The organism is Vibrio sp. CyArs1, assembly GCF_022432925.1.
In the GTDB taxonomy this organism is placed as follows: domain Bacteria; phylum Pseudomonadota; class Gammaproteobacteria; order Enterobacterales; family Vibrionaceae; genus Vibrio; species Vibrio mediterranei.
The window spans coordinates 57,672-115,342 of sequence record NZ_JAKRBO010000005.1 but is presented as its reverse complement, the minus strand read 5'-3'; the positions used below and the strand labels follow the sequence as shown (position 1 = coordinate 115,342).

Genomic DNA, 57,671 nt, shown 5'->3' with positions numbered 1-57,671 from the left:
TACTGACAGAAGAGTCACCTTTCTGTGATCCATGACCACAACTGGAAACGTTTACACAGACATGTTTAGAAATGAGATCTAAAACAACAAAACATAACAATATGTAAATTAAGTGTGATCGAATACATCTAATATTAGCTTTAAGCAGTAAAAACCATCAGGAAACGATTACAAACGAACCAATAAAAAAGGCTGCAAGACAAAGTCATGCAGCCTTTTTGCAATCAGTACAGTTTAGAGTCGCTGTAACACCACTAGAACCGCAGATTCTGAGTCTAGTACCGGCATCGTCAGCCCAATCTCTTCGCACCATTCTCCGGTTAACTCACATCCCTCTTCCATCCAAGGCGGTTGGTAGTTAACGATGTCATTAAACAAAGCAGGTTTATCAATCACGGAAACTTTGTACCTTGCTTGAGGATCCAATCCTGGTATCCGTAGATGCCCACTTAACGAATTCGTTGGCATGGCCAACTGAGCGATCTGGATAACTGCTTGAGACTGGTCCTTGGCAATAACAGCTGAGATCTGATGAGCGTTATCATCGGTTTCAAGACGCCATGAATTCCCGCTGTGTAGCAACGATCGCAGTGATTTGTGCAACTTGATGTAGCGCTCAAATCCTTGCTTTTCAATGTCACTTTCTTTGACTGGATCAAGTTCGATTCCCATATGACCGAACAAGGCGGTGAGGCCCCTAAATTCAATAGAGTGACGGCGTCTGGTACTATGGCAATGGCTCGCTCCGATATGGCTCCCCATGACTTCCGGTGGGAAGAAATAGCTCATACCTCGTTGTATAGACTGTCGCTCGAGCGCATCATTATTATCTGATGCCCAGAAGCGATGGGTACGCTTCAACACTTCAAAATCGATTCTCCCACCGCCTGCTGCACACGATTCAATTTCTACATTAGGATGTTTTTCTCGCACTTTATCAACCAGCTGATAATAGCGAACCACTTGTTGATGACCGGCCGCTTTACCTCTGTGTCCGGGTTGCACCACTTCACGGTTCATATCCCACTTTATATAGCCGATATTGTATGTGGATAGGAAATAATCCAAGCGCTCAAACAAGAACTCAAACGCGGCATCATTTTGAAGATCGATGACATATTGGTTGCGCCCAGTAGGCTGTTGATAGCCATCAACTGCCAGCAGCCAATCAGGGTGACTACGATAAAGATCGGAATTTTTGTTGATCATTTCCGGCTCAAACCATAGGCCAAATTCCATTCCGAGACTGTTTACATGCTCAACAACAGGCTGCAAACCGTTTGGATATTTCGTTTCATCTAGAAACCAATCCCCCAACGCAGCTTTGTCGCCATCGCGGCCCTTAAACCACCCGTCGTCTATAATAAAGCGCTCAACGCCCATCTGTGCTGCTTGTGTCGCCATAGACATAATGTAGTCAGGATCGTGATCGAAATAGATACCTTCCCAAGTATTCAAGTGAATTGGACGAGGTTTATTCACAAACTCAGAAGGTAAAATTGAGTGGCGAACGTGTTCATGGAATTGCTGGCTCATGCCATTCAACCCTTTATCACTGTAACTGGCATACAGCCACGGAGTAGTTAGACTTTCACCTTGTTCAAGCGTCACTTCTCCGGGCAGATAGATAACTTCAGCCTGAGCATAACGGCGGCCATCGGCTTTCACATCCACCCTTAACCTGTGGTTTCCACTCCACGCAAAATGGAAACCCCAAACATCACCAGACATTTCATCAAAATGGCTGGTACCCGCAATAATTGCTGGATAATGCTCATGAGAGGTCCGTCCACGGCGGTTCTCTTGTTGGAAGCCTCCTTGCAATAATGGCTGGCGTACCGTTTGGAATTCATGGACCCAGCGCCCGAAGAAGCTCATCAACTCTTTGGCTCGTTCTGGCAACATCAGAGTATTGGCTAATCGGTTTACTTGATACGCACCCGACTTGGTATTCGTGAGTGTATGACGAACTTTAACCACATCGTGCTGATCCAGATGCAGTTCAGTGGTTAACGTTAGCCCTGCAGTAGCATCTTCACTGATTAAGGTAAGCTGGCCATCTTTGTGGAGAGTCTCTGAAATGGTAAAAGCCGGCGCCCAATCTAGGCCGTTGCGGTGTCCTTCTATGGCCGGACTGCTAAATAATCCGCGAGCTAACTCCGGAGTTAAAGACATAGCGATATCATCATCCAAGCGCCCATAAGGAACTGGGCGATGCAACGCCAACCGTGATTGAGGGTCAGACACATCGATGTTCTTACCCCAGTGTAAAATCTCGGCTAACTCCCCGACTTCAAGAAGCATCTGTGTGTTGGTGCCCTTAAGTTCAATCAGCGTTTTATTTGTCATTCACTCTAACCTCAGAAACGATTTGCTCTACATAATAGCTTCAAATCATAGAAATTCTGTGAGGCACTGCATAATCATGGAAACGTTTACAATTATGATCTATTCAAAGCGTGTTTTCTGAACATAGGAAGATAAGGCGACGGAACGTAAAGTTGTGTTCAAACAAGACGGTCAAATAGAGTTAAACTTTATTCACAGTGACATTTTTGGAAACGATTACTCTAATCGTTAAAAATGGGGGTTCACGCACACTAATAGCGTTTGTCATATTTGCTTAAGCATTGTTTAATAAAATGATTAATAAGATGTAGAGAGCGTCATGGCCACAATCAAAGAAGTCGCAAAAGAAGCTGGCGTTTCAATCGCGACCACATCCCGAGTTATAAACAATGCGCCCCACACCAGTGAGGCCGCTATCGTTGCAGTTCAAGCTGCCATGAAAAAGCTTGGCTATCGGCCAAATGCAAACGCGCGTGCGCTGGTTAGCAAATCGTCTAATACCGTAGGGATTCTGGTACACGACGTATCTGCTCCATTCTTTGGGGCTATGGTTAAAGCCATAGATACCATTGCTGCAGAACAAGGCAAACAAATTCTCATTGGTAGCGGATACCACGACCCAATCAAAGAGCGAAATGCCATCAACCTGCTCATTAGCAGTCGCTGTGAGTCACTTGTCATCCACAGTAAAGGACTGTCAGATGAAGAACTCACTGAACTGGCCGACGAAATACCTGGAATGATGCTCATTAATCGCTCTGTTCCGGCAATCGCAGATCGCTGCATTGCACTCGATAATTTCAAAGGTTCGTATTTGGCCACTGAGTTTTTGATTAAAAACGGCCACGAGAAAATAGGTTATATCGCCTCCAGCCACAACATCGATGATGCTCATGATCGTAGAGATGGTTACCTAGCGGCACTCAAAGATCACAACATCGAACCCAATGAAGAATTTATAGAGTATGGTGAGCCGGATGAGATTGGCGGTGAACAAGCCATGGTGAACCTACTCGCCAAGAATCTATCGATTACAGCCGTTGCTACTTATAACGATGATATGGCGGCAGGCTGCTTAGCATTAATCCAAGAAAATGGTATTCGAATTCCGGAAGATATGTCGGTTATTGGATTCGATGATGGATTGATCGCTCGTTTTATCTACCCTCGACTGACAACTATTCGTTACCCAATTCAGGTGATGGCTAAACAAGCTGTATTAGAAGCATTGCAAAGAGCCAGCGGGAAAGACGTTGAAAGAGCACAAAACCTCTTTGCGCCAATATTAGTAAAACGCTCTTCGGTAAGCAGAAGATAACTAGAGTTAGCTCGGTACTGCGCTACTCAAGAGCGCAGCAATCCGTAGACAGCGTGGTCAACAACCCTGCCATTTAAGTTCTCGTTGCGCGTAATTATCCCTTCCAGCGAGAAGCCCAAACGCTCCGCCACATTTCGACTAGCCGTATTTTCCGTCGCAGCACACAGCTGAACCTTTTCCATACCAAGCTCGTTAAATGCATAATCGATAAGCTTACCGACGCTGCGCGTTACAATCCCGTTACCTTGTGCCTTTGATGACAGCCAGTAACCTAACTCCACCTTCTTTAGCGACAGGTTGATAGCGTTAAAACTAATGTTTCCTACCAACTCGCTACGATAGATCATGGCACACACCAAAGATTTACCATCCGCGTAATCGTGCAGTGACTGGCTAATAAATCGCTGGAAAAAAGCTTCTGAGTCGGCATGAGGTGGCCACGCTAACCATTGCGCTAAGTAGTCACGTTGCTCGTTAACTATCTCCAGATACTGTCCTGCAAAAGAAGGTTGTACCAACGCAAGCTCAATTTCGTTATCAACTTTTAGAGTGAACACCACAAGTCTCCCTTAAACGTCTAACTAACGGATTAATCAGAATCTTTTCTTTTAGTCTTGGTCTAGTTATACCTGATTAATGAGATTTCACAATTATCAGATTTTTGCGGGACTGATATTTCCACAGAATCACTTGGTTTACACCGCATAACCTGAGACAATCCGCCGGTAATTCTTATATCAAATGGCTCATTATGAAAATCTTAGTTCGAAACCTTGACCGTGACACAATTGAACACGACGTACGAAAACTGTTTCTAGGCTACGGCCGCGTTGTTGAATGTACACTGGTGTTGGATAAGGAAACGGGTAAGTCCAAAGGCTTTGCGTTCGTAGATATGCCAAACGAAGATGAAGCGAAAGTGGCGATCAAAGAACTGAACCTTACCATGTTCAATGGCAGCAAGATTCGCGTGAAATTTGCAGGTCACTAATGTGCAGGTCACCAAGACCAATAAGGCCAGTCTATGACTGGCCTTAACATTTTCTAGCAAAACGTTTCAATATACAGACGCTCTACTTTGTCTCTTGCCCATTGCGTTTTACGTAGAAACTTGAGCGATGATTTAATAGAAGGGTCATTCGCAAAACAGTTCACTCGAATGATATCGTGTAGCCCAGACCACCCGTAATGTTCCACCAATTGAGTAAGAATTTTCTCTAGCTTTAGGCCATGTAACGGGTTGTTTGGTTGTTCAGTGCTCATTAAAAGTTCCAAATAGTGTGTGGGTGGAATGCGGCGCTATTTCATCATAGGCTCTAACCAGAAAGCAATCGCATTTACTGTTGTCGCTCAATACATCGTCTTATGTCACTACTACACTCAGTATTACAGTTACATTATCAATAGCAAACTTCTTACTTTTTAGAATGAAAACTCAGGACTTAACCATGACTACTATCACTTTGGAAACGAACGTCGGCAATATCGACATTGAGCTCAATATCGAAAAAGCCCCTGTTAGTGCCAAAAATTTTCTTAAATATTGCCAAGAAGGTTTTTACCAAGGAACAGTATTTCATCGTGTCATTGACGGGTTCATGATACAAGCTGGCGGTTACAACCAAAATCTTGAAGAAAAGCCGGGGCGCGCACCTATCGTCAACGAGGCCAATCGAGGACTTAAAAATGTGACAGGATCTATAGCGATGGCTCGTACTGAAGCTCCTCATTCTGCAACATCGGAATTTTTCATTAATTTAGCCGACAACGACTTCCTTAATCACACTGCCACCACAAACCGTGGCTGGGGCTATTCGGTTTTCGGCAAAGTGACCGCAGGCATGGATGTGGTCAACGCCATTGGAAAAGTAACAACGCATTCCTACAAAGGGCATGATGATGTCCCTTGTGAACCTATTGTCATTACTAAAGTGGTGGTGAATTAGCCACCATTTGCCCACTTTCATGGCAGTGGATACAAAACTAAGATTTTTGTATTGCAACTCAATAAATATCAACTTAGCCTATGAATAAATGGATAAAAATTTAAGGATCTTAGTGTGAAGCCCTTTGCTGCCGCCCTCCCTCTAACCTTGTTGTTAGCAAGTACAACTGCTAGCGCTCATAGTTTTCAATTTAACGCGGGCGTAGATACCAATAAATCATTTGCCTTTGGCATTGAAGGGTTGGTTTACAACAATTTTCTGCTAGGAGCGCAAGCAAACTTAGGCTCTACTGATGAGTACAATTCCGGCCCTTACAATCACCCAGATATTTCCAATGCCACCTATACCCAAAAACGCTCATTGCAAAGCTACAGTCTCTATGCTGGCTACCAATTAGATACGACTATGCTAAAAGGTCTAGCGTTTAAAGCTGGTGTTTCTCAGATAAGAGCCAATTTCAATGCCGATGTTTACGGTACAGAAAATGGCAATGCAACATCTGAAGTGCTGTATGACATGACTAAGACTAAATACACGCCGTTCGTTGGGTTGGGTTATCCGGTATCGGATAATATCGTGTTGAGTGTGCACGCTACGTTCGACGGAATCGATACAATCGTTGTTGATGGTAAATCTGAACCTTCAGGCTTTGACAAAACAACGGTTAGCTTTTTAGCTGGTTTCAGGTTTTAATCGTTCTTAAGAAGCAGAGAGCATCCCAACCGGCATGCTCTCCGCACCACCGTATCACATCAAGTAAGTTGTTCGATAAACGATTGCCCACTTTCAGGTAAGCCTGCACCAAAGTATTCAGCAACACTTGCACCAATATCAGCAAGAGTGTTTCGTTCACCAAGATAAATATTCTCTAGACCAAGTTTATGGACCAATAGTGGTACTTTTTCCCTAGTGTGTTGCCCATGACCAATATAGGGGTCATTCCCATGGTCGGCTGTAACCACTAAAATATCCTCATCGTTCATCAATTGCATAATTTTAGCGATTCCAACGTCGCTTTTTTCCAACACCTGCCAATATAAATCTGGATCTTGTCGATGCCCAGATAAATCGGTTTCCTGAACATTTATACAAATAAACCCATGTTTTCGCTTATCAATTTCCTGATAAGCAGTAGATAAGATCTGTTCGGTATCCACTAGTCCTTTGAAACTCACACCAAGGTCGTTTTCTACAATGTCGGCCACCTTACCAACCAAAACAGTTTCACAATCAATATTGGCGAGTAAATGGGGTACTTGCACTAAATGGTTAACCCCGTACCCTAGGTGAGCGACCTGAAACCCCCTTTCATAAACTCTAGATTTAGGTGCATTAACTCCAATGCACTCTCCACGGACTTCTATCGAATCAATAAGCTGTTCGGTCGCATCAAGTCGCCCTCCAAATACAATGTTTCTTGCTACATCATTATTTGCACGAACAATTCGACCGATATTCAATAAACTATCAAATTCAATGCGATTTAAATCTGCAGCAACGTTATACACCTCACCTAATTCAGCTTCCAGATTGTCGCCAATCACTACGGATTGCTCGACCAACAGTACAGCAAGCTCTCCTCTCTTTACCCGCTCAACGAAATACCCCGCCTCTTCAAGGGACTCTTGAATCGTATCAATGGAGTTATGAAATGGATTGACCCTTGGTAATTTAGGTAGCGTTCCCATAAGCTCTTGATGTCCAGCAAATGTGTCGCATCCTTGGTGTTTTAGGTTGATGGTACCGGTGTTGGCGTTAGGGTTTTGTTTAAGGCGCGATACGTTGCAATCAACAACATTATTAAGTCCCAATAACGCGAGAGTTGGTAAATCTCTATTGGGATAAGAGGCCAGTAGTTTGTATGCGGTATTCGCTCCAATATCTTTGGTTCGGCTTTCATAGACATCATCCATGGCACCAACACCGAAGCCGTCCAAGACAATAACGATAAATCTACCCATCTATCGCCCCTCCCAATGAATCATAGCGCCCGATAACCCTTGGGTTCCCAGATTGAATACCATCAACTAAAACCACATCGGAACGAGTGACAAAGACCTGAGTTCGAAATGCCATGATTATCGGTGTACCTATTTTATGGATCCCAGATACTTTTAGGTGATAATCGATAGCGTTCACATCCTCATTGCTAACAGGGAACACCGAACCATCAATCAATGCATGTTCAAGTTGACCACGACGGTAGTAACCACCGCCATAACAATACGATGCACCTTGAAACTGATGAGAAATCTCTGATAAATACAGCATCGCAACTTTTTCAGGCTGACTGCCATCAATGTTAGCTGGAAATGTACCAGTCAAAGCATGACCCGGTTCACCATGAGTTCCCCCTAGCCGTTTAATCATGGTTAAAGTGTTAAAACATGTCGCTGAAGGCATATTGACTTGGTGAGGCCCCCCCTCCTCTGGCCAATGTTCGATGACTTGATGCAGCGTGTCGACATTCTCTGTTGCTGCAAGCTGCTCACCATCAAACAAAAAGCAAGGGAAATGAGTCACTCCTTCTAGGCGAATCCCCTTCATTTGACCAAGTGCCTCTAACACAGAGTCGAGTTCAGCAATCGGAAATCCTGCCTCTTGGTTGACATAAAGCCTGTCTTCGTCGCCATAAAACTTCACTAGCACAGGTTGCACTCTGCCGCACTTGCAGGCTGCATCTGAGATTTGACGTGCTTTATCTAGCGAATAGACGGTCATAACTTCTGGCTTCATCTCTGCCACGATTTGTTCCACCATAGCCGTCGGAGGCTGGACTAAATGACCCACGTGTTGAACCTTGACTCCCGCTAAATGCAGAGCTCGCGCTTCTTTGAAATCCACAGCAACAATACCGTCATAGCCTAATTCGAGAAGAAGCTGTGCTAAATATGGGTTACGCCCAAATTGTTTGGTCATGCCATACAGCTTTAACCCAAGGTCGCTAGCACGCTGCCTTATGACTTTGGCGTTTGCTGTAAATTGTTCGACATCAATGACGTACGAATCCGGTAACAGGTTCCCCTGCTCATAAAGAGCAAGGGTAGCCTGAATCAGTGCGTCGTTTTGATGTTGCAAAGCATTTAAATACATATACTTTTCAATCCACTCAATTTATTTTCATTTTTTTGAAGATTAATTTCCAAAAAAATCCAGTTACGACACACTCAGTTTGATTGCGTACAGATTGCTCAAAAGAAAACTGATTTCCGTCTCAGGCATCTCTGGTACGCCAGACGCCGAACATAACTGATTGTTCATACTGACAATGTCTGAAAATACGTCGTCATCTTGCATTTCTTTTAGAATCTCAGAGTCCAAGCCTTCTACAATAGAATTGCTTTGTAGTACTCGATCAATAGCACGTGCAAAATGAGTCATCGCCATCTGAAATTGTTCTGAATCCTCTTTCACATTCCATTCAATCATCAAGATTCCGACAGCCCTCATGGTCGCATCAAACGCGATTTGACTGATTACGTTTTGCTCCAAAAGAAGAGACATTCGTTGTTTCATAATTTCTCCAAATCTCTGTAAAGATAGGTATGAAAAAAGCTGTACGCGTATTTATGCAGGAACAAAAAGCCCAAAGACGTAAAGTAGGTTTAACACCACACCGGTAAGTATTGCCGCTACTGCAGGCGCTGCAATTTTCAAAATTGGACGACCCATTACTTCGTTCAAGTAATACAACATTGCAAAGATCGTAAACCCTGTCGTGCTACCCATTTTCATCACTGCAAGCACACCCCCAATAAGCAAAGCAAATTCCATTAGCGTGTTCATGCTATTACGAATATTGTCCGAAGCATTTCGAATTGAAGGGAACTGCTCTAAGAAGCGACCAATACCACGAAGCAAGAAAATCTCGATGCAAATTGTAATCGCGCCAAGTACTGCTGCCACAGGTACATTTGGTGAGAGATAACCCACTACAAACACAAACGTAAAGCCAACAACGCCATAAACCCCAGTAGCAAGTGCCGTAGTGGCAATCAGTGGAATAAAGCCTAAACCACGCATCATTTCAGACAAAGCGACTTGGTTTAATGCTTCTTTTTGAGCAACAGGGTCTTCTATTTTGTAGGCATCTGCTAACGAGTAAATAGAGACTTCTGAACCCGCAAAGATCCCCGACGCAGCGGCGGCGGCTATCAGTGCACCGACAACAGCTAAGTAAGGCATGTTCTTGAAAATTCGCTTAGTTCGCTCTTCAAACAAGCTTCGCATACCACTCATATCTGGAGGGGTAATACCGTTCGCTTTATCTTGAACATCTTTACGAATCGCTATAGCCACAAGCATCACCATACCAACAAAGATCTGAATCGACTCAGGATAGATACCCGTAAACTTCATAACAAACAGTCGTGATAGAAGTATCACAACACCTGCAACAGCCCCTGCTTTCCATCCAAACTGGTAGAAAATAGCTAACAGTGGGAATAACGCAAACGCCGACATGACAGGTGTACCCAACTCACCCAAAGCACCCAGCGCATCAATTGGAAGACCTGTCAGAACCGCATTAACACCAGCCAGACTGGTAACCACTAATACGCCCCAAATGCCACCTCCAAGTACCGCCATAATGCGGCTCGTTGCCATTACACCGATAATGTCCGTCGGTAAGAAAAGCAGCCACGGGTTAAGAAGGCCTGTCGATAAGGTAAAAGAAATACCCACAGACGCGACAAAACCGATAGACAAACCAAAAGCAACGGAACCAGCATCTCGGCGTGTCATGTTGCCTTCAATCAACTGCGGCAATATGGGTCGTATCCCGTCGTGAAATACAGCGGCCGACATATGTGCGACTAAAGCAGTCATTGCACACAAGGTCGCAATTAGAGCAATGTTGGTGATATCCATAACTACACCTCTCTCGCTAGCAATGTCGCTAACATAGGAACGGCATGGTCTACGTGCTCAATTGATAATCCAAATGCCTTTTTGCCTTCGGTAATAAATTGAGCAATTTGCTCTTCCTTAGCTTGAATAGCAGGCTTCGCAATCGTGCACGACTCATTGAAGCCGATAATAGCAATAGCCATGCTAAGTGCAGCGCCCGCACCTGTATTGCAAGCCCCGACGTAGTAATCAAGTTCTCCAGCTTTTACTTTCATCGCGGCATCCATGTCGTTGAGAATGTGGCACTCAAACTTTCCTGGTGCCGCCTCTTCTATCTGCGCTTTAATTTGTTCGCGTTGTAAGCCCGCGATTGCGATCGTTTTCATTCTGCTTTCCTTTTATGTTTATCCGTTATTGAAAAATCGGTTTGGATTGTGTTTGAGCATGATTTCGACATCACTTTCGCTTACACCAGAAGCGAACAGTCGAGGAACAAACTCCTCCATTAAGTAGCTAAAACCTAACCCGCCATTCGCTTTTAAATGCGAACGTCGAGTTATATCCATCGACAACATAAGTTGCTCGACGTATCCCCTAGCGATCAGGGTATTAATCACTTCAATTCTCTTTTCATCTGGGTAGTAACTGTTCTTACCAATTGTATCGAGCTGCACGTAACACCCGTGCTCCAACAAGTAAAGCAAGTCATCAAGGTTATCTCGAAGGTCACAGTGTCCTATCGTCACCTTCCTAAGGTCGATACCTTCACCACCAAGTAACTGGATCTGTTGCTTCGCCATCGTGCTAAATGAGGTGTGCGTTGAAATAGGCGCGCCTGTTTCTTTGTGAGCAATGGCCGCAGCTAAGAAGACGTTCTTTTCTAGTGAGGAGAATTGGTTTTCGCTGCTCCCAATCTCACCAATCACAGACGCCTTTAGAGAGGTGCCATCCAGAGGCTGTTCAATTTCGTCAATCATGGTTTGGGCAATATCTCGAATCGACAGATTCGCTAAGAAATCCGGAAAGAAACCCTCGATGTAATAGCCAGTCGACAAAACAACATTCATCCCTGACGCCTTAATTAAATCCTCAATAAATTGAGGATTTCTACCCATAAAACGATTAGTCACCTCAACGATATTCCGTACCCCAAGCTTCCTAAGCGAGATAAGCTCCTGTTTAATCAATTCAAATTGATTAAGTTTGCAATCAATATCTCCCTTCTGAGGAGATAAATCGATATGCAGATGCTCATGGCAATAGGTAAAACCGGTTGTGTCGAATGACATCTCATTTTCTCCTTGTTAGCTCGAACCTAATAAGTTGGAATCACTTTACCGGATATCACGTCCGTTTGATGCGCTAGTAACTTCTCGTTATTGACGAATTTCTTTAGCATAGCCTTTAGATAGTCCGAACCTTTTCTAACCATCAACACTGCGATCGACGCCTTTTCAAAATCCGGAATTGACGTTAGCGGTTCTTCGCTAAGGCCCATCGCCTCGATAGAATCTTCTCGTGAGGCATACCAGATTGCAGCATCGATCTCCCCTTTGACAATCTGTTTGAGACATTCGTTATAAGGTACTGGAACCACCTCAATTTCTTGATCTTTAAAGTAGATTTCAGTAAGCAGTTTTTGGTCTGGCGACTCAGCATCAACACCGATTCGTTTAATGTTATTACGCTCCGACTGCCTGTAAATCAATCGATGTTCTGGTACATAACTGTGCGCATCCAACTCTACTGCAATCTCCAAGTCGCCTTCTGCAACATACTTTTCTGACGCCAGTTTGGACATGATAGCGATATCGTAGATACCGTCACTAAGACATTCCGCCCTAACCCCTGCGCCTCTCATATGAGCAAAATACAGGGGCACGTTGTCTATCTGTTGCTTAAGACCAGAGGCTAATCCCTCGTAATGCTTTGTATACGGGAGCGGCATCGCACAAACGATATTACCAATCTCGGATATACCCACCAGCTTATTGAAATTTAGTGAAGAGATAATGGTGCCATTACGCCCTTGTCGGCTTAGGTAGACCGCCTCTTCTTTTTCGATAAATTTAATCGCGTTTGCTACATATCCAACGGAACAACCGATGTCGATCGACAGCTCATCAATCGTCTTGAGTCTATCTCCAGCCTCAGTCGTTAATAAATAACGGGCGATATGAATAATGGCCGCTCCGTTTTTCTTGATATAGTTTTGACTACTCATTTTTTATTCTTCATTTTTTTGAGGATTTAATTTAACCATACCAGAACAGTAAAAAAAGCAAAGCGCGTCACAATCTTATTAACTACTGACAAAAAGCATTAAAACTGGATTGCCAGTCACCAAACATGAAAAAAGTGCCGGATTACTCGGCACTTTCATCTATTGCTAACCTTATAAGATCAGTGTGGGCTTGATTATCACTCCACCAATTCACCCGCTCCTTGCAGTGAGCGCTGACTGTTTTCTACTAAGAATATCGTTGCCGTCTGCTTTAACATTGCCCACTCGGCATCATCAACAAAAATGCCTTCTACCCAAGCGGCTTGCTGCGAGCTAGAAAGTTCAGTGCTATCGATATGGGTGTTGTATTGACCCGCTAATTCTGTCTGGTTAAAGTCCTCAATCGACAGTTCAATCGTCATCGAGTGAAGGTCGTCTTCAACAAGGTCGGTGTCAGAAAAATGGAGCTCAGGTGCAACACATCCTCGGTTGAGTACATAAAGAGTGCGTTTGGGCTGACTACCATTGCTCCAATATGCTCTACAAGCAATACCCTTCGCTGCCAGTTTTACCAATTCACTATACGCCAACCAGCGATTGTGACAGTTTAATAATGTCATTTTGAGCTGCTTCTGCCCAACCATCGACTCAAGTGCGAAATCTAAGATCACAGGCAGATGGCACGCTACGCTATTTTGGTGGAGGTCCACCTCCAGTAAACCTGGTTCAACCTTATTGATTTGAACTGCGCAGTCTTGTTCGAGACCTAGGTAGTTACATGCACTGTTAAAATGGCGAACCCCATTAAGCCCAACCATTTGCAGGTCCGCAACCATATTAGCAATCACGTCCGCTTCGCCACAGGAGCGTTTCATTCCCAAAAAAGCTTTGTTTACTGCAGCGACTAATTCATTGTGAGATACGATCATACCAACGTCCTTATGGCGTAATAGAGTTAATGGAAGTCATAGATTGCTCACTAGGCAACAATGGAAAGATCCAATTATCTTGGTAATTCTCATCGCCGATTTCGTCTAGCAATGGGGCACCTTGGAAAAAGGTGACTCGGACCCAGCGGTCAGATCGAGGATCAAACTTCGTCGCCCCAAAGATGGCGAGTTTGCAACGCAATAAATGCATAGGTAGTGACTGTTTATGGAGAACATTCATTTGAATGTCTCCCATCACGCGATTACCTAGCGTCCATACCCTTCTTGCAATAGCTCGATATTGAGGAGAATGCAGCAGAAATTGCGCAATCGACATCTCTTGAGATTGTTGCTCTAACGCTCTGTACAGGTAATACGCTTGTCTACCAATATCAAGCGGTAGTTCTTTATCTGCACCTTGTTCTTCCTCACGAACACCTAAGCGTGGCTCTTCTTTGTCCTGTGACCGATACCAGAACCAATAGTTGTTTTCTGGCATCGAAAAGTCAGTACTAACTGCCCACTGATAACGAGTTTCCAACAACGAAATCAAATCACTGACTTTTTTACCCGTTGGCAGGTACAGCGTTTCATCCGTATTCATCTTATCTGCAAATACATCAACTTGTTCTGGGTAGAGCTCCATCAGACACGCAATGAGGATTTCTTGGGCTTCCATATTCATTAACTGATTTTGTTCGAGCAAATCACCCCAAGTTGAGGCATTTTCAAGATGTGTGGCTAGGTCGTCTACTAGTAAAGACAATTCATCAAGCGCCTGCTGATTTAAGCTGTTTTGCACCTCATTAATCGTTATTACTTGCGCCAAGTGCATAGTCGCTTTGCTAAGCAGAACTTTAAGTTGCGGCAACTTATCTTTATTAGTTTGCTGCGCCAACACCATCGCGAGTGCTTTTTCTCGTGACGTCATCCACTGGTCAACGATGCAAGGGTGATTAATCAAATATGGCGCCATACCAAGCCCAGTCGCATTTCCAACGCCCAAGTATCGCTGAAAACCGCGATCTAATGATGCCGCTTTATCACCGCCTTGTTGCGTCGCCAAGTAATGCACCCAATCCAAACTGAATTCGCGTAGCAGATACACCGCGCACATTTGGGCACTGAATGACTGACTAAAGTCATCGTTATCTTCCAGTAACTTAAAATCAGCAATCCCGAACTTACCATTACCGTAGACTGCCGTTGTACGTAGAATATAACCAACCTCGGCAAGCTCTTTCGCATCTGGTTGACTGCCCTTGGCAAGGTGAGAAACAATATGTTCGAAGACTCGAACACTCTTATTGGCACGAGCCAATACAAGAACATCGTTGGTATTGCGCCCTGCTTCTTGAAGCGGCACATTGGCACGCAGCTTTTCCAACAGAGACACATCAACATCTCCATACACTAGGGCGAATGTCACATCCCATTTCTCTGCAATCACGCGATCATTGCGCTCTTCATCAGCAATCTGGTCACAAAATACCACTAGATGATAAACGTGCTTAGGTGTTGCGAGACGGTAAATGACGTGTCCATACCCTTGCGGCGACAGCTGCCATTCATGCTTACTCACCTGCCAATTTTGCTGTGCCATTTTGCGGATTAAGCTGCGCACAAAACTGATTCGATTTTGATGCATAGCGCCAAGTCGTTGTGGATTCATTACCACATCAACGCTTCGAAGCGGAGTCTCAGTGTAAGTTGAACGATGTACATCCATTTTGCTCACCTGTTTTAATTATAAGAATGATTGGAACTGCGTGGGGTGTGAACCTAAGCCCACACAGCATTCACGTTATTGAAGAACTATTGTTGTGTTTATAAGCCTTGTTCTTTTGCCAGTTTCATCGCGATTTGCGGAGCATTCCATAGTGAGGGCAACAGTACTAAGGATACTGGTACCGCAGTTATCACGATAAAGGACTGCAGTGCCGAAATGCCGCCCGACCCCAGTGATATTAAGATGATTGCCGTCACCCCCATCATTACTCCCCAGAAGGTACGGACGATGGCATTTGGCTCCGTTTCGCCACTGATGACAACACTGATGGTGTAAGTCATCGAATCTCCCGTAGTGACGATGAATATGGTGGTAAGCACTAAGAACAAAATGGAAACTAGCATTGGCATAGGTAGCTGTTGTGTTACTGCGAGTAACGCTCCCGGAAGGTTAAACCCTTCGAATGCTTTACTAACACTACCAGGGTCGGCAATCTCGAACGCAAGTCCAGTCCCACCAACGATGGTGAACCAGAAACAAGTCGCGAATGGCGCGGCAATACTAATAATAGAAATGATTTGGCGAATGCTTCGACCACGTGAGATACGAGCAATAAAAATAGCCATTAGTGGTCCATAACCTAAGAACCAGCCCCAGAAGAATACCGTCCACCAGCTCAGCCACCCTTCATCGCCTCTATATGTCGCCATTGGAATAAAGTTATCCAACATGGTACCCATACCCTGGATATAGCCATTGAAGATAAAGTTAGTTGGACCAAACAGTAGGATGTAAACCATCAGCGCAATAGCTAAGATGACGTTATAACGGCTCAACATCTGCATTCCGCGATTAAGGCCGCTGAGTGCTGATAGCGTGTATAGCACTATCGCGAACAGAATAATGATCAGCTGAGTGGTAAAGCCATCAGGAATATCAAACAGTGCGTTCAATGCATAGCTCACTTGCAGCCCAAGAAAACCAATAGGTCCGATGGTTCCTGCAGCAACTGCTACAATACAACATGCGTCAATCAGAGCACCGGTATGACCTTTCAACGCACGCTCTCCCAACACTGGATACAGTAAGGTTCGAGGTTTTAAAGGTAAGCCTTTGTCATAATGCAAATGCATCATGACAATAGAGGTTAAGCTACCAACAATTGCCCATGACAAGAAGCTCCAGTGCATAAATGACTGCGATAGAGCATTAATCGCTGTTTGCATAACGCTGTCTTGGGGACCGTACAGAGGAGGAGGACTCACATAGTGCGCAATAGGCTCAGCTGCTGCCCAAAATACACCGCCCCCTGCCAGTAAGGTACAGAATAGAATGGCCATCCAACGAAATGAGTCTAGCTCTGGTTTCACGTTACCCCCCAAAATCACTTTGCCTGTTCGCCCTGCTGCGAGACCAAGACCAATAAGAAAAGTGAGTAGTAGTAATATTTGCCAGTAAGGACCAAAAACTTTTACTGACCAGCTAAAACCAGCGTTGACTAGAGAAGAAAGCAGCTCGCCATCATAAAGCGCAAGTGCAACAAACAGAGCGATAAAGCCGCCACTGTACCAAAATGCAGGGTTACTCAACCCCAACTTATCCGATGAAGAGAGTTTACTTTGATGTTCTATCTCCGCGCTTGCAGAAGACGGTGGTGCTGTGTTCATGCTATTGGTTAGATCAGACATACTCTGACTCCAGAAGTTTGTGTTGCTCGCCTTGGGGAAAGCAACCTATGTTGTGTTTAACGCTCACCTATTGTTTTTGTATTGGCGAGCTCTTCCATGTTCGGGTGTACGCTATAGATTTGGCTCCAATCCTTGTTGTAAGAAGTCAAACCAATTAACACCCATAATTTTCCCCGCCTCGACTTCACTAAAGCCATGACGGACTAATCCGTTGTAGATGTTTTCCATTCCTTTGCTGCCGCTGAACCAAGGAAGAGCATCAGGCCAACCTGAGTTAGCAGCCGAGCCTTCGCCATAATCCATGGTTTTTGACCAGCGTCCGTTGCGCATCCACTCCAAAACTTGTTGAGGTTGATTCAGGCAAAGGTCGCTACCGATACCAATGTGGTCGATACCTGCAATATCCGCAGTTTTCTCCACCATTTGGCAGAAATCCTCTAATGAACACTCACTGCCATTGGGTAGATGAAATGGATAAAGGCTAAATCCAATCAGGCCACCACGCTCGGTAAGGGATTTGATCACCGTGTTCGACTTGTTTCGCAGTGCATCATGAGCGAACGTTGGATTGGCATGACTGATACAAATTGGACGAGCAGAAAGGTCTATCGCCTCCAGCGTTGAACGTTCGGCGCTGTGTGACATATCGATGATCATGCCGACACGGTTCATCTCTTCGATGACTTGCTTACCAAAACGGGTGATGCCTGTGTCGTGCTTTTCGTAACACCCTGTCGCTAATAGGCTTTGGTTGTTGTAGGTCAGTTGCATGATGAGCAGCCCTTGACGGCGCATGACTTCAATTAAGCCAATTTCGTCATCAATCGGAGAACAGTTCTGCGCCCCCATAAAAATGCCAACCTTGCCCGATGCCTTTGCAAGCTCGACATCTGCCATGGAATATACCGGCATAATGAGGTCGTCGTTTTGCTCGAAACGAAGGTTCCATTCGGCAAATCGAGTCAGTGTCTCACGTGCATTCTCGTGATAAGCGATAGTAACGTGAACAGCGGTAATGCCGCTGGCTTTGAGCGTTTGAAAATACTCTCTGTCCCAATTGCAGTATTGCAATCCGTCTATGACAATCCCTTGCTGGTACATACCCCACCTCTTGCTGTACTCATTGAATTGGTGTTCAAATTGAGTGACGTCACAACGTCACTCTCTCGGCGTCGTGTGATAATTAGTAAGGGCGTTGGTACGCTGTTTTTACTACGGTATAGAACTCTTTTGCATATTGACCTTGCTCACGAGGACCAAAGCTAGACTCTTTACGACCACCAAACGGTACGTGGTAATCTGTGCCTGCTGTTGGCAAGTTCACCATGGCACAACCGGTTTGGATCTGTTGTTTGAAGACGGCACTGTTTCGCAGGCTTTGTGTGATGATGCCACCCGTTAATCCAAATCGTGTGTCGTTCGCTGTTGCGATTGCTTCGTCAAGGTCGGCAACTCGAATAACGCTCGCCATAGGCGCAAACACCTCTTCTTGGTTCACTTCCCACTCATTCTTAGTGTTCAAGAACAGAGTTGGTGACATGTAGTAACCCTCATGCGCAAGATTCAGACGTTCTCCGCCAAATGCTAGCTCTGCTCCACTTTGACGAGCTTTTTCAATCCACCCAAAGTTTGCCTCTAACTGGTTGCCATCGACGACAGGTCCCATAAAGATGCCTTCTTCAAGTGCGTGGCCTACTTTTAGTTCGCTCATGCGCTTAATGAGTGCTTCAACATATTGGTCATGAATGCCATCCATCACCACAAGACGAGAAGACGCGGTACACTTTTGGCCTGCGCCAGAGAAAGATCCAGCAATCGTCGCCTCTACTGCAATCTGAATATCAGCATCATCGGCAATGACCAGAGCATTTTTGCTACCCATTTCCAACTGGCAACGAACAAAATTCGGGGCGGTTGCGGCTGCCACTTTACGTCCCGTTTCAACAGAACCCGTGAAGCTGACGCCGTTCACATCTGTTGAATTGATCAAAGTGTTACCCACTTCAGAACCACTACCTAACACCAAGTTAAACGTGCCAGCAGGTATGCCTTGACGATGGATAATTTCCGTTAAAGCCACTGCACTCGCTGGAGTAAGATTCGCAGGTTTCCAAATGACGCTGTTACCAAAAGCCAATGCAGGTGCAATCTTCCAAGCCGCCGTTGCTGTTGGGAAGTTCCAAGGGGAAATAATCGCAATCACACCAACGGCTTCACGAGTCACTTCCACCGAAACGCCCGGACGCACTGAATCAGCACTGTCACCTATCTGACGTAACACCTCAGCCGCGAAGTATTGGAAGAATTGACCAGCTCGATAGATTTCACCACGACCTTCTAAAAATGGCTTGCCCTCCTCGCGAGAAAGCAAGGTACCAAGTTCATCGCAGCGTGCTATCAGTTCGTCTCCAATTGCTTGAAGTACCGCTTGCTTGCGTTCAATAGGCGTTTTTTCCCACTCTGGCTGTGCATGTTTAGCTGCGGATATGGCTTGCTGAACCTGCACTTGGCTTGCTTGAGCAAAGTGACCTAGATTTTCAGAAATATCTGATGGGTTAATGTTGGCGATGGTGCTCACACCAGACTGCCACTCCCCTGCGATGTACAAGGCATTTTCAGTTGGAATAGTAAGTTGTTGAGTCATTTGTGCTTTCCTTGTTCTGTAGCTCGCTAGATGAGATCTAGCCGCCAATATTCTGCTTAGTTGATTAGTAAACTGTTGTTACTCTGGTTGCGGCACGGCTGCGTACACAACAAACTCCACCAGCATTTCTTCTCTCGCTAACCCCGCCACGACCATAGCTGCGCGATTTGGATAAGGTGCTTCAAAATACTCTGCATAAACTTCGTTGATGGTTTTGAGGTACTCTCGGTCTGTCACGTAGATCAACACTTGCAGAACTGAATCTAGAGACGAACCTGCACATTCCAGTGTGTGAGAAAGGTTGCTAACTGTCTGACGGGTTTGTGCTTCAATGCCACCATCAACAACAGCTCCAGTATCATCGATAGGGATCTGCGCGGTATATAATGTGCCATTGTTGACGATCGCCCATTCAAGTGGCGCCTTTGAAGCAAATAGAGAAGTTTTAACTGGAGACTTTTGGGTTTGAAAATTCACGAGCAATCCACCATTTGTAACAACTATGTTTCTTAGTGGTTAAATAATGCTACTTGATATTTGATAAATCTAACGGTAAATTTTTTACATTTGATAAGTAAAATCTATCACCTTACAAAAGATACGGTGACAAAAGGGCTTAAGGAAGTGGTCTAATGAGTATCAAACTTCAACAATTGCGGCATTTTGTGATGGTGGTCGAAGAAGGTGGATTCAGAGCGGCCTCAAATAGAGCCAACCGCTCGCAAGCAGCATTATCCACATCAATAAAAGAACTTGAAAAGAACTTAGGTCAGGCGCTGTTTGAATCCGGGAACAAATCTAAACTCACACCATTTGGCGAGATATGTCTGCCCAAAGTAATCCAGTTCCTTAACGTCTATAGTGCATTAGATAATGATTTACGAGCCGCTGCCGCGGGACAACAGGGACGAGTCAGAATCGCCAGTGTCCCCTCTGTCGCTGCTAAGCTGATTCCCAGTGTATTGGGTGCTTTTTGCGAACAATTTCCCAATGTGGAGGTAAGTCTGATTGATGATAACGCCGCTGGTGTCGAAGCACGACTATTGTCAGGGGAAGTCGACTTGGCCCTAGGTAACAGCTCACACCTTGAGGATGGCGCTATCGAGTTTACACCGCTTATCTCAGATCCTATTGGTGTCGTCTGTTTGAAAGACAACCCTATTGCTTCTCAAAACGAAGGCATCGAATGGCAAACTCTGTTACAACAGCCGTTTATCAGAAATGGTACTTGTAAGCTCCTAGACCCAACACCAGCCAGAGCTCTCAGCGAGCAGGCTTTGTATTCCGTCGAAAATATCACCTCTCTTTTCTCTGTATTGGAGCTTGGTATTGGCATTACCACACTGCCAAAACTTGCCTTTCCCACTAATGAAACTCGATTAGTCTGGCTTCCTCTGATCGACCCACCTTTACAAAGGCAAATCGGGATATTTCGCCTTACTGAGCGAACGATTTCCCCTCAAGCACAAGCATTCCATGACTTATGTGTGACTTATTTGAATTATGACGAATAGCGGACATCAAGCACCTACGCAACATTCAAAAGGATGTTCAGAAAAACCTAGCATTGCGCTAGGTTTTTCATTACGTTACATAGCTTGAGCAAATAGCTTAAGGATTTCTTCTCGCGTCGGAACTCTAGGGTTGCCTCCAAGACATGGGTCAGCCAGAGTCTTATCTAACCAAAGAGCAAAATCACTTTCTTGAATGCCTAGCTCTGCTAAGCCATTTGGAATTTGCACGCGCTGTGAAAGCTGACGAATTCTCGCTATCGCAGCTTTCGCCGCAGATTCATCATCTAAGTCCGCAGTACTCGAACCCATAGCTTCGGCAATCGCTCTAAACGGTTGCGGACGTGTTTGAGCATTGAACTCACACACTTCCGGTAACAAGATAGCATTACAAACACCATGAGGAAGGTTATGTGTAGCACCTGGTTGATGAGCCATGGCATGAACCAAACCTAAACCTGCGCTGTTAAACGCCATACCTGCAAGAAACTGAGCACAAGCTAATTGTTCACGCGCCTCTAGATTCTGGCCATCATCTACCGCAACAGGTAACCATTTATTGATGAGGCGAATTGCTTCTAAAGCCGTCGGTTTAGTTAGTGTATGTGCACCGGGTGTAACATAAGCTTCAATGGCATGGGTGAGCGCATCCATACCCGTGCTAGCGGTTACGCTGCTTGGTAATCCCAACATAAGCTCAGGGTCATTAACCGCCAAATCAGGGATCTGTTTGGCATCGATAATCACCATTTTTACTTGCCGTTCTTCGTCAGTAATAACCGAATTAGAGGTCATTTCTGCCGCTGTCCCTGCTGTCGTATTAACCGCGACAAAGTAGTCACCTACAACTCGCACTTTGCCTACACCTTCATAATCACAGATGTCACCGCCATTTGAGGTCACTATGCGTATAGCTTTAGCACAATCTACAGGGCTACCTCCACCTACAGCAATGAAAAAGTCACACTGTTCCTTTTGGTACAGCTCGACCCCTTCTCTTACTAGTGCAGCCGTTGGGTTTGGTGTCACTTTATCGAACAACACATAATCAATGCTGAGCTGCTCCAATTGAGCCAGTAATGAATCAAGAATTCCCAGTTTAACCAGATTCGCATCTGTCACAATAAGCGCAGTGTTAATCGATTGAGCTTGGATCTCTTGTACCGCATCATTAATAGCGCCAGCCCCAGCTAAACTCAACTTGGGTAAATTTAAAGAAAAAGCCATGGTCATTTCCCTCTACATCTTCAATTAGGTTATTGGTAACTACTGCTCAACTCTCAGTCCATATGACTTGAACTTGCCCAAGACCTTTTGCATTTCAGCATCGTCAAGTACAGGGACATCTGGTGTAATCGCCATTGTTTTCAGATAGAGGTCAGCCAATACTTCGACTTCATGTGCTAGCCACAGTGCTTTTTCTAAATTAGCCTCACCCGCAATAAGTCCATGGTGTTGCAGCAAAATGGCTTTGCTGTTTGCCATCCCTTCTTTGACATACTCGGCTAGTTCGTGACTGCCAAAAGTAGCGTAAGGGACACAAGGGATCTCTGTCGCACCCGACGCAGCAACCATATAATGAATCGCTGGGATTGGTTTGTTCAGAATGGATACCGCCGCACAATTAATGGCGTGATTGTGAACTACCGCGTTAACGTCTTCACGAGTTTGATAACAAGTCAGATGGAAGTGCCACTCTGATGACGGTAACTTGCCTTCCTCAAAGAACCCATCATGAGTGACATACACAATATGATCGGGGGTGAGTTTGTCGTATGCGATGCCCGTTGGTGTGATCAACATACCGTTATCAAAACGAACACTGACATTTCCAGCAGTGCCTTGGTTCAACCCAAGTCTTGTCATTTCAAGGCAAGTGTCGATGATTTGTTGCGAAAGTTGTTGTCTGTTCATGCTTATAGTTCCTTAAATTCTGTTACGCCTTTCTTGAGAATGATGTTGCCGTATTTTGCCGTTTCGCCAGTAACGACGACGGCGGCGCAACTTCTCACGCGTTCATAAAAAGCAAATCGTTCGATACGCTCAATCATGGTTGCATCAATGTTGTTAGTGTTTATCGCGGTTAGATAGCGATCCTCAACCGAAGGATCTAACGTATCGCCTTCAACAGCCTGCATCATCGCCAAGGGCTGCTGAACATATTGGTCCAATTCAAATAGTGGGATGATGCCGCTTAGTAGCGTGCTAACTCGAATACCATCAGCCCTAATAACGTTGGAATTAAAGCTCGCAGCCGGAAAATGTGCGTCTGCAAGTAAGATTTCGTCTCCGTGTCCCATGCCTGCTAATGTTGCAATTAACTGCGGAGATAGCGCCGGATGAATTCCTTTAAGCATATTCTGGCTCCTTCTTTGTGCTCATTACGTGATTACGTGGTTCGACTCTCGTTGTCGGCGATTTCATGGCATTTTGAGCCTCAGATAACGAGTTAAAATGACCAACACCGTAAAACGCCACCATTGCAGCTCCAGTTACCGTCGCCTCTGCTTGGTCGACGATTAATAGTGGCTTTTGAATGGCATCGGCACGCAATTGGTTCCAGAGCGTATTCTTTGTCCCTCCACCTACGGCAATAACGGGTAAACTTCCTAAATGGCAACGCTCTGCAAGGTAATCAAAGTTACGTTTGAACTGCAGACTTAATCCTTCAAAAACAGCTCGGGTAATTTGTCCTCTCGTGGTGTGAATAGACAAACCTTCAATGGCACCGTTACCTTGCCCTCCAGCGTCGACAGAAAAATCTGGATTAAAGCGAACATTCCCTGCTCCAGGGCCGGCGGACTCAGCTTCTGAAATCATGATCTGATAAAGTTCGCTGCTGTCTTTTTCCGCTTGATAAAAGTGGTTAACAACCCACTCAATAACAGCGCTGGACAACCATTGGATAGCCGGGTTGTATACCCCTTGAACCGCATCCAATTCGACTGTTAATCCTTTTTCAAGAGAGTCTCTATCCACCTTGGGCTTCGACGAACGAGCCATGAGAATTTCCCATGTACCTGAACTTAAAAACGCTTGGTCTTGTTCAGCACCAGAACCAATTAACGCAAACTGAGTATCATGTCCGGTAGAAACGACTGGAGTCGACTTTGGTAATCCCAACAGCTCAGCCACCTCATCGAGTACCAACCCAACCTGACAACCGGCATCTATTAGGTTCGGAAAGTGCTCAGCACTTAAATCTAGGTATGACAATGTCTTATCATCCCAATTACCATCACCTAGACTTGTTAGCATTGAGGTACCAGCCATGGTTCGATCTGTGGTCAGTTCTCCGGTTAACTTGTGAGTTAGCATCGAGGAAATGAACACAAACTTGTCCATCGATTGATAGATCTTCGGCTCGTTATCTTTAAGCCAACGAAGCTTGTAGAGCGTATTGAAGCTGTAGTCGCCAACCCCATTACTTTGGTAGAGGGCGAGTCTGTCGGTCTCAGTCTCTGCTTGCGACATCACAGGTACCGTTCTCGGACATTTCCAAGAAATAATTGGATAGATTTGTTGAGCGCTTTTCGAATACGGTGCACCATCAACCCCGAACGTGGTTACTGTCACCGCCACTATCTGCTCTGCATTCAGTTGGCTAGTAACCGCGGCGCAGCACCTGACCAGCTTGCTCCATATCTCTGCAAAATCCCACACATGGTATTGGTTTTCAGAACCCGATAACTGAGTGTTGTTTTTGATGTAGTGCGACGCGAGTATTTGTCCGTTATCGGAGACGGCAATGGCTCTAATATTGGTAGCGCCACAATCCAAAACTATTACTACTGACATAACGCGATCCTATAGGCGGGTTTCCCCGCCTTACCTAGTTACTTATATAGAGGGCCAAAGTTGGCACAAGCTCGGTAGTCTTGACCTTCCGCATCCTGACCAAATGCGCTCCAAGTATGCGGGCGGAAAATCTCGCTCGACTCAACGTTATGCATAGACACCGGAATACGTAGCATGGAAGCTAAGGTAATGAGATCCGCCCCGATATGACCATGAGTGATAACGCAGTGGTTCGCACCCCAATTAGCCATGACCGAGTACACGTCTCTAAATGCACCAGTGCCAGTGCCAGTGAGTCTTGGAACAAACCACGTCGTTGGCCATGTTGGGTTGGTACGCTCATTCAACGTATTGTGAACATTTTCAGGAAGCGTGATGGAGTGCCCTTCAGCAATTTGTAACACAGGGCCAACACCCTTAATGAGATTGATTCTGTGCATAGTGAATGGCATGTCACCATGTGTTAGGAAGTTCGAAGAGAAACCGCCTCCACGGAAGTATTCACTTATTGCAGGTGGCCATTGAGTAGCATCTAGGCATTGTTGCGCATCTTCAACCGTCATATCCCAATGAGGCTTGATAACAGGTTTGCCTTGCTCATCTTTTGCTTCGCCACTGCCGTCTAACGCAGCGGAACCGGAGTTAACAAGGTGAATGAAACCAGATTCTGGTTTGTAGCCACTCACTCGTTCTACCGCACTATCAGACCAATAGGTTCGAACATCGCAAAAAACCTGAGCTTGACCGGTAAGCATCTTGCCAAACAGCATGTTTACGCCGTTCAAACTGTCGTTCTCTGTAGCTAGAGCAAACGGTTCACGAAGTCCATTCCAGTCAAAAGACGAGTTAAGGATCGCTTCGCTAAAGTCACCGTTTGGCAAATGATCAGTCCAGTGGCGTTGACCTTGGAAGCCGCCCACTACGGCGTTGTGTCCCATTGCTTCTTCGCCAAAGCCTAACTGCGCTAGTTTAGGGTTACCTATCATGAGATCGCGCATGATCATCGTCATCTTAACGACGGTTTCCCAATCTTGCTGCTTTTGCTCTTCAAGCAACGCTTCGCCGTTATAGTCTTTGCCTTCTTTACAGTTTTCTTTTGTCCATGCTAATGCCAACTCAAACTCATCTTTATCGTAGACTTCACGATCCAAGCGTCGCTTAATTTCAGTCATGTCGACATATTCATTTCTCATTCCCAAATAACGTTGGAAGAAATCTGGATCGACCACCGAACCTGCAATACCCATCGAGACCGAGCCCATGGACAGGTATGACTTGCCTTTGATGGCTGCTACTGTTAAGCCAGCACGGCAGAAACGTAAAATCTTATCCTGAACATCTTGAGGAATAGATGTGTCATCAGCGTCTTGCACCTCTTGCCCATAGATAGAAAAAGCGGGTAAACCAAGCTGAGAATGTCCAGCCATGGCCGCGGCTAAGTACACTGCTCCTGGGCGTTCTGTGCCATTAAAGCCCCAAATCGCTCTGGGCATATGTGGGTCCATATCAATAGTTTCTGTACCATAACACCAGCAAGGTGTAACAGTAATTGAAACCCCTACATTCTCGCGACGAAACTTATCTGCACACGCCGCTGCTTCCGCAACACCGCCTATCGTGCTGTCAGCGATAACACATTCAACCGCAGTGCCACATACATGCTTAATGTTTTCTTCAATGAAAGCAGCGAGGTTCTTCGCCATATTCATAGTTTGAACTTCTAGAGACTCGCGAACGCCCATTTGGCGACCATCAATGGTTGGACGAATACCAATTCTTGTTAGGGTTGTAGTCATAATTTTGTTCTCGTTTCCGTTAAATTGAATTACTGCTTAATTTTGTAGCCGTTAAGGCCGAAGTAGATAAGGTATGCAAAGCCAATTAGAGGGATAATGAAAGCAGCTTGAATACCCATCGAATCTGAAATCTGTCCCATAATGGCGGTGAGTACTGCGCCACCTAAGATAGCCATAATCAGACAGCTACCTCCGAATTTTGAATCACTGCCAAGGTCACGAAGTGATAGACCGAAGATTGTTGGGAACATCAATGACATACATGCTGAGATACCAACTAAAGCGTAAGCACCAACCACGCCACCAACAGTCATCAGCATTAGCACTAGAACAGAGGCTACCAATGCGAGTGCTGCTAATAGTTTCTCCGGTGCGATGTACTTCATTAAACCAACGCATACGAATCTAAAGACACTAAAAGTAATGATTGATACCAACAGGTAAGTGGATGCTTCCGCTTCAGTGCCGCCGACTTGAGTCATCACATAACGAATCGTCCACGACCAACAGCCAATCTGACAACCAACATAAAAGAACTGACCGATCACGCCTTTGACAAAGTGTTTTTTCTGCATCAGGCGACCAAATGTGGCGCGGATAGACATGTCTAAGTCGCTCTCAGCAACCGTGTCTTTTGCTGCCGGCATCTTAGTGAACGCAATCGCTAACCAAACAAAGACAATCACCGCCGCCACCATGAGATATGGCATCATTACTGCGTTCAGCTCAGATGTTTGAATCGCAGACAACTCTGCTGAACTCATAGCGGCGCGTTCAACATCCGTTGCCGGGTTCAATTGAGATAAGATATACACCTTACCGATCACTACCCCAGTAATAGAGCCCACAGGGTTAAAGGCTTGAGCAATGTTTAAACGTCGTGTTGCCGTCTCTTCCGGTCCCATCGCGATAATGTAAGGATTGGCACTGGTCTCAAGGATGGATAGACCACCCGCAAGCACAAACAGCGCCATTAGAAATGGTAGGTATTGCATTGCTTGGGCTGCCGGGTAGAACAGGATAGCTCCGCAAGCGAATAGACCTAATCCCAGTAGCACTCCCGCTTTATAGCTATAACGTTGAATAAAAAGAGCAGCAGGAAGAGCCAGTACAAAATAGGCTCCGTAAAAGGCGGTTTGTACCAAGCCTGATTGCATATCGGTTAATGTAAAGACCTTTCTAAATTGAGCGATCAATACGTCGGTCATATTGTTTGCCAGTCCCCATAAAGCAAAACATGAGGTAAGCAAGATAAACGGTATTAAAATACTCTTAGGTATGACTTCAGAGTTTCCTTTCTTTGATCCACGGTCCGTGGTGGATATTAGTACGTCGGTCATTTTCTTTTCCTTTAGATATACTGTACCCTCCAAATTAATGTTGGATACTGTTTCACGTTATTGGATTAAACTAATTATTTTATATTGGTGTTATCGTGTGTTTATTTGGATTTGAAATTGAATTCATATCACCATGAATATCACTTTCAATTTCCGCATTGGAAATCAATATATCGATTTCACAAAAATCACATATTTTTAATAAACTTCGTTTCTTGTATTTATTTTTATCCGCAATAAGAATATTCTTGCTCGACACTTGGATGAGCGTCTTTTTTATCTCGTAATTGTATTCATTCGAATCCCACACACCACTATGTTCATCAAAGCCCACACACGAGATTACACTCAGGTCAAGCGCCATTTCCTGCAAAGTATTTTTGGCAATCAAACCATAGAATGATTTATATTTTTCTGAGTAGTGACCACCTAAGCTAATAATCGTTATATTCTTTTTCCCAGATAGGACACTAATATTATTCAACGAGTTGGTTACAATCGTACAACGAATATCAGGTAATGCTTGAGCAACTAGCCAACTTGAAGAACTAGCGTCTAAACCGATAACGGCACCTTCATAAATATGCTCAATAACCTGTTTAGCCAAATCTTGTTTGTCTTGCATATTGCTTGAGGCTCGATTAGTAAACGACGTTCCTTCATCAATATAACGCTTACTTATAGCGCCACCATGAGTACGAATTAATTCACCTTTTTTATCTAGCGTTTTAAGGTCTCGACGAATTGTTTCCACCGACACATTTAATTCCGATGCCAAGTCTTGAACTGAAACTTGACCAACCTTTGAAATTAAACCCAAGATAAAATTCGCTCTGGTAATTGCTTGCATCGTTTCCTACTACCAACTGCTTTGCTGTTATTAACAGATTAATCGAAAAGGCCAAAAAAACTACGACCCAGCTCACACTAGATTTTTCAGTGACCACTTTTGCCCGATTGTTTGGTTTACCACACAAAAAACGGGCATTGACTGTGGGAAACGGGCATAAGCGGCGGAAACCAGACATACATTGTGACATTTGAGTGTGTTCCAACGCTTCAAACGTCATATAGGCATAGCTAAATCTACCTACGTCACTGCATAATTTTGCCGTTTTGGTACTATTGAAAACACGATAAAAAGTACAATTGAGAATAGAAAGTATGACCAATCCACTCTCTTCAGAATGGAAGCAGATCAACTGGGTCCTGACCGATGTTGATGACACCTTAACGTGGGATGGCTCCTTGCCTCCTGACACTCTCATCGCCCTACAGTCTCTGCGAGATAATGGCATCAAAGTGGTGGCGGTGACTGGTGCTTGTGCAGGATGGTGTGACCATATTGCTCAGTTGTGGCCAGTGGATGCGGCACTCGGAGAAAATGGTGCATTCTTGTTGGAAAAGAAAGATGGCGCGTTACAAATCACCACCGAGCGACCTTTGGAGCAGATTCGCGCAGATCAAGCCAAACTCAAGCAGCAAGTACTGGATATATTGAGCGATTTTCCTGATTTAGCGTTAACTCTCGACCAATCCTATCGATTATGCGAAGTTGCCATTGATATTGGTCAGAACCGTGAGCCTGTAGATCCGAACATTGTTCAACAGGTACTGACTCGAATCCATGCTTTGGGTGCGCATGCTACTGCAAGTTCTATTCATATTAATGCTTGGTATGGTGACCACTCTAAACGCCACTCATCTCTCAGCTTCCTGAAAGGCAAAGGCATTGAGGGCCATAAAGTTGATGAGCAGTGCTGCTATGTAGGGGACTCTCTTAATGATCAATTGATGTTTGAGCGCTTACCTCTCACCGTGGGTGTGGCCAACATTACGCACTATTGGGATAAGTTAGAACATAAACCTAGCCTTGTGATGACTAAGCCGGGTGGCTTCGGATTTGCTGAGTTTGCCGAGAAACTGATTGCGCTCAAGCAAAGTTAATAGCAATAAAAAACGGCCATAACGGCCGTTTTTTATTGGCTATAAATCAACTAGATTAACTTGTTTCGAATGTGAATGACTAAGGCTTCAGCAATAATAACGACTGCGAAAATCGTCACTAACACCATTGAGACTTTCTGCCATTCGAATAGGTTTTGAGCATCGTTAAGAACTACGCCGATCCCCCCAGCCCCAACTAGGCCAAGCACTGCAGATTCACGTACGTTGATGTCCCAACGGAACAACACAATCGAATAAAAAGCGGGCATTACTTGAGGCCAATAGCCTTTGACAATCACGCTCATCCAAGACGCACCTGTCGCTCGTAATGCCTCGATAGGCCCCATGTTCACTTCAGCAATGGCTTCCGACAGCAGTTTCCCTACAAAACCGACGCTGCGGATCGCAATCGCCATAATGCCAGCCAGAACACCGGGGCCAAACAGCGCAATAAACAATAGCGCCCAAACCAATGAGTTCACAGAGCGCGAAGATACCAAGAAGAACTGAGCAATCCAGTTTAATGTTTTGCTTGGTGTAATATTCGGTGCATTAAGCAGCGCGAGAGGTATTGCAAAAATCAAAGTAAATAGTGTACCCAGTGTTGCGATATGCAGCGTTTCTATCATCGCCGTATGAATGGTTTGCGGGTAGAAAGCGTAATCCAAAGGCACCATACGCTGAAACATGTCGGCAAATTGCGCTGGCGCGTCATACAAAAACTCTGGAATCACTTCCACCGTTTGCCATGACCAAACGATGGCAGATACGAGGCACAAATACACGGCGAAACGCGCAATTCGCTCATTGGGCGTAAAGCGTTGCCACTCTTTATCAATAGCTGCTGTGGTCATTAGAAGATTCTCCTCACGATATTAGACAAGAACTCGCCAACCAAAATGAGTGCAATAATGGTGATGAGAATGGCGGCAACGAAATCATAATCAAAGCGTTGGAATGCAGAGAACAAGGTACCACCAAGTCCACCAGCACCAACGATCCCGACCATGGTTGAGTTACGTAAGTTGGAGTCAAGCTGATAACTGGCAAAGCCGATGAAGCGAGTAAACACTTGTGGCATTACCGCGTATAGAATCACGCTGGCAAAACTTGCTCCGGTTGCTCTAATCGCCTCTACAGGCTTAAAGGAAATCTCTTCAATCGCCTCAGCAAATAGCTTGGCAATGAACCCTATTGACGCGAACACTAGCGTCAAAATACCCGCCAATGCGCCAAACCCAACCGCTTTAACAAACAAGATGGCAATGATGACTGGGTGGAACGAACGGCATAATGCGATAAAGCCTCGCACCGGAGTGGACACAATTAAAGGCATCAGGTTTCGTGCAGCTAGTAGACCCAAAAAGAGCGAAATAACGATGCCGAAAAAGCTCGAAATGATAGCTATCTGCAAGCTCTCCGCTAAACCACTCAATAACAAGTTAGTGCGAGAAAAATCAGGTGGAATCATACGAGAGATCAGTCGTTCACTCTCACCAAAACCTATGATTAATCGGTCAAATGTCAGACCCAACGTCGAGACGCTGTAAAACAGATACGCCACGACCGCAACAACAATCGCGCGACTTGTCCACGACGGTTTGAATGGGTTTTCAACATTGATTTTTGCATTCGAAGTTAGTCCAGCCATGACTCACCTCCGTAAATGATCTTCAGATCTTCTTCGGTAATTCCCTCAGGGCTGCCGTCATAATGTACCTTGCCGTTACACATGCCGATAATGCGTTTTGCAAATCGCTTCGCTAGGTTCACATCGTGGATATTAACCAGCACCGGAATATTCTTCTGCTTAGCAAAGGTCTCCATCAGCTCCATGATTTCCACAGCGGTTTTTGGATCCAAAGACGAAGTCGGTTCATCGGCAAGCAGAATATAAGGGTCTTGCATCACAGCTCTTGCGATACCAACGCGCTGACGCTGACCACCAGACAGGCTATCAGCTCGCTGGTTAGCAAAATCTTGTAAACCAACAAAATTGAGCAGTTCAAATGCTTTAGCAAGATCTTCTGAAGAGTATTTACGTCGCCACGCATTCCAAGCACTCATGTACCCCAAACGGCCGCTTAGTACGTTCTCAATAACCGTTAAACGTTCAACTAAATTGTACTCTTGGAACACCATACCTATGTGTCGGCGCTGCTTTCTCAACTCTTGACCCTTTAGCTTAGTTAGGTCTTCTCCTTCAAACAGGATTTCACCGGATGTTGGGTCGTTGAGACGATTGATGCATCGAAGTAAGGTACTTTTACCAGTACCAGATGGGCCAATGATCGCGATAATCCCCGGTTCATCGATATCAATATCGATCCCTTTTAGGATTGGCTTACCTGCGACATATTCATGGAATAGGTTATTGATTTTGATTCCGTCGTAGCTTGCTACAGCCATACTGCTTTCCTTGTGCTTACCCTAATTCGCTCTCGATTGTTAAGCGTCTTAGGCAAATTTTGAATGAACTATGCCCTACCCTTGAGGGCATAGTTAACAAAGATCTAATGGTTTAAATTAGGGGGAGTTATTGAGTGCTAGCTTGCTTTGCTAGTTCCGCAGCTTTCTTCTTAGCACGCTTCGCCGCATCTTTCTCAGCCAACTTCTTCAGACCCGCCTTGGTGTAAGCCGTACCCGTGGCATGTGCGATATCACGAATCACGCCCCACTCCTCTTGATAAGTGATTGGTGAGAAACGGTCAGCGCCTTTAAACGAAGCGCTCATTTCTGGGGTAAAGCGGTAACTAAAGAATGCCTCTTTGATTTTCTCAACCAGTTCTGGTTTCAGGTTATAAGAGTAACCAAATGCTGAAGTTGGGAAGCGAGGACTGCGGTAGATGATTTTTAGTTCTGAATCGTCAACACGACCCGCTGCAACCATGCGGTCATAGACGTCTGACGCGACTGGCGCGGCATCATAGTCGCCGTTGTAGACGCCAAGAATAGATTGGTCATGTTTACCTGAATAAAGCACTTTGTAGTCTTGGTCAGGTACAAGTCCTTCAGCAGGGAAAAGTGCGCGTGGTGCTAGGTTACCAGAGTTAGATGAAGCAGAAGTGTGAGCAACCTTTTTACCCTTTAAGTCAGACATGTCGTTAATACCGCTGTCTTTGCGAACAATAGTAATCAGGTTGTAGCCTTGGAAGCCAGCTTCGTCACCTTTTACTGCAATCGGGACATAGCCTGCCAAGTTTACTGCATAACCTGTAGGACCTGTCGAAAAGCCTGCGACGTGAAGTCGGCCAGAACGCATCGCTTCAACCTGAGCAGAGTTTGAGTGCACCGTGTAGTAAATTACGCGTTTACCAGTAATCTTGCTCAAATGTGCTTGGAAGTCAGCAAACGCATCTTTGTACAATGCAGGGTCTTCTACTGGTGTGTAGGTAAATACCAAGGTACTTGGGTCAATCCACTCATCGGCATTTTTCGGAGAGTCAGCGACCAAATCGTTGTTTTCATCACAGTATCTATCGTCAAGTACGCCGCGGCTAGAGCATTCATTTGCTAGAGCGAGGGAAGGTGCAAGCAGCGAGGTGGCGATTAACAGTCCTTTAACACTGATTTTCATATTCAAACCTTATTTTCACGTTGTTGTTGTAATCACGTCACATATAGCATGCGACGTGCCAACAATTTTATTCTTATTATTCAATTAGTTAAATTACACCACTCAAACACGTTAGCTAAATGGGTCAAAAGTGTCCATTAAACAAACCGTCATTTGAGTCAGTTTTGTCCCAACTTTTTTTTTGCAAAGATTAACGCCACTAAAAAAGGGCCCGAAGGCCCTTACTATACCTTCAAAAATCTACGATTCGATGTCCATACAGTTAGCGTAATAGGTCACTGTTGCCGGCCAATCACTAAACACACCCAACACACCTACATCTTTGGCTAGTACATCTAGCATGACCATCATGTCACCATCTTTCGTGATAGCTGGTTTGACTGATTGATAGTACCATCCACCGCCATTGTTCAATGGTCCAGAACGTTCCAGCGTCCAAGCGATAATGTCTAAATCAGCTTGCTTGGCCAGTTTCGCATAATCAGATGCCACTATTTGTCCTTTGTCATCAAGTTGCACTAACGCGAACAACGGTGGGGCGATAATATTGACGCCCTGCTTATGCAGATCTTTCATGTTCTCTAGAGAAGCAACAAAGTCTTTCTGCTCATAGACACGGTCATCAAGATACACTGCTTGCTCGCCAAACTCCGGAGTCTCGGCAATCCAATATTTCACGTCATCTAGGTTAAATGACTGAACGTAGGTATCGGAAGGCGCAAAACCCGCGGCTTTGAGTTCATCAATCAATTTTTGCGCGTACATTTCTTGGCTAAAGCCATCAAACGGCATTTCAACCGCGGCAGATTTTAGCTCAGGCGTCACCTTGACCCCATGCTTCTTAAACAGAGCAGCACTCTCTGCATGGGTCATTAACGTACCACTTTGTGCATACAGATCCGTTCTCCAACTTGGCGTTCCCTGCATGTATTCTTCGATAGTGGTCGCTTTCGGGTTAGCGCCATCCATTTTGCCTTTCAAACGCTTAAACTCCGCCAGAGTAAAGTCTGATGTGCGGCACTCAACTTGTGCGTCCTTACCAGTAGATGGATCAGCTGGCTGGAAAGGTATGGTGCATTTTTTTGCAAGATCTGGGTGTGCCAATACATCGGTTGTTGTGTGCAAATCACTTTGAGAGTGACGACAAACCAGTTGCTTGTCTTTGGTGAAGGTAACATCACACTCCAGTACACCCGCTCCCATCTCAATCGCCGCTAGATAAGACTCTTTAGTATGTTCAGGAAACTGCATCGCAGCACCACGGTGTCCGATAGAGAAATCACTGCGCTCAAACGCGCCATTACTGCAACTCAGTAGCTTATCTTTAAGAGGGCTATCATCCATGCTATTCACCAGATAAGCCGGTCTTGGCCCCAAATTGGCGGGTTCATCAGCCCAAACACTTGCTGAGCTTACTGCCATCAGGACGCCTGCCACTGCTGTGAGTATGTGCTTCATTTAGTTCTCCTTTCATCTCGTTACTCTACGAGAATCAATCCTTGTTAGTGGTCACGGTTTATCGTTTATAGGAACGAAAACGTTGGTTTTCTACACCCTATTTTACCGTGAAGGATGTGACAAAATTATCACAAGCACGTGATTTGCACCCTTCATGCCAAAACAATAAAACTTTTAATTTCAGTTAATTAAAACTTCCACTTACAAAGAACACTGGCTATTGGGTCACTATTGTCCTTCACCATTCACTAAGCGACTTGCCATTATCTCCGTCACTCTTCAAGCCTTAGGTCACTTTAAAATCGTCCTTATCCAAGTGGTGCTTTTTCATTTTCCGATAGAGCGTCTTACGCGGTAAGTTCAATTTGCTAGAGACGTCATTTATGTTGCCAGCCGATTCAATTAACGCCTCAGTCAATACATTGCGTTCGTATTGTTCCATCTGTTTTTCAAACGCAAACTCGGTCTCACTGGCGTCTTGTATTGGCGTTTGTAAATCAAAGCCATCACCAACGATGCCTAATACAAAACGATCCGCAACGTTACGTAGTTCCCTCACGTTACCCGGCCACTCATGACGCGATAGCTGTTGAATCTGTTCCGAATAAATCGTGGAAGGTCGAGTCTTGTATTTCTGACTCGCCTGGCCAACAAAATGCCTAAATAGACTCTGGATATCTTCTTTACGTTGACGCAATGGCGGCAGATTAAGACTGGCGATATTAAGGCGATAGAAAAGATCCGAGCGGAACTCGCCAGTATCACTTAATGCTGCAAGATCTGCCTTACTGGCCGCTACGACAACAATGTCCACTGGTATTAACTCATTCCCACCCACACGCTCAATGACTCGCTCTTGAATAACGCGCAGTAGTTTTATCTGTACCGCTATGGGCATACTCTCTATTTCATCAAGAAACAACGTCCCCCCATTAGCCTGCTCAATTTTGCCAATCCGCTTTTTGTTGGCACTGGTAAATGACCCCGCTTCATGACCAAACAGCTCACTTTCAATAATACTCTCGGTCATTCCACCACAGTTGATAGCGACAAATGGTTTGGCTTGTCGGCGACTAAACTGGTGAAGTGCTCTTGCTACGACTTCTTTTCCTGTTCCTGTCTCGCCATTAATAATGGTATCCACCCCTGTGTTAGCGAGCGCGAGCACTTGCTTACGTATAGTTTCCATCGCTTTAGATTGACCAATAATCACGGATTCAATCGCTTCGCTGTCGGTCGACTCCAGAGATGGGGTACTAGCGAGAGTTTGTTGCGCTTGTAACTGAGCTAAATCGAGCTTGGCGATCACCTCATCGGCATTAAGCGGCTTTTCGATAAAGTCGAATGCCCCCAACTTCATTGCTTCGATAGCCATCGGAATATCCCCATGACCACTCATCAATAAAACCGGAACTTGTGGCGCGCGATGTTGAATTGAGCTTAACAATGTTAGACCGTCGACCGAGGGCATCCTGACATCACACAACACAACCGAGCGACTGTTATTGGTAAGTGATCGTAGCGCTTTTCTTGGGTCAGTGAACGCCGTAACTGCGAAACCTTCAAGTTCTAGCATTTCACTTACTGCTTCTACTACGTCGTGTTCGTCGTCAATGAGGACGATGTGTTTTTGTTGTGTCATCATAGATTGCCTTGTTGCAGAGTCACAATAAACTCAGTGCCCTGATCAATCTCGGATTGGACGTGAATCGTCCCTCCAAAATCTTGAATAATATTATATGCAATAGAGAGCCCAAGTCCGAGCCCCTTACCTGAACGCTTAGTGGAGTAAAATGGGTCAAAAAGATAGGGTAACTCATCGGCAGGTATGCCTTTCCCATTGTCCTGGACGGAAACTGAAACTGTTTTGGTGTCGCTCCAAATGGAAACCACCAATAGTGGTTCAGCGTTCCCTTCCACAGCGTCTAAGGCGTTGCTGACCAAATTCACCAAAACTTGTTCCAATCTAATGCTGTTGGCTCGAACCAAACAGTCCGGCTGCTGTTCGAACACAATCGATACCCCCTCTCTTCGGTTATCAAAGAGTTCAAGAGCATCTTCCACCACCTTGTTTAGCGGTACGTTTTCAAGCCTACCGTCACTTTTCCCAGCAAATGCTTTAAGGTGTCTGGTGATTGCTGCCACTTTCTCCAATAGCACTTCGATTTTTTGAAGGTTGGTTATAGCTTTATCGGGGCGCTCTTTTTCAAGCCACCGCTGTGCACTTCGGACATGGCTATTAACCGCAGTTAATGGCTGATTGATTTCATGAGTAATCCCGACACTGAGCTGCCCCAACGCCGCGAGTTTCCCCGCTTGAATCAATTCGTTTTGGGTAATACGTAATTTTTCCTCTGCGGCCGTACGCTCCACCACTTCCGCTTCCAAGCGTCGGTTGGTCTGCTTCACCACTTTCGCCGTTGACTGAAACACTTTGAGGTATTTCGCCATTTGCGTCACTTCGTCATTACCACGAATCGCCACTTCAGTATCTAAATGACCTGTCGAGATAGCGAACATGTTGTGTTTCAGCTGCGTGAGTCGTTCAAGAATGTTCTTACGTACATAAAACCATGAGATACCCACCGCCGCTAACACACTAAACAGAGACAGCGCTAACGATAACTGTTGATTTGAAAGCAATGACTGTTGAACTACAGCAATGGAGTTGTCGATGTTGCGATTAACCTTATTGGTATTAGATTCAATTTGCACCGTTAACTGGTTCAAATGGTCGCGGCTGTTCTGCAAGAAATACTGCTCTTGATATCGGTGATCCAGTGCTTTGTTTTTAAGGGTATACAGGCGACTCGAGCTAGAAGACAAGTCGTAAATAATCGAGAGTTTTTGGTCGATCTCAGGAAACTGTAACTTCACGCCACTTTGTTGCCATAACGTCCACCACTCTTGACCAATTTGCTCAATTCGGTAAGTGGTGTAATCGAGCTCGTTAAAGCTGGCATCGCTATAGAGCTTTTCCACCAGCCCAAGTTGGTAGTACAGCAACGACTTCATCTGTGTGTATTGAATTTGAACTTTGGCTGCAGTTGGCAACTGGTCCAGTGACTGAGTAGCTTGTTTCAATAGCGGGTAGAAGCCTTCCAGCAGATCTCTCAGCTCTAGATTGAGTTGTTGTGATTCGTTTTCGCTTTGATGCAATAAGCTCAAGCTATTGTTGACCTGAGCAATCATTTCTTTGTAATACGAGTGATAATCCGGAAACTGGATCATAATCTGATCCATCTCATCAATGGCACGCTCTATCTTCTGCATGGCCTGTTTTCGCTCTAAATTCGAGTCCGCTTCACTAAGCTGAGAAGAGGTGGTAATGATCAATCGAACTTTGTCATTGAGCAGAGCGGCCTGCTCCAACGCTGGGATCTTGTTCTCTTTCAGAACAATAAGACGTTGGTTAAGGTCATTGAACGTATAAGTGGTAACCACAGAGAGGATTAACGTTGTGAACGCGAGCATAGCGAGAGCCAGAATGAGGCGCAGTTCTATACCTCGCAATCTCATCCAGCGTTGTTGGCGCATCAAAGAAACCACACGACGAAATCTCGCCGCCACGCTTTGGTTAGAGTGTTCACGTAACTCACGTATCATTTCCATTGACTGATTTGCCCTCTACACCACCAAATCATTAACAAGCCATATAAAACACCATAACAATAATTAAATAAAGGACATAGTCCGCTTTTTGAGAGAATGGTTGATAGGCACAATTAGCTAACATCTTATGAACTAACCATTTTTTACAAGCACTCTAGATTGATAGACGAGGAAAATTGCGATATTAGTTAGCTATAACTTAAATTTTTGGTAACACTCGTGGCAGATAACTCTATCGAAAAAACCGTTTCATTCGCCTCTGTCATTGATTTGGTAAATGCCTACCCATTGTTGCCAGCCGCTTTGCGCGAACAGGTAGAAACATCGAGTCACCTTGACGGTATAATGCTAAAGGTTATCCAAAATAGCGCTAAGCTATCGCCATCGGATCGGCTTCCAGAAAGCCAAATGGTTGCCTTGTGGTCACTGCTCGAACAGCACCATCCATCGCCCGACATTGGACTCATCATTGGGCGAACCATATCCCCTGAATCAAAAGGTGTACTAGCAAGTTGGGTGAGCCAATGCGCGACGTTAAGAGATGCCTTTAACACGTTCCAAAGTAATATTTTGCTGATGAATGCTTCGGAGTGTTGGCAAGTGGAAGACGATGGGCAGCAGTGCCGCTTAACCCTCTCCATTGAATCACTGCATAACTACCCTCGAGCGACCATCGAACGTAGTATGAGTGCGCTGGTGATGTGGGCGAGAATGCTGAGTGCCCAATCCTTCCCGCTAACCAAAGCTAAGTTTGGGTATTTGGCTCCGAACTATGTGGATAAATATCAACCAATCTTTGGAGAAGCCATTGAATTTAACTGTGCTGAACACCAGCTGATATTTGAATCGAAATGGCTCAACCTTCCCATTGTGACAAGTAGTGAGTATCTGAAAACGATGATGGCAAAAACCGCACAAAGTCATCTTGAGACGCTAACGAAAACTCAACCTGTCCAGCAGCAAGTCAGAACCATAGTAGTAAACGGACTAGAAAATGGAGAACTATTCAGCGTAGACAAGGTTGCGCAGCAATTACACATCAGCCGACAAACCCTCTACCGCAAACTGGAAAAGGAGCATACCTCCTTCCAGAGTATTCTTGATGATACTAGAAAGCAGCTAGCAGCCCGTTGGCTAACTCAAACCCCGCCTCCAAGCGTGACCGAGTTGAGCTATCGTCTTGGTTTTAAAGATACCAGCAGCTTCTACAAAGCGTTCAAGCGCTGGTATCAGGTTAGTCCTAAGGCTTACCTTTCGAGATAAACTGTTTAAATGCCTGTGCTGATCGCTCTGGGACCTCTTCCATCGGTAAGTGTCCCACATCGTCATACACCACAGCATAAGAGCCCCGAATATCACGCTCAAACTTTCGTGCATTTTCAGCTGGAAAGTAACGGTCTTCCTTCCCCCACAGAATAAGAGTCGGCTTAGCAACTTGCGTTATCTTATCCGAGTCCTCATCCAGCGATGCCTTGACGCGACGTGTAAATCCCTGTCGATTTTGTTGGTAGGTGGTCAGTTCGTAGTATCGATCAATTAACGGCGCATCCACGAGTTGCGGGTCGAAGTAAACCTCTTTAAGCCCATCCTCGAACATAAACCTTGGAGTGACATGTTCCATTATTTTATCGATGACTGGCCACTGGGCCATCTCAATGCCTGGCGGCCACGATTGTTGCGGATACCCTAACGCGTTTATCAACGTAAGGGTTTTAACCTGCTCTGGATGTTGCAAACTGTACTCCCACACGATGCGCCCTCCTAAAGAGCTACCAACAAAATGTGCCTGTTCGATGTCGAGTTCTCTAATAAAAGCGCTCAAAAAAGCAATATCGTCAGCGATTTCGTACTGGTTCTGAGGCAGATGCCCGGTCAAGCCAAAACCCGGTAAGTCCATACGTACGACGCGATAGTCCTGTTTGAGGATTTGCGTCCATTGTTCCCACGCGTGAAGTGACGATGAAGTGCCATGCAGTAAAATCACCACCTCACCCTGTCCTTCATCTCGATAATGCACTCGTTTACCTTCCACAGTGGTAAATTTCGAGGCGTGATTTGTGTATTTCTGTTCAATGGCTTGTGAGCTATTTTGTGCGCCACATCCTTGCAGCAACATGACCAACGCCATCATTGGTGCCACATTCCAGTTCATATTTCCCTCTCCCTACATACTGCACTTTCCATTCTAGAAGCTTGAGTGTAGAGACTATGGTGGTAAGAAATAGGTCATAAGGTTGCAACATCGCGTTCTTAGGACTCATTTGACTTTAGTGAGAGAACAACAACGGAGGAGGTCAAGGGAAAGAGCGATTTATACATAGACCAAGCCATGACGGCTTGGTCTTTGCTCGCTGGTTAGCTGACTTTTGAAGCATCAGCAGGATGACAAATCGAGTATTTTGCTTTGATCACGTCAGCAATTTTCTCGGCGATCATGATAGTCGGTGCATTGGTATTGCCACCCACCAACGTCGGCATCACAGATGCGTCGACCACCCGCAGATTATCCATCCCGTATACAGACAGTTCACTATTTACGACCGCTTCAGGGTCATCCGAAGTCCCCATCTTACAGGTGCCAATCGGGTGATACTGAGTATCGGCGCGATTGCGGATATCTTGCTCAATCGCGGCGTCATCGTCCGGGTCAACCGGATAGAAACTTGCCCCGCGAACGTCATCAAACGCCTCACTTTGCAGCATCTGATACTGTTTTTTCCAACCTTTGATCATCACTCTCATGTCATCAGGTTCTTGGAAGAAAGCAGGGTCAATGCTTGGAACGTCGTAAGGATCGGCGCTATTTAGGGTTACCGTGCCGGTACTTTTCGGTCTAAGTAGCGTTACGTGAGAACTGAATCCATGGCTCATGTGGATTTTTCGAGCATGATCGTCCACCACCGCTACGACGAAGACAAACTCTAAGTCAGGCACATCGACGTCATCATCAGAGTACAAAAACCCGATACCTTCGGCGAAATTACTACTCAGCTTGCCTTGACGCTGTTTGAACCATTGAGGCACTGCTTTACTGGCCTCCGACGCCATTTTTAGTGATACACCAAAGGTGTCACGTTTGGCCGTAGTTCGGTATGAGTGCACCAAGTCGATATGGTCTTGCAGGTTCTTACCTACTCCCGCCAAGTCATGCACTTGGTCGATACCATGTTTGTCTAGCTCTTGCTTAGGACCGACTCCTGATAGCAACAGCACTTGCGGAGTACCAAACGCACCAGCGCTTAGAATGACTTCTTTATTGCAGTAAATTTGGAAACGCTGCCCTTTCATTCCATACTCTACACCAATCGCTCGCTTTCCATCGAACAACACCTTATGCGTGGTGGCTTTGGTGAGCACGGTTAAGTTCGGACGATTAAGGTTTGGCGTTAAGTAAGCTTTTGCCGCACTGCACCTCTCACCGTTTAATTGTGTCACCTGCGTTTGCATAGCACCGAACTGTTCAGCACCGTTCACGTCATGGTTGGTCGGCACGCCAATTGACTCGCACGCTGATAGGTATCTTTCCACCATTGGGCTAGGTGATCGCAAGTCAGCGACGTTCAGCGGCCCACCTTGGCCATGAAATTCATCGTGATGAACTTCATTGTTTTCTGCTTTTTTGAAATACGGTAGACACTCATCGTAGCTCCAGCCTTCATTCCCTAATGATGCCCAAAGATCATAGTCATAACGGTGACCACGTGCATACATCATGGCATTGATTGAGCTCGAACCACCCAAGGTCTTCCCTCTGGGTTGATAACCCTTACGACCATTGAGTCCAGGCTGAGGAACGGTTTCAAACCCCCAGTTGTTGATTTTGGTTGGCATCATCACAACACAGCCAACGGGCGTGTGAATAAACGGACTGGTATCTTTACCTCCGGCTTCTAGCAAACAAACATTCACAGTAGGGTCTTCTGATAGCCTTGAAGCAAGCACGCAACCTGCTGAACCACCACCGACAATAATGAAATCATAGCTGTCCATCGACTGCCTCCATCACATCCAATGGATGCAGTTCGCGTTTCAAGATCTTTCCTGTTGCCGTCATTGGCAGTGATGCTCGAATAAATACACGGCGTGGATATTTGTAATCAGCAAGTTGACTACGGCACCACGTTACCAAGGTTTCGCCATCACTGGTGCAGTTTTCATGCAACACTACGTGAGCATGAATTTCCTCACCAAGTCGCTCATCATACTCACCGACAACAGCCACCATTTCTACATCCGGATGACACATCAGTACTTCTTCAATCTCACGTGGGTAGACGTTATAGCCACCGCGAATGATCATATCTTTCACTCTATCGACAATGAATAAGTTGCCGTGCTCATCAAGTCGTCCAATATCACCACTCCAGAACCAACCATCACGTAACGCTTCTGCACTGGCTTCGGCTCTGCCGTAATAGCCTTTCATAACACTCGGGCTCTTAATGCACACTTCACCCAACTCGCCAACAGGCAGCGCATTACCTTGAACATCAGATATCTTAATCATATGACCGCATAACGGCTGACCTACACTACCTGGTAAGCGGTCACCGTCGATATGATTGAAAGTAGCAACGGGCGCCGTTTCCGATAAGCCATAGCCTTCCAAGACAGGTAACTCAAAGCGCGATTCGAACTGACGAATCACCTCTACTGGCATGGACGCCCCACCAGAAACGCCCAGTCTCAAGCTATGTTTAACCTGTTCAGATTGCTCTGGTAATTGCTCGCCCACCGTCAACAGAGCGATATACATGGTGGGTACCCCCGCAAAGACACTGACTTTGTGGTCGATAATTTGTTGAATAACCAACTTAGGGTCAAAGCGAGGAATGAGCACAATCGACGAGCCCGTAAGCACACTGGCGTTCATCATGACGGTTTGACCAAAACTGTGAAATAAAGGTAGGGTCGCCATCGTGGTATCGCTGTACTCTAGTCGCATTAAATACTGAGAGGACATTGCGTTTGCCAGCATATTTGAGTGAGAAAGCTCTGCGCCTTTCGGTTGTCCTGTCGTACCCGACGTATAAAGAATGACTGCAGTATCGTCCCCTTGCATTGCTGCAGATTCAAACACTTGCGGCGGTTGTTGCAACCACTGCTCTAATGAGTGTTCACTCTCATCAACTGTCATCATGGGTATGAAGTGTTCACAGCTGTCCACTTGAGAAAAGCCCAAACGTCCGTATTGCTCACTTGGATCCATGTCTTGATTTTCAAAACAGAAATACGCTTTAGCATCAGAGTCTTGCAGATGGTAGGCGATCTCCCGGTCCTTAAACAGCGTGTTGAGCGGCACGACCACGCAGCCTGCCTTTAAAATTCCGTAATAAGCGATGGGGAAGTCGGTAACATTAGGACACGAAAGCGCCACTTTGTCCCCTTGTTCCAAACCAAGTTGCTTGAGGTTGTGAGCAACAGTGCTAGCCGCACTCTCCAGTTGTTGATAGCTGATCTCCTCTGCGCCCATTCTGAGAGCAGTTTTGTCCGGGAAGAGCGCAGCACTGCGCTCAAGATTAACAGCAAGGTTATGCATCCTAGGTCTCCTTGTAGGTGTACCACGCCAGTAAATACTGGCGCGCCGAAGATTCTTAAAATGGTCCGTTGTTAGTGGATTAGGTTATTAGTGTTATTTTGAGGAATGGGTTTTGAGGTCTGGGTCTGGCTTACCAACAAATACGCGCAGCACCAACTTCTGAACAAGGTTGCCGTAAGGCGGAGAAAAGAGCTGGATAGGAAACCACTCTCTCATTTGCAACACTGTGCGTGCATGGCTCAACTCACGAAAACCTTCTTCGCCGTGGTAGTTACCAATACCAGAGTTACCCACACCACCAAATGGCACCGAATGGTTAAGTACATGCCAGCCCCAATCGTTTATGGTGACACCGCCACTATGAGTTTGATTTAGCAGCGCTTCTCGTTGCTGCGTGTTATGGCTAAATAGGTAACAAGCTAACGGTCTGGGGCGCTCAATAATGTATTGCACCACATCGTCAATTGACTGGTAACTATGAACTGGCAGTAATGGCCCAAAGATTTCTTCCTGGCAAATTCGCATACTCGGTTTTAGATTAGTGGCGATAAAGAGCGGCATTTTTCGCCCTTCGCCGTGAGACAAACATTGAGTGATCGTCGCCCCTTTAATTCGCGCATCTTCGACTAGAGCAGCAAACCTTTGATACTGTGCATCATCCACTAGAGATGTGTAATCAGCGTTACCCTCGATCTCCCCGTACATCTTGATGTGAGCTTTTTTGAGCGCTTCTACAAATGCATCGACCTTGCCTTCTGGAACAAACGCATAATCCGGAGCGATACAAATCTGCCCTGAATTAAAACCTTTGCCATGAGCAATGCGGCTTGCTGCTTTCTCAATATCGTAGTCATCAAAAACCACCACCGGAGACTTTCCGCCCAGCTCCAACGTCACAGGCGTAAGGTTAGCTGCCGCATTGGCCATTATGGTTTTGCCGCTATTTGGTGACCCGGTAAAGACCAGATGGTCAAACGGCAAGTGAGAGATTTCCATCGCTTCTGGATGCGTACCATCAACAATTCTGACGAGATCTGGCGCGTATATCTCAGCCAGCATTGTTCGCAGAGCCTTTGTGGTTGCCGGACAGTTAGGCGGCATCTTAATCATGCAGCGATTACCTGCTGCCAACGCGGTAATCATCGGGCCAATAGAAAGATAAAGCGGAAAGTTCCAAGGACAGATAATCCCCACCACACCTTTTGGTTGATAGCGAACCTGTAACTTATTGCCTTTAAACAGCCATTCCGTTGGGCGACTTTTCGATTTCATCCAGCTTTTCAAGTGGCGATTAACATGGTTGATATCGAGAATAGGTGCTAACACGTCAGCCATTAATGACTCGGTATGGCTGCGCCCGCCAAAGTCATCACTCATTGCCTCCGCTAATACCGATTGATATCGCGTTAGCTGTGTTTTGAGAGCCTGCAATCGCTGCTTTCGCACAGCAAGTGAAGGGTTGGTCTCTTGTTGGTATGCGGTTTGAAGCTCAGAAAACCAAGTATTAAGCTCGCTCACTTCGATACTTTCGCATTCAGAACCTACATCTTTTACCCAATCAATCATTTCGCTCATTTATTAATCTCGCATTGAAATTTGCCTCATTACAACATTCTGATAACATTGAGCACAGGTTACATTGAGACAAAAAGCGGTGAAATTCGGACATTGTTCAGACATTGAGATCCCACAATCACGCTAACTTATTGAAAGTCGCCTATTAACCTTTTTGGAGAAGTTGGATGCAATACACGGCAGTTTATGAGCCAGATACTCAAGCTTGCGGGATTTTAGATCTTCAGCTTATGGCGCGTTATCTCGACAGTCGCTTTGCCACCGAATCATTATTTGAGGGTACGACCGTCACCTCTTCCCAACTCTATCAACCAGATACACAGCTCACTTTTGCTCAAAAGATGGCTATCTTCAGCAACGCACTCACTCAGACAAATGAAGCGGGTTTAGGGCTCCAAGTGGGTAAGCAAGCAAGGTTCAGTGATTTTGGAGTGTTGGGCTATGCGGTGTTCAGCAGCAACACCATGCTCGATGCTCTTATGATGGGGTTTAAATACCTTCGTCTGGCCGGTCCTGTGCTTAAAAAGAAGATGTGGGTCGAAGGTAATGTCGGTTATTTTCGCGCCGAGCAACTTATCGATTTGGACGAACTGCTGCCGTTTTGCTCCGAGTACTGGTTCACTGCTATTCAAAATTTGTGTGAAGAGGTGATGCAGCAGCCGTTCCCTTCAACACTGATTAAATTCCCCTTCCCTGAGCCAGAATATGGTCACTTATACGAGCAAGTTTTTCATTGCCCCATTGAGTTCGATAGTGATTGTTTGGAATGGCAGTTTGACGCTACGGTACTTTACGAGCCTCTGCCTGCTGCCAATGCAATGACGCTGAAAATGTGTTTGAAATCTTGTGATGAAATGCTGGAAAAAGCCGAAGGCGGTACCAGTTTGCAAGAAAAAATCAGTCAGATATTTATCGAACGTCTAGGCAACTATCCATCCATTGAAGCCTTGTCTTCCGAGCTGGGCATGTCATCACGTACGCTGCGCCGTCATTTGAAAGCAGAAGGGACCAGCTATCAGCAGGTGCTTGATAATGTACGCTATCGACTGGCCCGCCACTACCTGCTTACTACACAAATCACCATGGAAGAGATTTCAGAGCGAATTGGTTTTTCTGACAGTGCCAATTTTCGGCACGCATTTAGGAAATGGAGCGGGTGTTCGCCGAAGGAGTTTCGTAAGGCGGGTGAGGGTTAGTGCTCGTTTTTTGTTCGTCTGAAGACAAGCCGTTATTTCCTTGAAAAAGGAAAACTTCTGCCACAAGTGACTGCCCTACCCTGCTCGACGGCAGGAATGACGTGCACTTGAAGCGATTTCTAGTATGAAAAACATCCTCATTTATACCTTCTAGACCACCAAGTCTCTAATTAAGCATGTTGTTATTAACAATGTGATACCGGTTTCAATTTTAATTAAATGGCATTGCGTAAAAAAGAATCAGCACGTAAATTGAAACTAGTTTCAATTAGAAGGAGCTTCCGTGTTTGATATCTCGATAATGTATCGATACTTAGACTCGTTTATAGAAGGATTTGCGATAACCGCTAGTATTAGCATCGCTTCTATTATTGGTAGTTTTTGTATTGGTTTGCTGGTGATGTTTGCGTGTATTAGTCAGTCAAGAGTACTGTCTAAGACAGGCTATACCTACATAAATATATTTAGGAACATTCCTTTTATTGTGCAGGTGTTCTTTATTTTTTATGGCTTACCTGAATTACGCATTTTCATTGATCCCTACACCACGGGAGTGCTGGCGCTTTCTATTGCAGTTGGTGCTTATTGTGCTGACGTGCTGCGCGCAGCAGTTCAGCAGGTCGATCGAGACGTGATCGAAGCCGCTCAATCTTTCGGCTTAAAACGCTTAACTATCTATAGAAAGATCATTCTTCCTATCGCGTTGCGCAACTCGATCAAACCGTTAGGTTCGATCTTCGTGAACCTAATTTTGACCACCTCTATTTTATCGACAGTAACACTTAACGAACTCACAGGAACCGCAAAAATCATTGCGGCGGAAACATTTAGACCATTTGAAGTCTACTTCTTCTTATTACTGTTCTACTGCGTGCTGACGTACATCTTATCCATTCTTATCACTTTAGCGCACAAGCGACTAAATCGATTTTCTGAAGCGGGAGCATAGCAATGTCTAGTAATGAATTTGTCCCCTATGACCTTATTGTTCTGCTTAGTGGCATCAGCGTGTCGTTAAAGGTGTTCTTGGTTTCTAGCTTGTTTGGCGGTTTGTTAGGTTTAGGGCTCGCGCTCTTTCGTCACTATCGATTCCCTCTCTTGAGCCAGCTTTCTGTTTTTGTGAGCGAGTTTCTTAAAAACTCCCCAGTTTTGGTTCAGCTGTTCTTGATCTACTTCGGCCTGCCGATTTTCCTCTCCATGGACATGTCGGCGGAACTAGCCGCCACAATCACGCTGACTGGCAATACGGCTGCATTTGTCTCCGTCATTATTGTTACCGCAATGGCAGCGGTCGATAAAGGTCAGATTGAAGCTGCACGCTCGTTTGGCATCTCTGAGATGGTAATTTTGAAGAAAATCATCACGCCTCAAGCGCTGCTAGTTGCCATTGCGCCACTCGTCGGTCTTGCGGTGAACCAACTTCAGGTAACGTCACTGGTCTCCGTTATCGGGGTTATGGACATTACCAAAGTCGGCGCCATTTTGAACCAACGTACTTGGCAGCCATTTATTGTTTGGCCTGTCATCGGGCTGACCTACTTCGCCATGTCGATGGCCATCTCCAAGCTGGGCAGAAAGCTCGAGCTCTACTTACGAAAACATCAAACTTGGTCTTTAGCATAAGGTGATCCCCATGATTTCAATTAACAACGTAAAGAAGTCGTTTGGAAGCAACGACATATTAAAAGGGGTCAGCCTAAATATTGAGCAAGGCGATGTGGTCTCTATTTTAGGTGCAAGTGGCTCTGGAAAATCTACCCTACTGCGCTGTATCAACGGGCTAGAAGCGATTAATGACGGTGACATCACCTTCCGCGACCTCTCGGTCTCCAACAAAGCGGAGCTACAAAAGATCCGAACGTCAGTGTCGACGGTGTTCCAACACTTTAATCTTTACCCGCATTTGAGCATTTTAGACAACATCACCCTCGCACCTATTGAAGTGCTAGGGCAAAGCAAAGAGCAAGCTGAAAGCACCGCGCGAGAACTATTGCAGCTTGTTGATTTAGCGGACAAAGAGACCAGCTTCCCAGCTCAACTCTCTGGCGGACAAAAACAGCGTATCGGTATTTGTCGCGCTCTAGCGATGAAGCCGGAGTGTTTGCTACTAGACGAAGTAACCAGTGCACTTGATCCAGAGATGACCTCAGAGGTGCTTGACGTGCTCGCTGACCTTGCCAAATCAGGCACAACATTAATCTTTGTCACTCACGAAATTGCCTTCGCGAAAAAGATCTCCAATCGCATTGTTTTCCTCGACGAAGGGGTAGTAAGAGCTGACATGGACAAAGATGCTTTCTTCTCCGATGAGGGCGGTAAGCAAGACGAAAGAATTAGACGATTTTTAGAGAAAATGGATAGCAAGTAATGATTGTATTATCAAATTCAGAAGCCTGGCCGGGAATCGACGACACGGTAAGTATGCTTAATAACGGCGACAATGGTCTCGATGCGATCATTTGTGGTATTGAAAAAGTCGAAGCAGAACCAAGAATTCGCAGTGTTGGTTACGGTGGCTGGCCTAACCTATTGGGTGATATGGAATTTGACGGTGCGGTAATGGACGGCAACACGCTTCGAACCGGTGCCGTTGGGGCCGTCAAAGATCATTTTCACGTCACGCGCATTGCCAAAAAAGTGATGGAAGAGCTGAACCACGAGATCCTCGTAGGTGAAGGGGCGACACGCTTTGCCTATGAGATGGGTTTTGAGTGCCCTAACCCTCTACTAGAAGACTCTAAAGAGGTGTGGTTTAAGAAGCTTCAAGAAATTACTGGCGAAGACAACCCCGATATGTCGACTCGTCCGCTTGCACACCTCAACTCAATGATCACTGACCCAGAGAAAGTCCGTGATACCACCGTCTTTCTCACCAAAGACAGTACAGACAGTATTTATGCAGCCACAAGCACCTCAGGCTGGGCATGGAAATACCCAGGACGCCTTGGCGATTCACCTATTGTCGGCGCTGGCTTTTATGCCGATAGCCGATATGGCGCGGCGGCCTGTACTCATACCGGCGAAATGACCATCAGAGCCAATACCTCCTACTCCATCGTAATGGCGATGCGTCTTGGCTTTTCGCTCGATCAAGCGGTGGATATGGCCATTGAAGAACTAAATTCGCTTAGAACAGGCTTTTTGGCTGGCGTTGTCATTCATGCGATCGACAAAGATGACAACTATCGAGTAATCAATTTTGGATGTGAAGAGGACATCAAATACTGGGTTTACAAATCTGGAATGAGTAAACCTGAACAAAGAATAGCGGAAAGACGCTATATGGATAAACGAAATGAAATGGAGAACCACAATGAAATTTAAGGCATTGGTTGCCACCATATTGGCAAGTGCACTCGCAATCAGCTCCACCTCAGCGTTTGCTGGCAAACTCGAAGACATTCGAGAGCGCGGCTACATCAAAATCGGTGTATCACTTGGTGGCGAACCTATCGGATTCCGTGATCAAAAGAATAACCCAGCAGGTTATGACGTTGATCTAGCGAAACGCCTAGCAGAAAAGCTTGGCGTTGAGGCACGCTTCACTGATGTACATGGTGACGCTCGTGTTTCAATGCTGTTTTCTGACCAACTAGATGCGGTCATTGGTAACATGTCAGCGACATTAGAACGTGCTAAATCGGTGAATTTCTCCATTCCTTATGCACGTGCTGGTCTTCGTATTGTTCATCAAAAAGACCAAGATATAAATTCACTGCAGGATCTTGCAGGCAAACGCGTTGTTGTAGGACGCGGTTCAACAGGCGAAGCCTTTTTGAAACGTGAAGTGCCAGAAGCTGAATTAGTTTATACCGATAACTTCGCACCAGACGGTGTATTGTTGCTTCGTCAAGGCCGTGTAGATGCGGGTATCGAAGACAGCTCTCTGATTGATTACCTAGCCACCAACAACCCAAATCTTGTGACTCTGCCAGGCTTACACTCTAATGACCCTATCGCTATTGGAGTTAGAAAAGGCGACGCCGAGTACTTACGCTGGATGGATATGTTTGTCTCTGACTACATTAACTCTGGTGCTTATGAAGCGTCTTACCACAAATGGTGGGGTGCGGATGCTAACCCACCTAAACTAGCGGGTACTTGGTAAACCGATAACTCAAAGGCCCTTTCCCCCGGGCCTTTTTTTCCTCTCTATCTTTCCATAAGTTTCAATGAGCGAGCTGTATGAAAATTGAAGTCTGTATCGATAATATTGAATCACTGCACACTGCCATCGAGGCAGGCGCCGACCGAATCGAATTGTGTAGCGCTCTGTCACTGGGCGGCCTAACGCCTTCATTAGGGTTAATAACTCAGGCTGTCGCGGTTTCCTCCATTCCTATTTACGTGATGATTCGCCCTCGTGATGGTGACTTTGTCTTCAGTGAAGAAGAAATCCACTTTATGGAGCAGGAAATACTCAGCTACAAGTTGCTTGGCGTTGATGGCGTAGTTATTGGTGCACTGAATCCCGACGCTACCATCAACGAAGATGCCCTGCGTCGATGGACAAACGCCGCTCAAGGTATCGGAATCACTTTTCATCGCGCATTTGATTTAGTTGCCAACCCGATAGAGAGTTTAGAGCTCCTCTGCCATTACCCGATTGAAAGAATTTTAACTTCAGGTCTCCAGCCGACTGCGCCAGAAGGTAAAGCGATGATTAAACAGTTAGTCGACACCGCTCAGGGTCGCCTATCCATTATGGCGGGCTCTGGAGTAAACGACAGCAATGCGCTTTCACTGGCTGATACAGGCATCACCGAGCTGCACCTTTCTGGTAAAGGTCAGCGCCCTAGTAATATGATTCAACAGTCCTCACAAATCTCCATGGGAACAGAAAGTTGCGATGATTGGGTCTCGGTAACAGACTATGATAAAGTGAAGAAAATCGTGAGGTTATTTGTGAATGAGTACTAAAACGCTACCTACATTGCAGGATGTAGCAGACCGAGCAGGCGTATCAAAAGCGGTTGCTTCTCGGGCTTTTTCGAAAGAGAAAAAACCCATATCTGAAGTAAAAAAGCAGCGCGTGTTGCAAGCCGCCGAAGAGCTCGGTTATGTCATGAATCCCTTCGCGCAAAGTTTGAATAGTAATACCACTGGACTCGTCGCCATTGTGGTCAACCACATTAGTGATTTGAGCGACCTTGAGCTGTTTGATCATTTACTACGAGGACTGCAATCAATAGGCAAGCTGCCGATCTTCATTCGCATCAAAACCGAGCAGGATATTGCATCAATTACCGACAACGCGTTCGTTCATCGCGTAGACGCTGCGATCATTTTCTCGGATCTCATTGAACCTAAAGACATGCCAAAGCTGTTTCTTACTCCGCGAGTGATTAACCTTAACGGGCAAAACTGGGACAATACATGGTCGGTGTTACTCGACGAAGAACAGGCCATTCAGGATGCGGTGAATTATGCAGTTCAATCCGGCGTTAAAGAAGTTCATTTACTTGCCGGACGACAAAGCTCTGCCGTTGAAGAACGTCGACTTGCTCTCTACCAAGACAACCTCGAACGCCACGATATCTCCCTGAAAAACATCGCCTATTGCAACTACAAGTACAATGAGGCGAAGCAGTATCTCATCGGCAATTCAAACGACATTGTTCAACCAAACAACGGTGTGATTTGTACCTCTGATGCCATGGCGATGGCAGCGGTGGACAGCTTTGGTAACCAAGATGACCGTCCAGTAATTATTGGGTTTGATAATACTTTCTTCTCTCATTTTGGCTCTTACCAATTCCCAAGTATTGGTTATTCAAAGGAAGAGCTGATTGATATTGTGTTGGAGTTGATTTCCTTATCGTCGGATAAGGAGAATCTCTCTGGTGAAAAGTACATTCGTAACTTTTTTAATTGTCATTGAGATTGGGATTGAGTGCCACACTTGAGGGCGGTAGGCGCTTTGAGTAGATTCCTGCTCGGGGGCAGGAATGACGGGCGCCTTTGAGGACGATATATAAGAAGACTAAGTGTTTGAGGGCGCGGCTTTTGGCTGCGCCCTTTTGTTTTAGTGTGACTAACTAGTAGTTAGAGCCAATCAAAACAGGTTCCCCGTATTTGCCTGCTTGCGGCATAGGGACGTAGGTTGACTGTTCGTTGCGAAGGAAACGGATTGCTTTGATGCCCACATGCATTGAGCTAGTGATATCGGAGTCTGAGTCACCGTAATATTGCTCAACACCAGCTTGTTTGAGTTGTTTCTCTTTTTCTAAGCCACCAGCGAAGACCACAGGTTTGATTTGGTCACGGCGATCTTTAGGGAACAGATGGCGGATGGTGCTGGTTAATGTTTCTTTGCCTTCTGGAGCGTTACGACCGGTGATGAAGTAAATAGTGTCACCGTGCGCTAGGTGCATGTTTACTAAGGCAAGCGCTGAATGCTTAGGTAGTGAGAAATCATCCCAGCCTGTGCTTGCTTCGTTCCAGAAGTCTTGGTTCTTAAGATACGCATTCGAGCCGGGAGAGTATTTTTGCTGGCCGCGATAGAACACTGGTGAAGAGAACAGCATGGTGTCGTCGATATCCAGGCCGACAGTAATTGGATGGTCAGGAAGCTGCTTCTGAATGTCAGATACTGACACCCAATTGATGTCTTTATAGACTTCCATTTGTGGCGCTTGATGGCTGACAGCCTGCATATCGGTGGTGGTGTAGACTTTAGCGAATGACAGTGGAGAGGCAAGAAGTACAGAGAGAGTAATAAGCTTCAGCGAACTTTTAATGTTCATCTTAGGGTCCTTGATACTTGGATTAAACAAACGAAAAACCCAACTACGGTACACCCGCCGCTATCGTTCTGAAAGTTAAAGATAGTTCACATTTTTCAAGCAGATACAGACCCAAAATCAACACACAAAACAAGATGAGGAAAGCAAGGCAATGAGACAACAGCCTATCGTTCAAAGATAGGCTGCGATAGAAATGGATTACCAACTATTTATCTTGATGCGCTCCGATCTGGCGCGAAGATATTCAATGGTAAACAACAAGATAGCAGACAAGACGACCAACAAGGTAGCAACGGCCAGTATGGTCGGATTGATTTGCTCTCTTAGTCCCGAGAACATCTGTCTCGGAATTGTTTTTTGCTCCGGTCCTGCCAAGAACAACGCCACCACTACCTCATCAAACGAGGTCACAAAAGCGAACAGCGCCCCCGAAATCACTCCTGGCCTGATTAGCGGCATAATGATCTTAACGAAGGTATAAACCGGTCTTGCGCCCATTCCCAACGAGGCTTGCACAAGCGAATAATCAAAGCCCGCTAATGCCGCATTCACCGTGATGATCACAAATGGCGTACCTAGAGCTGCGTGTGCAATCACCACACCCCAGAACGTACCCGCCAAGTTAAGTTGGGTATAGAAGAAAAACATACCCGCAGCGGTAATAATCAAAGGCACTATCATCGGAGACAACAAGATCGCCATTATGATGCGCTGCATTGGCATCGCTGAATTACTTAGCCCTATTGCGGCTAATGTCCCTAATACTGTAGCGATAATCGTGGCGCAAATACCAATCAAAAAGCTGTTTTTGATGGCGAGCAGCCAGTTATCGTCGTGCCAAATCTCAGCGTACCATTCGAGCGAATAGGCTTCTTTTTCAAATGCCAGCATCCCTGGCGTAAAGCTAAAATAAGGCTCGGCATTGAAAGAAAGTGGAATAATCACCAAGATCGGCATCATCAAAAAAAACAGAGTCAAATACGCACTAGCAGAAAGAGACAATGAGCCCAGTTTTTGCAAAGGCGTAAAATAGCTTGGAAAACTCTTCATACTGTTAACCTAACTTAATGTTGTTCACGCCTACCCAGCGGTCATATAACCAATAGAGCGCTAAAATCAGAACCAGTAGCAAGCTGCCTAATGCCGCCGCTAATTCCCAGTTATTGGATGACTGCATATGGAACGCAATAATATTACTGATCATTTGCCCGTCCGTGCCCCCGACAAGTGCGGGTGTAATGTAGTAACCAATGGAGATAATAAACACCAGTAGCGCCCCTGCACTTAAACCAGGTAATGTCATGGGGAAATAGATTTTAAAGAACGCAGGCATGGGTTTAGAACCCAGAGACAGCGCCGCACGATAATAGCTTGGGTCGATGTTCTTCATGACGCTGTATAGCGGCAAAATCATGAAAGGCAGCAAAATATGAGTCATTGAAATGATGGTCGAAAACTCGGTGTACAGTAGGTCAAGAGGCTCATCAATAATACCTATCGCCTTTAGGGTGCTGTTCACTACCCCGTTGGTTTGCAAAAGCGCAATCCATGATGTGGTTCGAACCAATAATGAGGTCCAAAAAGGCAGCAATACAAACACCAACAGCTTATTGGCTTTGCTCGGCGAGGCTGTAGATAGATAGTACGACAATGGAAACGCAATAATCGCGGTAAGCAAAGTAATGTACAGGGCGATTTTCAAGCTTTTCCAATATAGTTTGATGTAGATTTTTGTGTCTCTGGTTTCGATATCACCTTGCAAGGACTTTTTCAGATCCAATGCCGTTAGATAATAACGCTCTGTCCATTTGTTACCCGATACTTTAATCGCTACCCACACATCGGGGGAGCGCCACTTTTTATGTTTATCTAATAGAATATCGGTGCCTTCGAGACGCAGCTCTTCGATCGGCATTCTTTTGATTTTTCGTGCAGTGGATTTGATAAGACTTGAAGAGCCCGGCAATGAGCGGTTGATTTCCTCGGCCAACTTTCCGGAGCGGCGTTCCTGTGCCAGTTCGTGAAGCTCTAACGTGAACACCTGAATAACCTCATCAGGCGGCATGGCTCCGGTTGACTCATCCCAAGATGCCATCGCCTCTAAGGTGTTTGGTACCAATTGAGCAACCGTCGGATGATAAACACTGCGATAAAGCATGGTGGTGATCGGCGCTAAAAAGGAAAGAAACACAAACAGCAGCAGTGGCAAAGTAAACAAAAACAGCATTAACTGTTTGCTGCGATGCTTCTTCTTACTCTCAGAAAGCTCTGTCAGTGTTAGCGTATTTTCACTCGCCATTCTGTTTTCATCCTTGAATCTAAACGCTTAAAAACTCGATTAAATGGGCTATCTAATACATTTAGATAGCCCAACTTTTGCTTATAGAATTGAGGCTATTGAAGTAACCACTCGTTAAACTTCTCACCCAGTGTTTCACCGTAATCAGCCCAGAAATCACCCGATGCTTTCACTCCTTCATCTAGGTGAGACGATGGCAGTTTTGGAATAACCGCAGGATCCACATACTGGTAAGCGGACTTACGAGTTGGACCATACGCCACCTCAGGCATGCCACTCAATGGTTTTGAACCCGTTGCAAAGCGAATGAACTCTTCCGCTAACGCTTTCTTCTTGGTGCCTTTTACAATCGCCCAAACATCGAGATCGTAAACGTGCGAATCCCAGACCATTTCAAACGGTTTACCTTCACGTTGAATGGCATCGAAGAAGCGACCATTCGCCGACTGAACCATGACCGCGCCACCATCGTTAAGTAGTTGAGGCGCTTGCGACCAGCTGTCGAACCAGACAATGTCGTCTTTGATAGTATCGAGTTTCGCGAACGCACGTTTTTGGCCTTCATCGGTACTTAGCACGTCATACACGTCTTCTTTAGCAACGCCATCAGCCAGTAGTGCCCACTCTAGGTTCACTTGAGGACGCTTACGAAAAGCACGTTTACCTGGATACGTTTTAGTGTCGAAAAGATCTTGAATCGAGCTTGGTTTGCCCCCCTGAATGGTGTCGTGGTTGTAGGCGAAAAGGACAGTCCAAACGATGTTACCTACCCCACACTCATTAGCGAGCGCCTCTTTGCTGAAGTCATCTTTGGCTGGCGTACCGTCATCACCAGGAGGCAAGGTATCCATTGGGAATACTTCTAGCAAACCTTCTGAACAGGCTCGCTCAAGGTCGATAACCTCAACGTCAATCACATCCCAAAGCACGTTGCCACTCTCTACTTGGGCTTTAAGCTCTGCGATACCGCCTGAATAGTTTTCAGACAGCACTTTGTGTCCAGTACTGGCAGTAAACGGGTCAAGCATGTGTTTCTTTTGGGCATCGCCGTAAGCACCACCAAACGACACTGCCGTTAGTTGGTCGGCCATTGCTGCGTTGCTCAGTCCAAGCGCAAGAGCAATAGGAAGCCACTTTTTCATTTTCGTCATCATATATCCTTTCTTTCCTTGACTAAGGGTGATCAAGCGCTAACCCATCAGAAATGGACCACGTTAGGCTGGCTACATCACCGGCCTTGAAGGTCGGTGCTTGTTGGTCATTGAGGAGCTTCACCATCACGTCTCTGCCGTCTTGCAACTTAAAGAAGTAACGAATGAAGTCACCAACGTACAATCGGGTAACAAAGGTAGCGGAGACTTGGTTACTGTTCACTTCGTCCTTGTCTCCGATAAAGAAGTTTTCTGGGCGCACTGCCAACATACAGCGCTCTCCAATTTCAGTAACATTGATCGCAGTCACCACGACTTGAGTCCCATCGCTCAATTCAACATGAGCGTGGTCGCCGTCAATTTTGGTTAAAGTCCCCGGAAGATGGTTATTCTCGCCGAGAAAATCAGCGACGAACGCGTTGGCTGGACGCTCATACAGCGTAGAAGG

At 45.6% G+C, this 57,671-nt stretch carries 54 protein-coding genes (1 of these 54 only partly in view); 15 read left to right on the top strand and 39 right to left on the bottom strand.

Annotated elements, in window-relative coordinates:
* Window positions 1–234 precede the first annotated feature (234 nt).
* Window positions 235–2,349, bottom strand: a complete 2,115-nt coding sequence (locus tag MMA19_RS15840) for an alpha-galactosidase (RefSeq protein WP_240206644.1) — start codon at window positions 2,347–2,349, stop codon at window positions 235–237.
* Window positions 2,350–2,668: 319 nt separating this feature from the next.
* On the opposite strand from MMA19_RS15840, the gene MMA19_RS15835 reads away from it, so the two are divergent.
* Entirely contained in the window at window positions 2,669–3,667 is a 999-nt protein-coding gene (locus tag MMA19_RS15835; protein WP_240206643.1) for a substrate-binding domain-containing protein, read from the top strand.
* Window positions 3,668–3,693: 26 nt separating this feature from the next.
* Here MMA19_RS15835 and MMA19_RS15830 read toward each other — a convergent pair whose 3' ends face one another.
* Complete coding sequence (locus MMA19_RS15830) at window positions 3,694–4,224, bottom strand: GNAT family protein (RefSeq protein ID WP_124940952.1); 531 nt, start codon at window positions 4,222–4,224, stop codon at window positions 3,694–3,696.
* A 194-nt stretch (window positions 4,225–4,418) separates the two neighbouring features.
* On the opposite strand from MMA19_RS15830, the gene MMA19_RS15825 reads away from it, so the two are divergent.
* On the top strand, window positions 4,419–4,658 hold the full coding sequence (locus MMA19_RS15825) for an RNA-binding protein (RefSeq protein ID WP_031495002.1): 240 nt from the start codon (window positions 4,419–4,421) through the stop codon (window positions 4,656–4,658).
* 53 nt (window positions 4,659–4,711) lie between these two features.
* On the opposite strand, the gene MMA19_RS15820 is transcribed toward MMA19_RS15825, so the two are convergent.
* Entirely contained in the window at window positions 4,712–4,930 is a 219-nt protein-coding gene (locus MMA19_RS15820) for a VF530 family protein (RefSeq protein ID WP_006071586.1), read from the bottom strand.
* Window positions 4,931–5,115: 185 nt separating this feature from the next.
* Between MMA19_RS15820 and MMA19_RS15815 the strand changes: the two genes are divergently transcribed.
* The gene (locus MMA19_RS15815; protein WP_240206642.1) at window positions 5,116–5,613 is read left to right on the top strand and encodes a peptidylprolyl isomerase; all 498 of its coding nucleotides are present in this window, start codon (window positions 5,116–5,118) and stop codon (window positions 5,611–5,613) included.
* A 114-nt stretch (window positions 5,614–5,727) separates the two neighbouring features.
* Window positions 5,728–6,306 (top strand): hypothetical protein, encoded by a 579-nt coding sequence (locus MMA19_RS15810; RefSeq protein ID WP_240206641.1) that lies wholly within the window; start codon window positions 5,728–5,730, stop codon window positions 6,304–6,306.
* Window positions 6,307–6,365: 59 nt separating this feature from the next.
* On the opposite strand, the gene MMA19_RS15805 is transcribed toward MMA19_RS15810, so the two are convergent.
* The 13 genes from MMA19_RS15805 to MMA19_RS15745 form a co-directional block, all read right to left on the bottom strand.
* Complete coding sequence (locus tag MMA19_RS15805; RefSeq protein WP_240206640.1) at window positions 6,366–7,574, bottom strand: phosphopentomutase; 1,209 nt, start codon at window positions 7,572–7,574, stop codon at window positions 6,366–6,368.
* A complete protein-coding gene (locus MMA19_RS15800) occupies window positions 7,567–8,706 on the bottom strand; it encodes a YhfX family PLP-dependent enzyme (protein ID WP_006071583.1) in 1,140 nt (379 codons plus the stop codon). The genes MMA19_RS15805 and MMA19_RS15800 overlap by 8 nt, the downstream gene beginning before the upstream one ends.
* A gap of 63 nt (window positions 8,707–8,769) precedes the next feature.
* Complete coding sequence (locus MMA19_RS15795; protein ID WP_240206639.1) at window positions 8,770–9,129, bottom strand: hypothetical protein; 360 nt, start codon at window positions 9,127–9,129, stop codon at window positions 8,770–8,772.
* 51 nt (window positions 9,130–9,180) lie between these two features.
* Window positions 9,181–10,485, bottom strand: a complete 1,305-nt coding sequence (locus MMA19_RS15790) for a YhfT family protein (protein WP_006071581.1) — start codon at window positions 10,483–10,485, stop codon at window positions 9,181–9,183.
* A 2-nt stretch (window positions 10,486–10,487) separates the two neighbouring features.
* Window positions 10,488–10,850, bottom strand: coding sequence for a DUF2620 domain-containing protein (locus MMA19_RS15785; RefSeq protein WP_031494231.1), 363 nt, complete (start codon window positions 10,848–10,850; stop codon window positions 10,488–10,490).
* Window positions 10,851–10,868: 18 nt separating this feature from the next.
* Window positions 10,869–11,753 carry a phosphotriesterase-related protein gene (locus MMA19_RS15780; RefSeq protein WP_240206638.1) on the bottom strand — a complete coding sequence of 295 codons (885 nt, stop codon included), beginning with the start codon at window positions 11,751–11,753 and terminating at the stop codon, window positions 10,869–10,871.
* A 26-nt stretch (window positions 11,754–11,779) separates the two neighbouring features.
* Window positions 11,780–12,688, bottom strand: coding sequence for a GntR family transcriptional regulator YhfZ (yhfZ, locus tag MMA19_RS15775; RefSeq protein WP_006071578.1), 909 nt, complete (start codon window positions 12,686–12,688; stop codon window positions 11,780–11,782).
* A 197-nt stretch (window positions 12,689–12,885) separates the two neighbouring features.
* Window positions 12,886–13,617 carry a DUF3726 domain-containing protein gene (locus MMA19_RS15770; protein WP_240206637.1) on the bottom strand — a complete coding sequence of 244 codons (732 nt, stop codon included), beginning with the start codon at window positions 13,615–13,617 and terminating at the stop codon, window positions 12,886–12,888.
* 10 nt (window positions 13,618–13,627) lie between these two features.
* Window positions 13,628–15,346: a hypothetical protein gene (locus tag MMA19_RS15765; protein WP_240206636.1), complete on the bottom strand. Its 1,719-nt coding sequence runs from the start codon at window positions 15,344–15,346 to the stop codon at window positions 13,628–13,630.
* 98 nt (window positions 15,347–15,444) lie between these two features.
* Window positions 15,445–17,034, bottom strand: coding sequence for a BCCT family transporter (locus MMA19_RS15760; RefSeq protein WP_198557643.1), 1,590 nt, complete (start codon window positions 17,032–17,034; stop codon window positions 15,445–15,447).
* Between the two features lie 111 nt (window positions 17,035–17,145).
* The gene (locus tag MMA19_RS15755; RefSeq protein ID WP_006071574.1) at window positions 17,146–18,135 is read right to left on the bottom strand and encodes a membrane dipeptidase; all 990 of its coding nucleotides are present in this window, start codon (window positions 18,133–18,135) and stop codon (window positions 17,146–17,148) included.
* A gap of 82 nt (window positions 18,136–18,217) precedes the next feature.
* Window positions 18,218–19,678: an aldehyde dehydrogenase family protein gene (locus MMA19_RS15750; protein ID WP_240206635.1), complete on the bottom strand. Its 1,461-nt coding sequence runs from the start codon at window positions 19,676–19,678 to the stop codon at window positions 18,218–18,220.
* Window positions 19,679–19,756: 78 nt separating this feature from the next.
* Complete coding sequence (locus MMA19_RS15745) at window positions 19,757–20,155, bottom strand: RidA family protein (protein WP_240206634.1); 399 nt, start codon at window positions 20,153–20,155, stop codon at window positions 19,757–19,759.
* Window positions 20,156–20,310: 155 nt separating this feature from the next.
* On the opposite strand from MMA19_RS15745, the gene MMA19_RS15740 reads away from it, so the two are divergent.
* Window positions 20,311–21,192, top strand: a complete 882-nt coding sequence (locus MMA19_RS15740; protein WP_031494634.1) for a LysR family transcriptional regulator — start codon at window positions 20,311–20,313, stop codon at window positions 21,190–21,192.
* Window positions 21,193–21,267: 75 nt separating this feature from the next.
* Here MMA19_RS15740 and fucO read toward each other — a convergent pair whose 3' ends face one another.
* The 7 genes from fucO to MMA19_RS15705 all read right to left on the bottom strand — a co-directional run bounded on the left by fucO (window position 21,268) and on the right by MMA19_RS15705 (window position 28,973).
* On the bottom strand, window positions 21,268–22,416 hold the full coding sequence (gene fucO / locus MMA19_RS15735; RefSeq protein ID WP_240206633.1) for a lactaldehyde reductase: 1,149 nt from the start codon (window positions 22,414–22,416) through the stop codon (window positions 21,268–21,270).
* Between the two features lie 39 nt (window positions 22,417–22,455).
* Entirely contained in the window at window positions 22,456–23,103 is a 648-nt protein-coding gene (fucA, locus tag MMA19_RS15730; protein ID WP_038228076.1) for an L-fuculose-phosphate aldolase, read from the bottom strand.
* Window positions 23,104–23,105: 2 nt separating this feature from the next.
* Window positions 23,106–23,546 carry an L-fucose mutarotase gene (gene fucU, locus MMA19_RS15725; RefSeq protein WP_006071568.1) on the bottom strand — a complete coding sequence of 147 codons (441 nt, stop codon included), beginning with the start codon at window positions 23,544–23,546 and terminating at the stop codon, window positions 23,106–23,108.
* Window positions 23,539–24,987 (bottom strand): L-fuculokinase, encoded by a 1,449-nt coding sequence (gene fucK / locus MMA19_RS15720; protein WP_240206632.1) that lies wholly within the window; start codon window positions 24,985–24,987, stop codon window positions 23,539–23,541. The genes fucU and fucK overlap by 8 nt, the downstream gene beginning before the upstream one ends.
* Window positions 24,988–25,025: 38 nt before the next feature.
* Window positions 25,026–26,783 carry an L-fucose isomerase gene (locus tag MMA19_RS15715; RefSeq protein WP_240206631.1) on the bottom strand — a complete coding sequence of 586 codons (1,758 nt, stop codon included), beginning with the start codon at window positions 26,781–26,783 and terminating at the stop codon, window positions 25,026–25,028.
* A gap of 29 nt (window positions 26,784–26,812) precedes the next feature.
* Entirely contained in the window at window positions 26,813–28,123 is a 1,311-nt protein-coding gene (fucP, locus tag MMA19_RS15710) for an L-fucose:H+ symporter permease (RefSeq protein WP_006071565.1), read from the bottom strand.
* Between the two features lie 79 nt (window positions 28,124–28,202).
* Complete coding sequence (locus MMA19_RS15705) at window positions 28,203–28,973, bottom strand: DeoR/GlpR family DNA-binding transcription regulator (RefSeq protein WP_006071564.1); 771 nt, start codon at window positions 28,971–28,973, stop codon at window positions 28,203–28,205.
* Between the two features lie 314 nt (window positions 28,974–29,287).
* On the opposite strand from MMA19_RS15705, the gene MMA19_RS15700 reads away from it, so the two are divergent.
* Entirely contained in the window at window positions 29,288–30,070 is a 783-nt protein-coding gene (locus MMA19_RS15700; RefSeq protein ID WP_240206630.1) for an HAD-IIB family hydrolase, read from the top strand.
* Window positions 30,071–30,120: 50 nt separating this feature from the next.
* Here MMA19_RS15700 and phnE (MMA19_RS15695) read toward each other — a convergent pair whose 3' ends face one another.
* From phnE (MMA19_RS15695) to MMA19_RS15665, 7 genes are all read right to left on the bottom strand, one after another.
* Complete coding sequence (phnE, locus tag MMA19_RS15695; protein ID WP_240206629.1) at window positions 30,121–30,924, bottom strand: phosphonate ABC transporter, permease protein PhnE; 804 nt, start codon at window positions 30,922–30,924, stop codon at window positions 30,121–30,123.
* Entirely contained in the window at window positions 30,924–31,721 is a 798-nt protein-coding gene (phnE, locus tag MMA19_RS15690) for a phosphonate ABC transporter, permease protein PhnE (RefSeq protein ID WP_240206628.1), read from the bottom strand. Before phnE (MMA19_RS15690) ends, phnE (MMA19_RS15695) begins: the two co-directional genes overlap by 1 nt.
* On the bottom strand, window positions 31,709–32,479 hold the full coding sequence (phnC, locus tag MMA19_RS15685; protein WP_240206627.1) for a phosphonate ABC transporter ATP-binding protein: 771 nt from the start codon (window positions 32,477–32,479) through the stop codon (window positions 31,709–31,711). Before phnC ends, phnE (MMA19_RS15690) begins: the two co-directional genes overlap by 13 nt.
* 127 nt (window positions 32,480–32,606) lie before the next feature.
* The gene (gene phnD, locus MMA19_RS15680; protein ID WP_006071559.1) at window positions 32,607–33,647 is read right to left on the bottom strand and encodes a phosphate/phosphite/phosphonate ABC transporter substrate-binding protein; all 1,041 of its coding nucleotides are present in this window, start codon (window positions 33,645–33,647) and stop codon (window positions 32,607–32,609) included.
* Window positions 33,648–33,887: 240 nt separating this feature from the next.
* Window positions 33,888–35,105: a glycerophosphodiester phosphodiesterase family protein gene (locus MMA19_RS15675; protein ID WP_240206626.1), complete on the bottom strand. Its 1,218-nt coding sequence runs from the start codon at window positions 35,103–35,105 to the stop codon at window positions 33,888–33,890.
* A gap of 286 nt (window positions 35,106–35,391) precedes the next feature.
* Window positions 35,392–36,747 (bottom strand): sigma-54 dependent transcriptional regulator, encoded by a 1,356-nt coding sequence (locus MMA19_RS15670; RefSeq protein WP_171388765.1) that lies wholly within the window; start codon window positions 36,745–36,747, stop codon window positions 35,392–35,394.
* Window positions 36,747–38,717, bottom strand: coding sequence for an ATP-binding protein (locus MMA19_RS15665; RefSeq protein ID WP_240206625.1), 1,971 nt, complete (start codon window positions 38,715–38,717; stop codon window positions 36,747–36,749). The genes MMA19_RS15670 and MMA19_RS15665 overlap by 1 nt, the downstream gene beginning before the upstream one ends.
* A 219-nt stretch (window positions 38,718–38,936) precedes the next feature.
* On the opposite strand from MMA19_RS15665, the gene MMA19_RS15660 reads away from it, so the two are divergent.
* Window positions 38,937–39,980, top strand: coding sequence for an AraC family transcriptional regulator (locus MMA19_RS15660; protein WP_240206624.1), 1,044 nt, complete (start codon window positions 38,937–38,939; stop codon window positions 39,978–39,980).
* Here MMA19_RS15660 and MMA19_RS15655 read toward each other — a convergent pair.
* From MMA19_RS15655 to MMA19_RS15640, 4 genes are all read right to left on the bottom strand, one after another.
* Complete coding sequence (locus tag MMA19_RS15655) at window positions 39,958–40,869, bottom strand: alpha/beta hydrolase (protein WP_240206623.1); 912 nt, start codon at window positions 40,867–40,869, stop codon at window positions 39,958–39,960. The two genes, MMA19_RS15660 and MMA19_RS15655, sit on opposite strands and share 23 nt — an antisense overlap.
* A gap of 203 nt (window positions 40,870–41,072) precedes the next feature.
* Window positions 41,073–42,707, bottom strand: coding sequence for a GMC family oxidoreductase N-terminal domain-containing protein (locus MMA19_RS15650; RefSeq protein ID WP_063605568.1), 1,635 nt, complete (start codon window positions 42,705–42,707; stop codon window positions 41,073–41,075).
* Window positions 42,694–44,256 carry a long-chain fatty acid--CoA ligase gene (locus MMA19_RS15645; RefSeq protein ID WP_240206622.1) on the bottom strand — a complete coding sequence of 521 codons (1,563 nt, stop codon included), beginning with the start codon at window positions 44,254–44,256 and terminating at the stop codon, window positions 42,694–42,696. Before MMA19_RS15645 ends, MMA19_RS15650 begins: the two co-directional genes overlap by 14 nt.
* Before the next feature lie 93 nt (window positions 44,257–44,349).
* Window positions 44,350–45,831: a coniferyl aldehyde dehydrogenase gene (locus MMA19_RS15640; RefSeq protein ID WP_240206621.1), complete on the bottom strand. Its 1,482-nt coding sequence runs from the start codon at window positions 45,829–45,831 to the stop codon at window positions 44,350–44,352.
* 167 nt (window positions 45,832–45,998) lie between these two features.
* Between MMA19_RS15640 and MMA19_RS15635 the strand changes: the two genes are divergently transcribed.
* From MMA19_RS15635 to MMA19_RS15600, 8 genes are all read left to right on the top strand, one after another.
* Entirely contained in the window at window positions 45,999–47,027 is a 1,029-nt protein-coding gene (locus MMA19_RS15635) for an AraC family transcriptional regulator (RefSeq protein ID WP_240206620.1), read from the top strand.
* A 283-nt stretch (window positions 47,028–47,310) separates the two neighbouring features.
* On the top strand, window positions 47,311–47,976 hold the full coding sequence (locus MMA19_RS15630) for an amino acid ABC transporter permease (RefSeq protein WP_240206619.1): 666 nt from the start codon (window positions 47,311–47,313) through the stop codon (window positions 47,974–47,976).
* Between the two features lie 2 nt (window positions 47,977–47,978).
* On the top strand, window positions 47,979–48,650 hold the full coding sequence (locus MMA19_RS15625; RefSeq protein ID WP_038228041.1) for an amino acid ABC transporter permease: 672 nt from the start codon (window positions 47,979–47,981) through the stop codon (window positions 48,648–48,650).
* Window positions 48,651–48,660: 10 nt separating this feature from the next.
* Window positions 48,661–49,395, top strand: coding sequence for an amino acid ABC transporter ATP-binding protein (locus tag MMA19_RS15620; protein ID WP_006071547.1), 735 nt, complete (start codon window positions 48,661–48,663; stop codon window positions 49,393–49,395).
* A complete protein-coding gene (locus MMA19_RS15615; RefSeq protein ID WP_006071546.1) occupies window positions 49,395–50,351 on the top strand; it encodes a N(4)-(beta-N-acetylglucosaminyl)-L-asparaginase in 957 nt (318 codons plus the stop codon). The genes MMA19_RS15620 and MMA19_RS15615 overlap by 1 nt, the downstream gene beginning before the upstream one ends.
* Window positions 50,341–51,135 carry a transporter substrate-binding domain-containing protein gene (locus MMA19_RS15610; protein WP_006071545.1) on the top strand — a complete coding sequence of 265 codons (795 nt, stop codon included), beginning with the start codon at window positions 50,341–50,343 and terminating at the stop codon, window positions 51,133–51,135. The genes MMA19_RS15615 and MMA19_RS15610 overlap by 11 nt, the downstream gene beginning before the upstream one ends.
* Before the next feature lie 77 nt (window positions 51,136–51,212).
* Window positions 51,213–51,947 carry a copper homeostasis protein CutC gene (locus MMA19_RS15605; RefSeq protein WP_063605575.1) on the top strand — a complete coding sequence of 245 codons (735 nt, stop codon included), beginning with the start codon at window positions 51,213–51,215 and terminating at the stop codon, window positions 51,945–51,947.
* The gene (locus MMA19_RS15600; RefSeq protein WP_006071543.1) at window positions 51,937–52,908 is read left to right on the top strand and encodes a LacI family DNA-binding transcriptional regulator; all 972 of its coding nucleotides are present in this window, start codon (window positions 51,937–51,939) and stop codon (window positions 52,906–52,908) included. Before MMA19_RS15605 ends, MMA19_RS15600 begins: the two co-directional genes overlap by 11 nt.
* A 157-nt stretch (window positions 52,909–53,065) precedes the next feature.
* On the opposite strand, the gene aphA is transcribed toward MMA19_RS15600, so the two are convergent.
* The 5 genes from aphA to MMA19_RS15575 form a co-directional block, all read right to left on the bottom strand.
* Window positions 53,066–53,773 (bottom strand): acid phosphatase AphA, encoded by a 708-nt coding sequence (gene aphA, locus MMA19_RS15595; RefSeq protein WP_006071542.1) that lies wholly within the window; start codon window positions 53,771–53,773, stop codon window positions 53,066–53,068.
* A 198-nt stretch (window positions 53,774–53,971) separates the two neighbouring features.
* Window positions 53,972–54,823 (bottom strand): ABC transporter permease, encoded by an 852-nt coding sequence (locus MMA19_RS15590; protein WP_240206618.1) that lies wholly within the window; start codon window positions 54,821–54,823, stop codon window positions 53,972–53,974.
* 4 nt (window positions 54,824–54,827) lie between these two features.
* Window positions 54,828–56,072, bottom strand: a complete 1,245-nt coding sequence (locus MMA19_RS15585) for an ABC transporter permease (protein ID WP_236109771.1) — start codon at window positions 56,070–56,072, stop codon at window positions 54,828–54,830.
* A 95-nt stretch (window positions 56,073–56,167) separates the two neighbouring features.
* Window positions 56,168–57,223, bottom strand: coding sequence for an ABC transporter substrate-binding protein (locus MMA19_RS15580; protein ID WP_240206617.1), 1,056 nt, complete (start codon window positions 57,221–57,223; stop codon window positions 56,168–56,170).
* A gap of 22 nt (window positions 57,224–57,245) precedes the next feature.
* A protein-coding gene (locus MMA19_RS15575; RefSeq protein ID WP_240206616.1) for an ABC transporter ATP-binding protein crosses the window boundary here: on the bottom strand, window positions 57,246–57,671 show its 3' portion. 660 nt of this gene lie beyond the right edge of the window; only the last 426 of its 1,086 coding nucleotides appear in the window; its start codon lies beyond the right edge, outside the window; it ends in the stop codon at window positions 57,246–57,248.

What these genes read in the sequence shown, in the direction of transcription:
- MMA19_RS15780 (WP_240206638.1), bottom strand. Translation starts at nt 11,753, where the DNA reads ATGTCATTCGACACAACCGGTTTTACCTATTGCCATGAGCATCTGCAT.
- MMA19_RS15770 (WP_240206637.1), bottom strand. Translation starts at nt 13,617, where the DNA reads ATGATCGTATCTCACAATGAATTAGTCGCTGCAGTAAACAAAGCTTTT.
- MMA19_RS15755 (WP_006071574.1), bottom strand. Translation starts at nt 18,135, where the DNA reads ATGTACCAGCAAGGGATTGTCATAGACGGATTGCAATACTGCAATTGG.
- MMA19_RS15665 (WP_240206625.1), bottom strand. Translation starts at nt 38,717, where the DNA reads ATGGAAATGATACGTGAGTTACGTGAACACTCTAACCAAAGCGTGGCG.
- phnE (WP_240206629.1), bottom strand. Translation starts at nt 30,924, where the DNA reads ATGACCACAGCAGCTATTGATAAAGAGTGGCAACGCTTTACGCCCAAT.
- phnC (WP_240206627.1), bottom strand. Translation starts at nt 32,479, where the DNA reads ATGGCTGTAGCAAGCTACGACGGAATCAAAATCAATAACCTATTCCAT.
- phnE (WP_240206628.1), bottom strand. Translation starts at nt 31,721, where the DNA reads ATGGCTGGACTAACTTCGAATGCAAAAATCAATGTTGAAAACCCATTC.
- MMA19_RS15740 (WP_031494634.1), top strand. Translation starts at nt 20,311, where the DNA reads ATGAGTATCAAACTTCAACAATTGCGGCATTTTGTGATGGTGGTCGAA.
- MMA19_RS15840 (WP_240206644.1), bottom strand. Translation starts at nt 2,349, where the DNA reads ATGACAAATAAAACGCTGATTGAACTTAAGGGCACCAACACACAGATG.
- MMA19_RS15715 (WP_240206631.1), bottom strand. Translation starts at nt 26,783, where the DNA reads ATGACTACAACCCTAACAAGAATTGGTATTCGTCCAACCATTGATGGT.
- MMA19_RS15705 (WP_006071564.1), bottom strand. Translation starts at nt 28,973, where the DNA reads ATGCAAGCAATTACCAGAGCGAATTTTATCTTGGGTTTAATTTCAAAG.
- MMA19_RS15610 (WP_006071545.1), top strand. Translation starts at nt 50,341, where the DNA reads ATGAAATTTAAGGCATTGGTTGCCACCATATTGGCAAGTGCACTCGCA.
- MMA19_RS15645 (WP_240206622.1), bottom strand. Translation starts at nt 44,256, where the DNA reads ATGCATAACCTTGCTGTTAATCTTGAGCGCAGTGCTGCGCTCTTCCCG.
- yhfZ (WP_006071578.1), bottom strand. Translation starts at nt 12,688, where the DNA reads ATGAGTAGTCAAAACTATATCAAGAAAAACGGAGCGGCCATTATTCAT.
- MMA19_RS15625 (WP_038228041.1), top strand. Translation starts at nt 47,979, where the DNA reads ATGTCTAGTAATGAATTTGTCCCCTATGACCTTATTGTTCTGCTTAGT.
- MMA19_RS15635 (WP_240206620.1), top strand. Translation starts at nt 45,999, where the DNA reads ATGCAATACACGGCAGTTTATGAGCCAGATACTCAAGCTTGCGGGATT.
- MMA19_RS15825 (WP_031495002.1), top strand. Translation starts at nt 4,419, where the DNA reads ATGAAAATCTTAGTTCGAAACCTTGACCGTGACACAATTGAACACGAC.
- MMA19_RS15605 (WP_063605575.1), top strand. Translation starts at nt 51,213, where the DNA reads ATGAAAATTGAAGTCTGTATCGATAATATTGAATCACTGCACACTGCC.
- MMA19_RS15700 (WP_240206630.1), top strand. Translation starts at nt 29,288, where the DNA reads ATGACCAATCCACTCTCTTCAGAATGGAAGCAGATCAACTGGGTCCTG.
- MMA19_RS15620 (WP_006071547.1), top strand. Translation starts at nt 48,661, where the DNA reads ATGATTTCAATTAACAACGTAAAGAAGTCGTTTGGAAGCAACGACATA.
- MMA19_RS15765 (WP_240206636.1), bottom strand. Translation starts at nt 15,346, where the DNA reads ATGGATGTACATCGTTCAACTTACACTGAGACTCCGCTTCGAAGCGTT.
- MMA19_RS15795 (WP_240206639.1), bottom strand. Translation starts at nt 9,129, where the DNA reads ATGAAACAACGAATGTCTCTTCTTTTGGAGCAAAACGTAATCAGTCAA.
- MMA19_RS15760 (WP_198557643.1), bottom strand. Translation starts at nt 17,034, where the DNA reads ATGTCTGATCTAACCAATAGCATGAACACAGCACCACCGTCTTCTGCA.
- MMA19_RS15750 (WP_240206635.1), bottom strand. Translation starts at nt 19,678, where the DNA reads ATGACTCAACAACTTACTATTCCAACTGAAAATGCCTTGTACATCGCA.
- MMA19_RS15790 (WP_006071581.1), bottom strand. Translation starts at nt 10,485, where the DNA reads ATGGATATCACCAACATTGCTCTAATTGCGACCTTGTGTGCAATGACT.
- fucP (WP_006071565.1), bottom strand. Translation starts at nt 28,123, where the DNA reads ATGACCGACGTACTAATATCCACCACGGACCGTGGATCAAAGAAAGGA.
- MMA19_RS15820 (WP_006071586.1), bottom strand. Translation starts at nt 4,930, where the DNA reads ATGAGCACTGAACAACCAAACAACCCGTTACATGGCCTAAAGCTAGAG.
- MMA19_RS15640 (WP_240206621.1), bottom strand. Translation starts at nt 45,831, where the DNA reads ATGAGCGAAATGATTGATTGGGTAAAAGATGTAGGTTCTGAATGCGAA.
- MMA19_RS15675 (WP_240206626.1), bottom strand. Translation starts at nt 35,105, where the DNA reads ATGAAGCACATACTCACAGCAGTGGCAGGCGTCCTGATGGCAGTAAGC.
- MMA19_RS15835 (WP_240206643.1), top strand. Translation starts at nt 2,669, where the DNA reads ATGGCCACAATCAAAGAAGTCGCAAAAGAAGCTGGCGTTTCAATCGCG.
- MMA19_RS15580 (WP_240206617.1), bottom strand. Translation starts at nt 57,223, where the DNA reads ATGACGAAAATGAAAAAGTGGCTTCCTATTGCTCTTGCGCTTGGACTG.
- phnD (WP_006071559.1), bottom strand. Translation starts at nt 33,647, where the DNA reads ATGAAAATCAGTGTTAAAGGACTGTTAATCGCCACCTCGCTGCTTGCA.
- MMA19_RS15805 (WP_240206640.1), bottom strand. Translation starts at nt 7,574, where the DNA reads ATGGGTAGATTTATCGTTATTGTCTTGGACGGCTTCGGTGTTGGTGCC.
- fucO (WP_240206633.1), bottom strand. Translation starts at nt 22,416, where the DNA reads ATGGCTTTTTCTTTAAATTTACCCAAGTTGAGTTTAGCTGGGGCTGGC.
- MMA19_RS15815 (WP_240206642.1), top strand. Translation starts at nt 5,116, where the DNA reads ATGACTACTATCACTTTGGAAACGAACGTCGGCAATATCGACATTGAG.
- MMA19_RS15590 (WP_240206618.1), bottom strand. Translation starts at nt 54,823, where the DNA reads ATGAAGAGTTTTCCAAGCTATTTTACGCCTTTGCAAAAACTGGGCTCA.
- MMA19_RS15655 (WP_240206623.1), bottom strand. Translation starts at nt 40,869, where the DNA reads ATGAACTGGAATGTGGCACCAATGATGGCGTTGGTCATGTTGCTGCAA.
- MMA19_RS15615 (WP_006071546.1), top strand. Translation starts at nt 49,395, where the DNA reads ATGATTGTATTATCAAATTCAGAAGCCTGGCCGGGAATCGACGACACG.
- MMA19_RS15600 (WP_006071543.1), top strand. Translation starts at nt 51,937, where the DNA reads ATGAGTACTAAAACGCTACCTACATTGCAGGATGTAGCAGACCGAGCA.
- MMA19_RS15585 (WP_236109771.1), bottom strand. Translation starts at nt 56,072, where the DNA reads ATGGCGAGTGAAAATACGCTAACACTGACAGAGCTTTCTGAGAGTAAG.
- fucK (WP_240206632.1), bottom strand. Translation starts at nt 24,987, where the DNA reads ATGTCAGTAGTAATAGTTTTGGATTGTGGCGCTACCAATATTAGAGCC.
- aphA (WP_006071542.1), bottom strand. Translation starts at nt 53,773, where the DNA reads ATGAACATTAAAAGTTCGCTGAAGCTTATTACTCTCTCTGTACTTCTT.
- fucA (WP_038228076.1), bottom strand. Translation starts at nt 23,103, where the DNA reads ATGAACAGACAACAACTTTCGCAACAAATCATCGACACTTGCCTTGAA.
- MMA19_RS15800 (WP_006071583.1), bottom strand. Translation starts at nt 8,706, where the DNA reads ATGTATTTAAATGCTTTGCAACATCAAAACGACGCACTGATTCAGGCT.
- MMA19_RS15670 (WP_171388765.1), bottom strand. Translation starts at nt 36,747, where the DNA reads ATGACACAACAAAAACACATCGTCCTCATTGACGACGAACACGACGTA.
- MMA19_RS15785 (WP_031494231.1), bottom strand. Translation starts at nt 10,850, where the DNA reads ATGAAAACGATCGCAATCGCGGGCTTACAACGCGAACAAATTAAAGCG.
- MMA19_RS15650 (WP_063605568.1), bottom strand. Translation starts at nt 42,707, where the DNA reads ATGGACAGCTATGATTTCATTATTGTCGGTGGTGGTTCAGCAGGTTGC.
- fucU (WP_006071568.1), bottom strand. Translation starts at nt 23,546, where the DNA reads ATGCTTAAAGGAATTCATCCGGCGCTATCTCCGCAGTTAATTGCAACA.